The following is a 57,671-nucleotide window of genomic DNA, read 5'->3' on the forward strand; positions in this document are numbered from 1 at the left end:
CCTCGTTGTCCGGAGGCAGCGCCTTCTCCGCGATGACGGCGCGCAGGACGTCGTCGTCGCCGAGTCCGGCGTGGTTGGCCCGGCCGTTCCCGACGAGGTAGACCGTGCCGTCCTTGGCGATCACGCCGTGGCAGAGCGGACCGGGCAGGGCGGAGTGGCCGTTGTAGCAGAGCTCGACGGAGGACGAGGTGCCCGAGGTCACGGTGTGGTGGATCATCACCCCGTGCGTCGGACCCCACGGTCCCTTGTGATTGCGGTTGTTGGTGCGCCAGCTCCGATGCTCGACGACGTGGAGTCCTTCGTCGCGGAGGGCTTTGAGCAGCTTGTCGGCGGACAACGGCGTCGCCATCGCGGCGCTCCTTTCCCTGGTGGTGCGTCAGTTCACGCGGGTGCTGCGGCGTGCGGGCGGCCGGGCCGGTGATGGGGCGGAGGCCCGGGAGCAGCGACCGCCGCGCCGGCCGCCGGTGCGGTCGAGAGCGCTCTCGGTCGGGGATGCCGCCACCGGCCCTCCTGATCGTTTTGCCCGCTTCCACGCCCTGCCGAACGTCCCGCCGGGCGGAAGGTTTCGCCTTTCCCGAACTCGCGGCCGGGTATGCCCGAACTCCTGCCCGAGGCAGGGGTGTCGCGCAGACGCGACGTTCCCGGCCAGGGCGTCCGGGCGGTGCCGTGCCGCCGCACCTCGCGCTCCCCGCGCGCCCCCTCCTCACCTCCGTGCACGCCCCGCACGCGCGTCCGTACGCGCCTCGGCCTCGCACACCGCCCGGAGCGGGACGGGTGCGGGGCCGAGGGGAGGCGGAGCCGGCAGGAGTGCTCAGCCGGTGCAGGTCGCCTTGATCGCCGAGATCGCGTGGTGCTCGTAGTGGCTGTCCTGCCCGCGGTCGTGGATGCGGACGGAGAGCTTCTTGGCGTCGACGGGGAACGTGCCCGGCACGTTGTACCACGTGCCCCGACGGCTCTGCTGGTTGACGGAGAAGGAGCCCACCAGGTTGTTCGAACGCGGCAGGAACCGGTCGTACACCGTGTAGTGGCTCGGGTTGCCGCCGACCCGCACGATGTCCGAACTGCCCGGCACATGGACGGAGATGCTGCACTTCCGGGCGGAGTCGGGCAGGTCGAACAGCCAGGTCGCCGAGCCGCCCGAGTCCTTGGAGGAGCTGCCGGACATCGGCATGGAGAGGTACTTGCCCGCGCAGCCGTAGCCGCCGAAGCCGCCGCTGTGGGTGGCCCAGCCCTCCTTGCCGTCGTTGTAGTACCCGTCCCGCTGGAAGCGCTGGGTGGGGCACTCGGGGCCGGACACCCCGCTGTACACGACGGCGGGCGCCGACTTGGGCTGCGTCGTGGGCTGCGACTGGGGCGCGGTGTCCGTCGCGGGGGCCTTGGCGGAGCCGCCCGAGCCCGAGGCCGCCGGAGCCTTCGAGCCGCTGCCGCTCTTCTCCGTCGAGCCGGACGTGCCCGTGGAACCCTTCGCCGCCTTCGCGTCCTTGGAGCCCTTGCCGTCCCCCTCGGCCTTCGTGCCGGGGGCCCCGTCGGCCCGGTGCGGACCGGCGCCCGTGTCCGTGCGGACGTGGTTGGCGGGGCCCTTGTCGCCCCGGACCGGGGGAGCCCCCTTCTCGGACGCGCCGGGAGCCCGTATGCCGTCGGGGCTCGCCGGGTCGGTGCCCGGTACGTACCCGCCCTCCTGGCCGTCCTGCTTCCACGCGGCCGCCGCAGCCGTGCGCGTGGGCTCGGCGTCGTCCTTCTGGGCGGCCGCCACCACGAACGGGGTCCCGAGCAGCAGCGCACCGGCGAAGGCGGCGGCGACCACCATGGGACGCGACACCCGGCCGGGGCGCTCCGGCGCACCGCCCTCCGCCGCCGCCGCGCTGTCGGGCGGGCCGGCGGCCGCCGTGGCGGTGACGGCGGTGGCAGCGGGGACGGCGGCCGTGGCGGTGGCACCGGACGCGGCGGTCCCGGCGGCGGCAGCGGTACCGGCAGCGGTCGCGGCACCCGCCCCGGCTGCCTCGGCGGAGGACTCCCGGGAGGCCGGGCCGCCGGACGCGGTGTTCGCGACGGCGGGCTCGGTGGCCCCGTCGCCGGTCGCCTTGGGGCCTTCGGCCTGTGCGGCCGTGGGCGGCGCGGGAGACGCCGTACTCGCCGACGTCTCGGCCGTCTCCCCGGCGGCCACCGTCGCCGGGGCGGTCGTGGTCGTCGCCGCCACCGCGGTCGTGGTGGTCGTCTCCGCGGCCTCTTCCCGGGCGGTCGCCGCCTCCGCGCCCTCGGGCTCCTCCCCGGCCCCGGGCGGGGTCCGGCCGATGGAGACGCCGACCGCGTGCACGACCGCCGGAGGCTCGGCCTCCCGCTCCCCGGCCTCCTCCGGGCCGGACGCCGACGAGGTGGGGGTCCGCGTGCCGCCCTCGTCACCACCGTCGACCGCGGTGTCGCCGCCCTCCGTCACCGTGCGCGCCGACGGCGCGCCGATGCTGCCCGGGGCCGCGCCACCGGCACGGACCGGGGCGGCTCCGTCCGGGGCCGCTTCCCGGCCGTCGTCGGCCGCGTTCTCCTCGCTCGACCGCTCGTGCTTCACAGGTCGCCCTTCTTTCCCGCCATCGGTTCTCCGACTCTCTCTGCGTTCTCTTCGATCACGCCGGGGCAGGTCCGGTTCCCTTCCCCGCCCACAACGTGACGCGTGTTCAGTTTTCGTACGCCTGATTCTCGCTCTCGGGCGTCAGCCAGTCGATCCCGTCGTGGAAGGCCGCACCCTGGCGCTGGAACAGCGGGTACTCGCCCCGCTCCAGCGCGTTCACCCCGAACTCGGCGGCCATGTGCTCGGCGAGCACCTGCATCAGCGGGAACGGTCCTGTGGCCACCGGTGCCGCCATCTTCAGATCCTCGTCGCCGCTGACCTTGCGCAGTTGGTCGACGGCATGCACGATCATCCGCTCCATGAAGGAGGACGACGGCGGCGCGATGACGAAGTGGTTGCCGTACGAGCCGTCTTCCAGCAGGTGGGTGACCGCGCGGCGGACGTCGTCGGCGTGCGACGTTCCGGTCGCGGGCGGGGCAGGAGTGCCGTTTCTTGACGCGATCTCCCTCAGGGTCGTGTTCAGCCCCGACCTGTCTCGGATGAGCGGGCCGAGCACCGGCGGATCGTTCGGGCGGAGCAGGGGCGTGTTCGCGTCGGAGAGCACGAGGCTTCCGGGGCCCAGGTCCACGTCGGCGTACACCCCGCCACGCGCCTGGAGGACGCTGTACCGCGCCAGGTCGGAAGCGAGCGGATAGGCGCCCGCCTCGCTGGCGTCATCGAAGACCGCCGCCAAACGCGGATCGATGACGGGGGCGAGCTCCTGCCGGAACAGTCCCGGGGTGGTTCTGATGGCGAGCCGGGTGGAGAGGCTCAGGCTGGTCCGCGAGTCCGTCCACAGGTTCACCGTCCAGCGGCCCGCACGGGCCGCCGCGGCCCATCGGGTGATGTTCTCGAAGGCGGCGGACGGCAGATCACCGCCGAGCCAGACGAAGTGGACCTCCTTGGGTACGGGAAGCGCCGGCTCCGTGGTCGCCGCTGCGAACTGGGCCGCGTCGTTCTCCAGTTGTGCCAGGTAGCCGGGCGGGGGGTCCATGGCGCGCAAGCGCCGCAGAAGCAGCGCCACCGCGTCGTGGCCCTGGCTCAACAGCGTGTCGAACACATACGCGCGTACCAGGTCCGCGCCTTCCTCGGCGGCGTCCAACTCCCGCTTGACCGCCTGGTCCCCTGCGCCCTGCGTGTACGTGATGCCGAGCGGCCGCTCCGGGGGTGGCGGAGCCTGGGTCTCGGCCGCCACGGGGGCTGCCTCGGCCTGGGTGGTCTGCTCGGTCTGGGGGGTCTGCTCGGGAACGGCCTGCCCCGGTGCGGTCTGCTCCGGGACGGGCTGCCCGGTCGCCGCCGTTTCCCCGGCTTCGGCGGGCGCGTCGCCCGTGGCCGGTCGCGAGGTCGTGTTGAGCGTCTCGAAGATCATGTCCGCGAGGGAGCGGGGCGGTCGCTCCGCCTCCGCCCGCGGCGTGGGGGACGTGACGGCACGGGTCTCCACGCCTTCGCCCACCACGACCCATGCGCCGCGGCGCATGGCGATCGGATCCGCGAGCAGGCCCAGCACACCCGACGCGCCTTCGGCGTCGCGGGACGGCGTGGCGTGGCCCACTTCGGTGTCCGGCGCGTACCAGAGGCGTCCGGGCAGGGCGCGGGCGGCGTCCAGCGCCACGCTGGCGCCGTCGCCACCGCGGATCTTCGCCGTCTCGCACGCGACCAGGACGACCGGGGCCGGGGGCTGTGCCGGGTCTCTGAGCGTCTCGATGAAGCGCGCCAACTGCGCGCCGTCGACGACCAGCGGCTTCGCGCCCGCCAGCGTGAGCTCGACGCCGTCCTCCGTGCCGTGCGCGTCGAAGAACAGCGGGGTGACCGGCTCCCGCGCGTCCCGCGCCGCCGCGTCGGAGTGCCAGGGGACCTCTCCGGCGGCGGAGTCCGTCGTGCTGTCGGTGTCGAGGACGAAGTCCCCGTCCTCGGTGGTCCGGTAGTGCGCGAACAGGGCCTCGTCCGCACGGTACGCGGCGTAGAAGTCCCGCCGTGGCGCCCAGTCCTGCGCCGAGTGGGAGGCGTAGCCCAGGGTCCGGCCGTCGGCACCGCGGATCACCGTGAGGCCCTCGTACACCTGGCTGTAGGAGACCTGGCGCCCGTCGTTGCCGGTGAGCACGGCGTCCGGCGTCGCGCCGGCGGGCGGAGAGGTCAGCAGAGAGGTGGCCGAGTGCAGGAGGGGGCCCTCTCCGGCCGAGGTGTCGGACCGGCTGTTGGTGAAGAACTTCCGGGTCCCGGAGGACGGCCCGGCGTCGTCGCCGCCGTCCAGGTGGTTGCTCCGGATCGTGCCGGTGATGCTGCTGCCGATCCTCTTCAACTGCGCGCGCAGGGTGCCCGAACGCCGGAGCGTGTTCTCCGCCGGTTGCTCCGTCCCGTGGAGGGAGGCGGTCTCCTGGTTCTCGCTCTCGGGGGTCACCCACGCCAGTTCGCTCCAGCGGTCCCGTGCTGCTTCCGTGGGTCTGAACCGGGCGGCTCCTCTCGTCTCTCCGTAGCTCGCCGTGTCGTTCCTCCTCATCCACACACGGTTGTAGTCGTTGAGCCGACCGTCGATGAACGTCGGTCCCGTGATGTGCGCCACGTTCCGCTGCTGGATCTCGTTCAGCTTCTGCCCCCGTTCAAGACCCGACAGGGAAGGCAGCTTGACGAGCTCCGTCAGCAGGTAGCCGAGGAAGGGGTTGGCCGGGTGGGCCGCGATCAACTGGTTGCCCAGTTCGCCCCTGTCGTACATCTCCACGGCCTTGGCGCGGACGGCCTCGGGAGTGATCTCCGCGTCCGGCGGAGCCTCCTGGCCGAGCACACTGGCCGCGTCGCGCAACCGGGGCCCGAACATGGGGAGGGTGTCGCCCGAAGGCATCTGCACGCCCTCGGCCGGCAGCACGAAGTTCCCGGGCGCCACGTCCACATCGAGGTACACGCCACCCTGCTGGTAGAGGATGGCGTAGCGGGCGGCGTCCGAGGCCAGCGCGAAGCTCCGGAGCTCCTGGCCCTTTTCGTACAGGTTTCCGGCCCGCGACAGCACCGGGTCCGTGTACCGGCCGAGTCGCTTCGTGCCGAACACGGTGTCCACCGGTGGGCTCGACACTCCGTGCGGGGCGAGCTCCTCCAGAAAGTCCTTGTTGGCGGCGCGTCCGTTCTTGTCCGTCCATATACGCATGTCCCAGCCGGAGTTCTCGGCCATGCCCGCCCAGGTCCGAAGGTTGTCGCGGGCGGCTGTCGTCATCTCACCGCCCAGCCAGATGAAGTTCAGACGCTTCGGGATCGACGTCGCCTCACCCTGGTGGCCGCCCATCGCCAGCCGGAGAGGCTCGGCGGACGAGGTCTGCGCGGGCTCGGTGTTCAGCATCAGGTCCGCGTCCCGCAGCACGTCCGCGCCGTCGCCGGGCCTCGGCCCGCCGTCGGTCATGCTGTTGTTCCGGGTGCGCGCGGGGCGCAGGCGGGTTCCGTCCTCGCCGCCCCGCACACCGAGGGCCTTCTCCGCGTAGCGGCTGAAGAGGCGGACCTGGAGTTCGCGTTGGTAGATCTCCTTCAGGACGTCCTTCTGCTCCAGGTCGATCTTTCGCTGCCTCTCCCGCCATGCGTCGGTGTCGGGCACACGGGGAAGCCGGTCGAACTCCTCCTGGGTCCGCACCGTGACGGTCTCCACATAGCGCAGTTCGTGGCGCTGTCCGCCGGGAACGGCCGTGTAGACGACGACGTCCAGGCCGTCGATCTCGCCGCTCTCGATGCGCTTCCTGGCCTCGGGCCACTCCGTGGTGGTGAGGACGCTGGAGTCGTGGATTCCGTCCAGCACGTGGGCGGTGACCCGGTTCGTGAGGCTCTGGGCGTAGGTGCGGGACAACCGGTGCCACAGTTCGGCCATGGTCGGGGAGGCGTCCCAGCGGGGCAGACCGAATCCGAGGCCGTCGAAGATGTAGCCCTGGACCGACGATTCCAAGGCCACGCCGGTCCCGACGTTGGCCGTGCTGATCGCTTCGGCCGCACCCATCTTCGACCAGATCTGGCCGTGCTGGGCGGATGCTGCGGCGCGTGCGCCCAGAATCCCGTCGAATCCCGCGGTGTCCTGCTGCCGGACGAACCACGTGTAGTTCAGTTGGTGGCCCATCACCTCCGCGGACTGGAAGCCCTTCATGATCGCGTCGACGGCGGGCTCGTCGACCTCGTTCCCGTCCTGGCGTCCGGCCAGAGACGTGTCCAGGTCCGATTCCACGGTCGTCAGCCAGTCGGCTATGCCCCGCTTGAACTCCTCGTTCCTCGCCAGCGGTTTGATCGCTTCGATGCGGTCCCACAGTTCCCTTCGCTGCCGGCCGAACTCCTCCTTCGCCTTCAGCACGGCGTCCTCGTGTGCTGCTCCGGCTGGTTCCGAGGCTTCCCGCAGGGCCGCGTCCGCGCCGTCCTCGGCGGGGGTGTTCAGCAGCAGCAAGCCCGAGCGCCGCGCCCGGGTGGAATCCGACGAGGGTTTCGTCCCTCCGTCGGCGAGCGTGGTGCCCTCCTCGCCTTCCCGGCTGAGCAGGGCGTCCAGCGGGTCGGGCTCGCTCGCGGTCACCCACCGCCCCTGCCGCCCGGTCGCCGGGTCCTGGAGCAGGGCCAGCACGCCGGTCGCCCCACCCGTGCCGGGCCCGGTCACATGGCCGACCGCGACGTCGGGGGCGTACCAGCGGCGTCCGGGCACCGCTCGCGCGGCGTCGGTGACGACGCTCCCGCCGTCCGTGGAGCGGGTGGCCGCGGTGTTGCACGCCACGAGCACCACCGGGGCGGGCGGCTGGTCGGGGTCGGTCAGCGTCTCCATGAAGCGGGCGAACTGGGCGCCGTCCACCACCAGCGGCAGCTCGCCGTCGACGTGGAGTTTGACGCCGTGCTCGGAGCCGTGCGCGTCGAAGAAGATCGGCTGGGGGGCCTGCCGCTGATCGGCGGGGGCGCCCGCTCCGGTGGCCTTCGCGGGGCCGGTGTCCGTGCCGGTACCGATGCCGGTGTCCGTGCTGGTGCTGGTGTCGGTGGAGGCGTGGGTGCCGGCGTGCCAGGGGACGGTGCGAGGAGCCGCAGGGTGCTCGGCGACGGGGGCGAAAGCGCCCTTGCCCTCCGGCCGGTAGGCCGCGTACTTCCGCTGGTCGGCGCGGTAGTTGGCGTAGAAGTCCTTGCGCGGGGCCCAGTCCCTGTCGCTGTGCGACGCGTACCCGATGGTGTTGCCCTCGAAGTCCTTGATCGTTCGGAGGCTCTGCCGCATCCGCTCGAAGGAGACGGTCCGGCCGTCCTTGCCGACGAGTACGTCCTTCGACGCCCCGCCCTCCTGGTCGAGGAGGTCCGTCGCCGGGTCGAAGCCGGTCAGCAGGGTGCCCTCGTTCGGCAGCGTCGGGTCCTGGTCCGGGCCCGAGGGGCCGCCGCCCCACCGCCGCACGCTCGCCAACTTCTTGATGGTGCCGCCGAGGCGTTTGACCAGCGTTCCCTGCCGTTCGGCCGGGGTCGTGGTGGTGGGGACCTCCTGGTTCTCGCTCTCGGTGGTCAGCCACTCCAGCCGTGTCCAGTCCGCCCAGTCCTCCGTTCGGACCCGGTACTGGTTGCTCGGAGCGGGGGCGAACCTCCGCTTGGCCACCGCCTTGCCGCTCTCCGCGGCCGGGGCGTTCGCCTGGCTCGTGGCCGCCGCCTCGGAGGGGAACGTCGCCGCGTGCTCCATGAACTGCCGTACGAGGTAGTGCGGGCCGGTCCTGCTGGCCACGTTCTTCGACTTCATGTCCGCCACGAGCAGGCCCTTGGCGTACGCCTCCTTGACGTGGAAGTCAGGGAGGTTGCGCAGAACCTGTCGCATGAACGGGCTTCCGGGATGCGCGACGATGAAGTGGTTCCCGAAGTCACCCGCGGCGAAGGCCATGTCGGCGGCCTGCTGAATCTGCTCCTCGGTGGGGTCGGCGTCGTCGGGGAGGTCGAGCCTCCTCCGCACGCTCTTCATGTCCTGGAGCAGCGGGCCGAACATCGGCAGGGTGTCCGGGCCCTTCGGCATCAACACGCCCTCGGGGCGCAGGTTCACGGCTCCCGGCCCGAGGTCCACGTCGAGATACACCCCGCCGTGCTTGTGGAGGAGTGCGTACCGGGCGATGTCGGAGGCCATGGCATAGCTCTCGAGGCCGAGAGCCTCCTTGTACAGCGTCTGCGCCTTGGAGAGCGGGTTCTTCTGCAGGATGAGCGCCGGGTCCTTCGCGAACAGGTTCTTGACCTTGCCGTGTCGCGTGTCCCCCGCTTCCGCGGAGCTCTGCAGGAACCGCTCGTTCTTCTGGCCGGCGGCGGAGTCCGTCCAGAGGGTCACCGTCCACCCGGCGGCCTTGGCCCTGGCCGCCCATGCCTGGATGTTGTCGCGGGCGGCCGTGGTCAACTTGCCGCCGAGCCAGATGAAGTTGAGCTCCCTGGGCACCGCCGTGACGGGGCCGGTGCCGTGCCCGATGTAGTAGACCGGGCCCCCGGTGTCCACCGTGCGGACCGGCGCCACCGTACTCGGCTCGGTGGAGGCCGCGGTGTCGGGCAGTTCGGTGATCTCCGAGTCGGTGTTGAGGAGGAGGGCGTCCTGCGGGCGCGGGACGGCGGGCCGGTACAGATCGTCCGCGAGGTGCAGCACCACGCCCGAGCGTCCGTCCGCGTCCAGGGGGCTGAACGTGACGTGGTGCAGATCCGTGTGGACCACGGTGACCGGCACCCCGAGCACCCGGGCCGCGAGCAGGGCGGCCAGGTCCCCGGCCGAGTGGTTCCAGCCCGCGTCCTTGCGGTCGCCGGTCCGCTGGTCGCCGGGGCGCAGCAGGGTCCTGCGGGCCAGCTCCAGGCGCTGGTCCGGGGTGAGCCGGTCGGCCACCGTCCGGGGGAGGCGGTGACGGGAGGCGGCGTGCTCGTCGGCTTCGAGCTGGGTGAGCACGATACCCGCGTCGTCCAACTCCTGTGCGGTGAAGCGCTCCTGGGGGTCAATGGCGAGGAACGGGGCGATCTCGTCGCGGTCGGCCGTCAGCCGGTCGGCCAGGCGCTGCCGCAGGTGCTGGACGTCGGCGGCGGAGACCTCCCGCCCGTGGGGGTGGAGCCCCAGCTCGGCGAGGACCTCCGGGTGGGCCCGCTCGACCGCGTCGAGGAGAGAGCGGTGGAAGCTCGTTCCGCGGTCGAGGTGGGCGGATCCGGTGGAGGGCGGGTCCTGAAGCTGGAGGACACGGCCGTCCGGGTCCGTCAGGGCGAGCGGCCGCCCTTCGGCGTCCTTGTCCGTGGTGGTGTACGGGGCGGGCACGGACGTGTCCGTGGGCCGGACGTAGCCGGCGGGCTCCGCGACCGGGTGCCAGGGGGTGACGGCGAGGGGGGCGCGGCCTGCGGGGAGCGGCGCGAGAAGGGGGCGGACGGCCGCGTCCACGGCCTCGAAGTTCGTTCGGACGAAGCCGAGTTCGCGGTAGTGGGCGGTCAGCCGCTCGGCCGCCTTGTCGTAGGCGGCCCGGGTGGTGCGTACGGCGGCTTCGATCGCCTCGGCCCGCTCCGGGGCCACGTCGCGGGCCACGGCCTTCCCGCTGCGGGCCGCCCTGAGCAGCGCGGCGTCCAGCTCCTGCCGGGCGGTCCGTGCGGCCTCCAGCGATGTCCGGTACTTCGTGTCCGCCGCCCGCAGGTGCTCCGCCCAGGCGGCAGCCTTCGCGTGCTCCAGACGTACGGGCTGCGCGTCCGGCAACGGCGCGGTCTCGTTCAGCCAGAACGCCGTGCGGTCCGTGACGTCGTCGCGGCCGGCGGCGGGCTCGGTGGAGGGGCCCTCGTGCGAGGCGGCGGCGAGGAGTTCGGAGAGCGGCGGGTAGCCGGGCACCGTGGCCGGGGGCTCCGCGGGGGCCGTCGTGGTGTCGGTCTCCGCGGCCTTGCCCTTGCCCGTCGCTGTGGCCGTGGTGGACGTCTCCGTGTCCTCCGGCGTGCTCACCGCCGCTTCCGGCTCGGTCCAGGGGACCGGAGCCGCGTCGGCGGACCCGGGGCCGGTGAGCGTGTAGTGCTCGACGGCCTTCCAGGCGGCCTCGGACGCCCCGGCGAGGTTCCGCTCGGCGGTGGCGAGGTCACGGCGCTGGTTGGCCAGGTCCCGCTGGACCTCGGCGTACCGGGTGCGGACGGCGGCGAGTTCGCCGCGCGTGGCGAGGAGTTGGTCGCCCGTGGGCGGCGGGGCCGTGGGGAGGTCGCCGGTGGGCGGCGGGGGCGTGAGGAGTTCGCCGAGCCGGGCCCGGAGCGCGGTGATCTCACCGGCGAGCGAGCGCAGGCGCTGTTCGGTCGTGCCCGCCTCCTTCGCGGCCGTGACGTACTTCTCGGTCTGCTCCTTGACGACGGTGGCCGCCGCCTCGACCTCGGGCGGCAGCAGCCCGTGCTCCCGGGCGACGTCGAACGACACCCACATCGTCACCCCGTCCGCCACCGTGTGCTCGACGGTGACCGGCGGGCGGTTGCCCGGCCTGAGCGGCGCCGGGACGAGCGGCATGTCCGCGATCCGGTGCGACGCCTTCGCCGTCTGGACCACGTGCAGGGGAGCCTGGACGAGCACGGCGCCGCCGGCGAACGGCTTCAGCGTCGTCAGCGCGGAGGTCCGGCGGTCGGCGGCGCTGCCCGCCGCCTCGGAGTCCGTCCAGCCCGGGAGCGCGGCGTTGCTCTGGATCAGGGGAGCCGGCTGGAAGCTCGGCCCCACCGTCATCGCCGGGGCGTGGCTGTCCGTGGTGTCCCCGGTGTACGTGTCGTTCTCCGAGGTCCGCCGGCTGCCGCCGAGCCCCGCCTGCGCGTCCACCGCGAGCAGCTTGGCCTGCGAGAGGTCGACGTCCGCGGAGATCGTGAGGACGGCGTCGGTGCCGCCGACCGCCGACGTCGTGTCGTGGAGGACGAGGGTCATGCTGTCGCGGACCATCTGCGGCAGGTAGGCGCTCAGCACATCGGTGCTGATGCCCCCCTTGAGGGCCTCCCCGGCGGCGGTGCCGGGTCGCGTCAGCAGCGACTTCCGCACGTAGCGGCCGTGGGCGTCGGCGGGCATGGGGGTGGGGCCGTCGGTCTTCGTGCCGCGCCCCTTGACCGCGGCGTCGAGGGCGTAGGCGGCGGCGTCCCGGAGCGTCGTGATGCCGCCGACCGTGGTCACCACGACGCTCTCCGGGCCGGCGGCGAACAGCTTCTTGCCCGCCGCCCCGCGCTCCCGCAGCGCCACGTTCGGCGTGCGCTCCGGCGGCAGCATGATCGGGCGAGGGGCCTGTTGTACGGCGTCGGCGGCGGGGGCCGCCGTCGTCGCGGTCTTCGAGGCGGTCGTCTTCGCCCCGGCCGTCGTCTTCGCCCCGGCCGTCGTCTTCGCCCCGGCCGTCGAGGCCGGTCCGGTCGTCGTGGCCGGTCCTGCCGTCGCGGCCGTCGCCTGCGGGCGGGCGAGGCTCAGGGGCATGACCACCTCGGCGTCGCCGACGGCATACGTGCGCGTCACCACCGCCCCGTCGGGCAGCTCCAGGGTGAAGGTGGCCTCGAACGTGGTCGTGCCGGTCACCACCGGTCCCTCGAAGGCCACTTGGGCGCTGACGGCGTCGGTGACCGCGTGGGCCAGGGCGCCCGAACGCGAGGACCCCGCCTTGTCGTCGAGGGTGAAGGCGCCGTTGCGGACCAACGATTCGTTCTGCACGCCGGGCGCCTCGGTGACCCGGACGCCCGCCTCGTGCCCGCGCGCCAGCTTCTCGGTGACGGTGTCCGTCGTGGAGGTGGGGCGGGCGACGGTCGGCTTCACGTCGTGGCGCAGCGGGCCGGGGGTGAAGCCGGTGCGCCGCAGCGTCACCGTGAGGCTGGCGTCCCGGGACGGCCCGATCTTGTTTCGGGCGAGCCGCAGGGAGGTGCCGCCGTTCTCCATGCCCGTCTGCAGGGCGCGCATGCCGGACGGCGACATGGTGGTCATCTGCCGTGCCAGTCCGCCGAGTTGGTCGGCGAGCAGGCTCTTCGGGCCGAGCCAGCTCCGGTGCTGCGGCAGGGTCTTGAGCAGGTGTTCCGTGAACGTCGTGACCGCCGGGGCCATGTCGATCCGGCCGACCGTGATCGTGCCGTGCGCCGCGGCGCCCGTGGTGGTGAAGAGCTGCTGGGACGGCGGCGCGGTGAGACCGTCGTCGAACAGCCCGGCCTTCCGGGCCTCCTCCAGCGGCACCCAGACGAGCACGCCGTCCGGGACTTCCACGATCCGGCCCGCGGGCTTGCTGCCGCTGACCAGTTCCACGGGCCCCTGGAGCAGGCCGGAGGGCTGGGAGCGGGCCGCGAGGTGCCACGCCACGTCGGCGCTGACCAGCGCCATCGGCCCGGTGTACTGGACCGTGTGGGCCGGGTTGGCGGAGAAGGTGGCGGCCTCGGTCGCCGTCCTGGTGCGCTGGAACGGCGTCCAGGTCGCCCCGTAGGTGCCGGCGGTCTGGAACGTGTCGGTGTGCTTGGCCCGGAACGCGCCCAGGAGGTTGACGGTGTGGCTGCTGACCTTGGCGACCGAGTGTCCGGCCCCGGCCGTCCCCGATCCGATGGCGGAGAGGGCCAGGTCGCCGGAGTCGACGACGGCGATCACACGCGGCCCGCGGAGCTGGGGCCAGGCGCTGACGGAGGCGGTGATGTCGGTGACCGGCGTGCGCCCGAACAGGTCGCTGACGTGTTTCCCGGTCTGCGCCGCGTCGCTGAAGTCCGCCTCGTTGCGGCCGACCGCGAACGCCTCGGCGAGCGCCCCGGAGGCGGGCGTCCCGTCGGTTCCGTAGACCCAGGAATTGCCGGAGACGGAGGCGAGCAGCTCCCTGAGGTGCCGCTGCACGAGCTCCGGCGAGGTCACGTTCTGCACGGAGTGCAGGCCGTCGAAGAGCGGGTGGGCCGTCCAGTCGCCCGGGGGGACGGGCTTTCCGGAGGAGAGCAGCTCGGCCATGGCCGGGGCCATGTCCGTGACCGTCGGGGCGGTCATCGGGCGTTCGACGGGCAGCGCGGACGGCACGGACAGCGACGCGGGCACGGCGATGGTCACCCGCCCGGCGACGGGAGGCGGGGCGGTGACCGTACCGGTCGGCGCGTCCTGCCCGGTCGGGTTTGTGGGCGCGGTGCGCAGCAGGTCGACGGTGTCGGCGTCCGGTCTCACGAACCAGCCCGTGGCCAGCAGTTCGCCGGTCAGCGTACGGAAGAGCTGGCGCGGCCGGGTGAAGCCGGTGGCCTCCGCGCTGAAGTCCAGGTGGTACGACCACAGGTGCTGCGGTCCGGAGCTGGTGATGCCGCCGTCCGGCGTCAGCGTCGGACCGTACGTCATGCCGTACGCGGTCTGCCGGCCGTACCGGTAGCCGACGCTGCCGGTACCGCCGAAGCGATCGATCCCGGTCAGCCCCACGTCGACTCCGGCGGTCCAGCCGTGCGTGCGGGTGGTCGCGCTGTCCGCGCGGCGGGTGGAGAGGAGGTTGTTGGCCACGCCCAGGTCGTGGTGGGTGCCCAGGAACTGGCGGTCGGTGGCCTGCGCGCGCACGGTGACGACGACGTACCGCTTGGTGAAGGTGTCGAGCCGTTCGAGCTGGATGCGCATCCCGGTGGAGATCAGCCGGTCGAGGGAGCCCTCCAGCACCGTACGGGCGAGCGCCTGGCGCAGCAGGTGGGTGTTGCGCAGCGCGTTGTTGTACGCGCGGTCGCTGCCGCCGATGTGCGCGGTGTGCTCTCCGGGAGGCAGGACGAGGTCGGGGTAGGCCCGGTGGAGCCCTCCCTGGACGCGGTCGATCAGCGCGTCCGCGAGGGAGGTGTGGGCCACCGCTGTCGCCGTCGCACCGGCCGGCGCGAGGTCCACGACGGCGTGCAGCCCGAACGTCGCCGGGCCCGACGCGGACAGGTACGCGGGTGCGGGCGGCGCCTCGGCGGGCGGGAGCGGCGTGGTGCCGTCGTCCCAGCCGGCCAGCCTGCGCGCGTCGGCGCGCGGAAGCTGCACGGTGGCGTTGAGGAAGGTGCCGGCCTCGGCCGGGCCGGCGCCCTGGGCCCCGTCCCTCTGCTGGGCCGGTGCGGGGGCCTGCTGGGTCGACGCGGCAGCCTGCAGGACCGGTGCGGGAGCCTGCTGGGCCGGCGCGGGAGCCTGCCGGACCGGTGCGGGCGACTCCCACGCCCCGCCCTGGCGGCGCACCTCCAGTTTGAAGCGGACGTTGTACAGCCCCGAGTGGCCGCGGCTGTTGAGGGTGCGTACGGACTCGGCGGTGTTGCCGCTGTAGCTGCTCTCGGCCCGCTGGGTCGTCAGTCCGGCGGCCGCCGCGACCTGGAAGTTCAGGAGCTTGGGATCAGCGAGGGGGGTTACCTGGAGCCCGGCGGTGAGCGCGCCTCCCCAGCCCTGGGTGTTCTTCTTCTCCGTGGTGCCGGTGGAGCGCTGTGCGTCGGCCCTCTTGACCTCGGTCTTGTCGGAGGCGCTGATCAGGGTGGCGTCGACCGGGACGAGCCGCATCTCGACGGAGCCCAGCGACCGGTTGTTCAGGTCGGCGAAGAGCGGGGCCGTGACCACGGTCTCCCCGGAGCTCTGCGCGATCGCGGTCCGCAGGTTCTCCCCACTGAACAGGTCGGCCAGTTGGCGGCGGAGGAAGGTGCCGGGGGCGGCCTCGGGGAAGGCCCTGAGCGCCCAGTCCAGCAACCGGGTCCCGGTGGTGACGTTCAGCGGCGCGAGCAGGTGCGGCCGGGCGCCGGGGGCGAACGCGAAGGAGGTGGGCAGCCGGTCCGGGAGCGCCGGGTCGGTGACGCTGTCCGGGACGCGCCAGGCGACACCGTCCCGGACTTTGTAGTGCTGCCGGTCGGCGGTGCCCGGTCGCCCCTGCCGGCCGGCGGGCACCTCCTTGCCCTTCGCGTTCCAGGCGTGCGCGGACTCGGCCACGATGTGCAGGTCGCTCACGTGCAGGTGGCTGCCGTCCTTGCCGACCGTGGTCACGCTGGTCTGGGCGCGGCTCTCCTGCGTGTACGTGTACGCCGCCTCCATGCGCCGTGCGCTCAGTGAGACGGAACCGAGCGCGCCGAAGGGCGTCCCGGTGGCGGAGATCGGGACGGCCAGTCCGAAGGCGCGGGAGGTGCCGAGCGTCTTGGTCTCGGTCGCGCCGGGGCGGGCGCGCAGCTCGGTCTCGACCTTGACGGGGGCGTCGGCGGTGGCGGTGGTCTCGGTCTCGGCGGTCTTCGAGGCGTCGGCCTCGGGGGTGTCCGTTCTGGCCGTGTCCGTCTTGGCCGTGTCCGTCTTGGGCACATCCGTCTTGGGCACATCGGTCTTGGGTGCGGTGCTGGTCGCGGAGCCGCCGGCCCGGGGAGTATCGGTGCCGGCAGCGGTGGCCGGGCTGGTGACGCTCCCGCTGGTGCTCGGTGCCGGACGGGTCGTGTTCCCGGAGACGGCGAGCGGTGTCGGTTCGGCGAAGCGGCGCCAGTTCCCGTAACTGTCCAGGGAGAGAGTGACCTGCCGGGTGCCGCCGTCGGCGGTCGGCAGGACGAACGTCCGGGGTGCGAGCAGCGTGTGCGGGCTCTGGGTGAGCACCAGGTTCAGGGCGGCGACGCCGTCGGGGTGGAGCGACCAGCGCCTCGCGAGCGAGGTCAGGAGCTGGTCGACGCCCCGGAGGGTGATGTGCCCGTGCCCCTGGCCCTGCATCGAGGTGGGCACCATCGCGTTGTCGTCGAACGTCACGAAGGTGTCGGGCCGATCGGACGGCAGCGGGTGCACGCCCTCGGTCAGCAGCGGATCGGCGAGCGACACCTCCTGCCTGACGGGTTCACCGGGTCCGTTGATCCGGCGGTACACCTCGTCGCGCAGGGCCTCGTCGGTCGTCAGGTCGGGCCGGTCGCGCCGCGCGCGGTACATGCGCTGCTCGAACTCGTCGGCCGAGAGGGCGTCGAGAGCCCTGTCGCGGGCCGAGGGCCGTGGCTGCCGCTCCTCGGACGCGTCCTGCGGCCGGTGGCCGCCGCCGGAGGGCGCGTCCTGAGGCTCATCGCCGTCCTCGGACTCCCCGTTCTCCTTCGCGGGCCCGTCCTGGGGCTCCGTGTCCTCCTGCGCCCGGGTGTCCTCGGGCTTCCTGTTCTCCTGCGCCGAGGTGCCCTCGGGCTTCGTGCTCTCCTGACCTTGGCTCTCGGCGCGCTCGTCTCCGCCGGATTCCTCGTGCACCGAGGCGACGGACTCGTCGTCGTCGGAGCGGTGAGGGAGCTCGGCGTCCCGTTCGGACGCCGAGGAGGTCAGCGCGTCGTCCTCGGACTCCGTGCGGACCCGGCGGCTCTCGCGGCGGCTGCCCCGCGAGGACAACTCGTCGTGGTCGCGCGTGTGGGTGCTGAGGTCGTCCCGGTCCCGTGTGTGGGTGCTGAGGTCGTCCCGTACGGACAGGTCGTCCCGATCCTCGGAGCCCGTGGCGTCGTTCCGCTGCCGGGGGGCCTCCATGACCTGGTCGTCGGAGGAGACCGAGCCACGGCGGCTTCCCTCGGAACCCGTCGGGGTCCGGGGCCTCCCGCTGCTGCCGCCTCCCTCGTCGGAGTTCGTACGGGAGAAGGCGGAGGAGGAGGACGGGGCCGGGGAGGCGGCCCGGGACGGCACAGGCGTCGGCGTCGGTGAAGGGACCGGGGAGGCGGCCGAATCCGGCGTTGCCGGGACGGACGCCGGGGCGGGGTCGGGCCGCTGCCCCGGTACGGGCGCCGGGTTCTGGGCAGGCGTCGGTACGGGTATCGGGCCCTGGGCCTGCGTCGGTTCCGGTACGGGCACCGGGCGGGGCAGGTCCGTGCCCGGGGCGTCGGCGTGCTGCTCCGTCGTGGCGTCGTCCGCCGCCGGGGCCGGGGCCTCCTCGGTGACGGCGGTCAGGTCCCGCAGCCGTTCGACCAGGGAGCGGGCGTCACGGGCGGCCCGGGTGCGCACCTCCTCCGGGAGCCGGTCCAGCGAACGGTCGATGCGCCGGTCGAGGTCCCGCAGGCGGTCCGGCGTCCGCAGCTCCTGCTCCAGCCGCTCCTTCCCCTCCCGCCGCAGTCGCTCCGTCTCCGCGTCGTAATCGTCGAGGACCCGGTCGAGCGCCTGCGGGTCGTCGCCCGCCTCGTCGATCCTGCTCCGCCAGGCGTCCTGGCTCTCCGGGGTGCGCCGTGCCCCTTCGGGCCCGCCGTCCACGAGGGTGCCCAGCCGTCGCCCGCGCTCCAACTGCACCAAGCGATCCGCGTGTTCGTGCTCGACCGTCTGCCGCGCCGCGTCGTTCCCGGCCTGCGCGTGGCGGTCCGCCCACTGCCGCCGCTCCTCGCCGGACATCCCGGCGCGATCCCCGCCCTCGAACAACCGGTCGAGCCGGGCTTCCAGCTCCGGCAGATCGTGCGTGGAGTCGAGGAGGAGGCCGTCCGGCCGGGTGGGAGGCGGGGAGCCGTCGCCCTGCCCGTCCTGCGGCGGGGGCGGCTGCGTGGGCTCCTGCTGGGGGCCGCCCTCGCGCAGGGCGTCCAGCCTCCCCTGGAGCGCCGCCAGATCGGCCTCGCCGTTGAGCGTCGCGATACGGCGGGCGTACGGTGCGTCGACATCGCCGGACTGCGCCGGGTCCTCGAACCGGGCCTTCCAGGAGGCTAGTTCGGCCTCCGAGGCGCCGAGTTCCCGCAGCGTGGTGAGCCGCCGCACGGTCTCCAGCTCGGCGGCGTAGTCGGCCCGCACCCGCTGGTACTCGTCGGGCGTCGCCGCCTGCTCCAGTCGCTCCTCCCACGCGCGGAACCGCTCGCGCTCCATGCCCGCGGCCTCGGCGTCGGCCCGCCGGCTGTCGGCCAGCCGCTCCTCCAGCGCCTCGGGGGAGGCGTCGGCGCGGTCCTTCAGCTCGGCGCCGAGTGCGCCGAGCCGCTGCTCGAAGTCGTCCAGGAGCCGGGTCGTACGGCGCGGATCGCCGCCCAGCGCCGCTTCCTCGACGGCGAGGCCGTGGCGCAGCCACTCCGTACGGCGCATGCCCAACTGCGCCGCCCTGCCCTCGTATCCGCCGTCCATGTGGCGGCGGAACTGCTGGAGGCGCTCCCCAAGGCCGTGCAGCGCGACGAGGTCGCTCAGCTCCCGCAGGCCCTCGGCCGCTTCGGCGTGCCGGCCGGCCCGCAGGTCGTCCTGGACGCGCTCACCGAGCCGGTTCCGGGTCTCCCGGTCAACGCCCACGCGCCGCGCGTCCGCCAGCAGCGCATCGGTCTCCCGTGTCACGTCGGCGGCCAGCCTGCGCCGCTCCGCGGAGTTCAACGTCTGCGGCGCGTCCGGAAGTTCGGCGAGCAGGCTCACCGTGTCGTGGGCGGGTGCGGCGGTGTCGTCGAGGAGCGCCAGCAGCGCGTCGAGGTCGCCGTCGCCGTCGAAGCCCTCGGGGAAGGGCAGTTCGTCCGCCGACTCCGTACGCGGTCGGCCCGGCGAGTCGTCCGCGACCGGTCCGGGCACATCGCTCCCGGTCCGCTCCGTCTCCGGCCGGGCGCCCGGCTCGTGCTGGGGTACGTCGGGGAGGTCGAGGTCCGTCGCGTCCGTCCCGTCCGTCGTGGGCGGGCGGGAGCCCGGGAGGTCCTGCGGCACGTCGGGGAACAGAGTGTCGAGCGCGTCCGGGGTCATGGCCTCGTGGGCTGCGGACTCCGAGGCCGCGGACCTGGCGCCCGGCGGACGCGAACCAACCTGCACATCAGTAGAGTTGGGCTGCGCCGTGACCGGGCGGGACGGTCCGACGGGACCGCCCGAGACCGGGGGTCCGGCGATCTGGCCGGAGGCGCCGTGCGGGAGCCCGCTCCCGTCGCTCTCGGGCCCCGTCACCGTACCGTCGTGGTCCGGCCCGTCCGTCCCCTCCTCCTCCAGGGCCGCGCGGTACCGCTCGCGGAGATCGTCGACCCGCGCGGGCCTGCCGAACCCGTCGGGCCCGTCCTCGCGGAGCTTCTCCATCCGGGCCGCCAGATCGGCCTCCGTGGCGTCCGGGTCCGCCTCCTGCTGGGTCCTCAGCCGGTCCAGACGCTCCTGAAGGAGCCGGTCGGGGTCGTTCGGCGGGCGGTTCCCCGCATCCGAACCATCGGAACCACCGTTCCGGCCGGACGAGGACGAGGACGAGGACGAGGACGAGGGCATGCCCGAACCGTCGCCGGACGGCTGCGCGGGGTTGTGCCGCGGCACGTGCGGGAGGTCCGCCAGCAACCGCTGCTCCTCCGGCGTCAGCACCGGGCCCAGCGGGGTGTCCGGTACGTCGGGGAGGCCGGCGAGCAGTTGGTCCGGGTCCGTCGACGGCACCGCCCCCGGCGTCGTGTCGGGTACGTCGGGGAGGTCGGCGAGCACCGAGTCCAGGTCCGTGAGGCCCTGCCCCCCGTTCTCCGGGAGCAGGCCGGCGTCCGGGACCGGCGCCGGGTGCGGGCTCGGCGGGGCGTCGGGCACGTCCGGGAGGCTGTTCAGCAGGAGATCCAGCTCGGACACGGTGTTCGGCGGTGCGGAGGGCTCAGGCCCGGCAGGCCCGGGGGAGTCGTGGCCGTCGAAGCCGGGGGTGGTGTCCGCGTCGCCGCCGGAGCTGTCGGCGTCGGAGCCGTTGATGGTTTCCGGGCGGCCGCCCCCGTGCTGGACGTCGCCGCCCGGGTTCGCACCCCCGCGCGGGGCGTCGTCTGCGTGCGGGGTGTCGCTTCCGTTCGGGGTCTGGTTCCCGTTGGGGGTGTCGTTCCCGTTCGGGGTGGACGTGACGTCACCCTGGTGCGTGAAGTCGGCGCCGTTCGAGCTGGTGGCGAAGGACGGGGCGGTGGCCGTGGGCACGTCGGTCGGCGCGGTGCCGTCGTTCGCGTCGCCGTCCCCGTACAGCGTCCCGCTGTCCGAGAGGTCGTCCACGTCGAGGTAGTACAGGCTGTCGGTGTCCGACCCGGAGTCCGTGAGCGTCCGGTTGTCCGCGTCGTTCTTCGGGGAGGCGGAACCGTCGCGCACCGTGGGGCCGGACTCGGTGCTGGGCCGGGGCGTGGGGGCGGACGGGGCGGGCGCGTCCGAAGAGAAGGACGGCGGGCGCGGCGGCGGCGTGGCCGCGGGGCCCTGCACCAGGTTGTGCACCGACTGCAAGCCGTGGGCCACACCCCGGCCCATGATGCTGCCGGCGGCCCCCGCGGCCGCCGTCCAGCCGCTGACCGTGAACTGGTGGTCGGGCCCGAAGATCAGGTTGTACATGCCCTCGGTGACCACGGCGTGGGCCGTGTCCCCGGCCATCTCGCCGACGAAGTTGCCGATGTGGAAACCCATGTTCCCGCCGACGGTCCGGACGAACGAGCCGGGCAGATCGTGGGAGAGCGCCCGCACGCCGGCCTCGCCCAAGTCCTTCGCGAACGGCTTGAGAGCGTCGTCCAGCGAACGGGTGAGCCCCTGCCAATCGGCCTTGCCCGCCCAGTTCTTGACCAGCGACTCCCCGTACTCCCGCCCCAGGTTCTTGGCGGTCTCGTTGCCGAGCGCGCCGCCGAGATGCTTCTCGAAGGCGTTGGCGAAGTCCTTGACGACCTCCCGGCCGACCGCACCGGCCGCCGAGCCCCGTATGCCGTCCGCGCCGAGCTGGTTCAGGGACTCGTTGGCTCGGCCCATGATGTTGCCCAGGCTCTCGCCGAGTTCACGGGCGGACTTCTCCGAGATCGTGTTGCCCGCGGCGCCGACCCCGGACCTCCCGCCGGCCCCGGCGACCCCGTCACCCGCACCGCTGACGCCCTTCCCGAGACCGTCGCCGACGCCGCTGACGCCCTTCCCGACGCCCTCGCCCAGACCGCCCGCGCCCTTGCCGGCCCCGGTTCCCGCAGCCCCCGCGCCCTTTCCGGCCCCGGCTCCTGCCGCCCCGGCTCCCTTACCGGCCCCGGCTCCTGCCGCCCCGGCACCCTTTCCCGCGCCGGCTCCTGCCGCCCCGGCACCTTTGCCGGCTCCAGCGCCCGCCGCCCCAGCCCCCTTACCGGCCCCTGCTCCCGCCGCGCCCGCGCCCTTGCCCAGGCCCGCGCCCGCGCCGCCCGCGCCCTTGCCACCGCCCGCCAGCCCTTTGGCCAGCACGTTCCCGGCGTCGTTGCCGAGGATCTTGCCGAGCCCCTTGCCGCCCAGGTTGCCGAGCAGCTTGCCGAACGCGCCGCCCAGCAGCGCGAACGGCCCGCCGAGCACACCGCCGATGGCCGCGAACTTCGCGGCGTCCTTGGTGAAGTCGGTGTTCCACTCCGTACGGTCGCCCCGGCCCATCTGCGTGAGCTGGAGGATGCTGTCGAGCAGCAGACCGCCGACGAGACCGGTGATGGTCTGCATGACGATCTGGGCCACCAGGAACTTGAGGATCAGCAGCGCCATGGCCCGGAACGCGCCGATCGCCGCCGCCGCCCAGATCTCCGACAGCCCGGCGGTCAACGGCATCAGCGCCTGGGCCAGCGCGATCTGCACGACCAGCAGCGCGAGTTGGCCGAAGATCATCCATTTCGTGTACTCGATGTCGGCTGCCGTCTTGTGCGCGTTCTTCGACAGCTTCATGGCGTCCTCGTGCGCCCTGTCGAGAATGCTCTGGTTGCCGTTCGTCATCTCGACGAACTGCCGCGCGTACGCGACGAACTCCGTCGCGGTCTGGCCCTCGAAGTCCTCGTCGACGCGGCTGACGACCTGCCGCAGAAGCTCCTCGACCTCCTGGAACTTCTCCGCCATCAAACGGTAGTCGTCGCTGACCAGCCGCAGGGAGTCCTCGTTCGCCTGCGGGAAGGGCATCCCGGTCAGGGTCTTGAGGAGCGTCGCCCAGCCTTCGGGGACCTCGATGGCCATGGTGTGGTGGAGTGCCTTCGGAGTACGGCCGGCTCAGCCGGCGGCGAGGTGGTTGGCGTCTTCTTCGGCGTCGTTCAGGATGGTCGAGGCCGTGTTGCCGTTGATGCCGACCATCTCCAGCAGCTCGGAGAGCCCTTCGAGGCCGTACGTGAGCCCCTTGCCCGTCGAGTCGACGAACTTGTGGTACTCCTTCGCGTACACGTCGTCCCGCCCGCCGGCGGTCCGGTTCGCCACGTTGATCTTCTCGTTGAGCGTGCCCAGCTCGTTGACGATCCTGGAGATGTCGCCGAACTGCGTGAACCGGCGGGGGAGATCACCCGGAACGCTCAGGGTCCCGTCAGCCATAGAGGCCGTCCTCGTCGCCACGGTTCGCGGACGGCTTGCGGCTCTTGCCGAGCACCGTCTCGGTCAACCCCTCGGGCTGCATCGCCCGCAGGGGAGCCAGCAGGTCGTCCAGCTCGCCGCCGCCCCCGAAGAAGCCGTCGGCCAGCTCCTCCTGGGCGCCCATCAACGGCCGCACGGTGTTCGACACCTTGGAACTCACCTGTGCGCGCGCCGCGTTGACGGTGGTCTTCAGCACCTCCGCGAGCTGGGCGGCCGGCATCGCGCGGTAGCCCTCGGTGTGGAACTTGAACGAGACGACCTCACCGTGGGCGTTGACCGACGCCGTCACCATCCGGTCCTTGGAGGTCGCCGACGCGGACGTCCTGGCCAGCTCCTCCTGGACCTCCTGGATCTTCCTCGTCTGCTCCGCGAGCTGGGCCATGGTCTCCGCGAGCTGCTCCTGGAACGACATCAGTTCTGTTCCTCCTTCGCAACCGGCGACCCGGCGGCGGACGAAGCCGCCGACTCTCCGACCGCTTCCAGCACATCGACAGCCCGGGACAGGTCGTCCGCGGACAAGCGCAGGGCCACGGGGCCCGTCGGGTTGAGGTAGAGGTCCTGGCCCTCCGGTACGAGGGCGAACGCCTCGGCGAGGGGCAGCACCCGGTGGGCGAGGGCCCCCGCCCGCTTCAGATGCTCGGGCGAGGTGAACACCGGGACCACCGCGTCCCCTTCGGGGGTGCAGGCGCTGACCGCACCGCCGTCCGGGGCGGTCAGCACCGCCAGTTCGGCAGCGACCGCCGCCAGGGCGACGTTCTCGACCGGGCCGTAGCCGGTCGCCGCGAGCTGCATGGCGGCGTCCACGTCGTCGGTCGGCTCGGGCCAGCCGAGCATGCCGGGCGACGGCCGGTAGTGCTCGTTGCGCTGCCACTCGACGATCTCGCCGTCGGCGTCGGAGCGCCACTGGCCGATCACCGCCCACAGCGGAGGCTCGCCCTCCCCGCGCCAGGCGGGGTCGACCGTCCCGAGCCAGTGCTCGGGTGCGGTCCGTGCCGCCGCGCGGATGTCGTCCGGCACCGGCGGCATGGCGGCGCCGGCCTCCCCGGCCCAGGCGCCCCCGCCCGAATCCGTACGCCCGCCCGCTTCCGTGTCCGTACCCACGACCGGGGCCACACCCACACCCGTGCCGTCGGTCGCGTTCCCCGTGGAGCTCATCGTCCGATCACACCCGTTCCGGCCTCGGGCTCGGTGCCCCACACCTCTTCGTCCTCCGACAGCCAGACGTTGCGCTGCCGGTCGTTGCCGCTGCCGCTCCCGCCGCCCGGAGCGCCGCCGCCCATCCCCATCGGAGGCATGAACGGCATCCCGCTGCCCGTGGCGCCCGGAGCCCCGGCCCGCCCGAGGACGTTGCCGGACTGGGTGACCAGCCCGCCCTGCGTCGGGGCGGTGGGGGCCGCGGGCAGCCCCATGGCGAGGCGGGCGCGGTTGCTGAGCCCGGCGGCTCCGCCGATCGGCTCGCGCCCTCCGCCGCCGGGGCCCTCGAACGACTTCCGCAGCCCGTCGGTGAGGCCCTTCGAGCCGCCGAGGAGGTCGTTGGAGCCCCCCTTGGAGATGCCGAAGAGGTCTCCGCCCGCTGTGGAGGTACGCCGCTGGCTGTTGACCAGGTCGTCCACCGAGAACGGGTTGCGGGTCTTCAGGCTGCCGCTGCTCTGGGTGATCTGCTTGCCCTGCGGGTCGGTGATGGTCCCGTCCGGGTTGATGCGGGAGCCCGGCGGGACGGTGATCTTTCCGCCGTACGCGTTGGTCAGCGGTTTGCCGTCCGCGCCGATCAGATTCCCCTGGGCGTCCACCTTGACCCCCTTGGGGACGATGATGTTCCCGTTGAAATCGACGCGGAGGCCGCCCGTCAGCCCACCGGACGAACCGTTCGGCGGCGTCGTCACCTTGGGGACGTTGCTCTTGGGCGGGACGATGCTGTTCCCGGGCCCGAGCGTGGAACCGGGCGGTACGACCAGGGGCTTGCCGTCCGGGCCGGTGACCGGCTTGCCCGAGGAGTCGGTGACGGCGCCCGTCTTGGGGTCGATCCGTGATCCGGCGGGCAGCGACAGGGGGTTGCCGGTCGTTCCGCCGCCGCCCCCGCTCGGCCCGGTGACCGGGTTCTGCTTGAGGAGGTCCTTGGTGTTCGGGAGGTTGGCGCCGGAGGGGAGGTTGGCGCCGAAGCTGCTGCCGCTCGGGCCGGTGACCGGGGGCGGGGTGTCCAGGTCGAGGTCCTCGTTGCCGCCCCCGCCGGCACCGCTGCCGCCACTGCCGCCGGCGCCGCCGCCGAACATCTCCTGGAACTTGTTGAGGATGTCGTTGGTGCCGCCCGTGCCGCCGTCGCCTCCGCCGCCCGGTCCCGCGGAGCCGTAGAACTCCTTCTGTTCATCCGCCGTCAAGGAGATCGTGAACGTCTTGTTCACGATGGCGTTCGCCTTCAGGAAAGCCAGTGTCGCGGCATCGTACGCGCCCGCGAGAGCTGCCATCGTTCCCACGGACTTCGCGTCGAGCTCGGTCTCGACCTCGGTGATCCAGCTGGTCTTGGCCTTGGCCTCGATGTCGTCCCAGTTCGGCTTCTCCGACTGGTTGTGGAAATTCGACGGCGGCTTGAAGGTGTTCATGACGGCCAGGAACTGCGCGTACAGATGAGTGAACGCCATGGCCACGGAGCCCTGCTCGACCGCGGCCCCACCGGACATGGTTCCCACCGGCATCGTCTTGTCGAACCACGCGTCGGCGTTCTTCTGGAGCTGCGTGATGGTGTTCGACAACTGCGTGCTCGCCGCGGAGAGCCGCTTGTTCAGGATGCCGTCCGACAGGTAGAAGGAATACGTCTCCTGCAGGGAGCGCTTCACCGCCTGGAGCGTCGCCGCGAAGATCTCGGCGCTCTCTCCCTGCAGTTGGTCGTTCCCGCTTTCGACGGTTTCCGCCCAGGTGTTGAACTGATTCGCCCAGCCGTCGGTCCAGTCGTCCATATGGTTGAGGACGGTGGCGGCCTTCTCCGACAGCAGCGGATTGGCGTCCTTGTTCTTCCCGGTCCGCACCGACGACAGAATGGGTGCCGTCGCTCCGGTGAACTCGGCGAGCGCACCGCTGTCGTTGCCGAATTCGCCCCAGTTGTAGCCGAACCCGAAGATCAGGGCATCGCCCCTCGCGTTGGAGTCACCGGGGTACCAGAACTCGAAGAACGCGTCCAGGCCCCGATCCTCCGCGTAGTCGACCCCCTTCTCGTCGTGCCAGACTCCGTCGCACGTGCGGACGATCCACCGCTTGGAGCCCGGACCCGCCACCGCGTTCCGGTCGGGGAGTTTGGTGACCCCGTCGTGGAACATTCCGAGGATGTCCTCCCACGTGGACGGCATCCCGAACGGGACCGTGGTGGGCTCCTTGGGGGGCTCTTCGGGCGGCGTCTCCGACACGGTGTCACTTTCCCTTCGGCGTGAGGATCTCGGAGAACTCGTCGATGAGCGCGCCGCCGATGCGGTCGGAGTCGTCCTCGGCCTCCCGGTGGATCTTCTCCACTTCACGGAGGCTGGCCGAGAAGCCGTTCAGGACCGTGACCGCGGTCTCGTAGCGGTTGTGCATGGCCGCGCGGAACGCTTCGACCTCCGTGTCGAGCGCTGTCGCCTGGGTGCTCTTGGCGAGGTGCCCGAGGCCGAGCGGCATCTTCGTTCCCATGGTCACGTAGTACGGGTTGAGCCTGAGATGGTCCCGAAAGGTGGGGATCTTCTCGTTCGCGTAGTCGAGATAGACGCCCTCGGTCGACTGGTAGATGTCCCCGGGGGTCTCGTCGGCGGGCATGTTCACACCTCCGTGTCGGTTCGGCGGCCGGGTCAGCTGCCCTGGGCGTTCCGGACGACGCGGCTGCCGGAGGTGTCCCCTTCGCTCTGCCGGGCGTGCATCTTCTGGAGCGTCTGGGTAGCCGTCTCGTACTGGTTGTTGAGGTTGATCTTGAGCGTCTTCAGCTCGGCCTGGAACTCCTCCCAGGACACGCGGGTCTCACCGTTCAGGGTGTCGCGCAGTCGGACGAAGTTCTTCTCCATCCAGGTGAGACCCTCCACCATCTCCTTCTGCGCCATGTTCATCTTGTTGATGGCGGCCTGGAGAGCCGCGTGACTGATCTGGACGGACATGAGGGAACTCCTCGGGAAGGGGGAGGGCGAGAGGGTGGAGGCCGCGGGGCGGGCTACTTGGGGTTGACCGTGTTGCTGATGTTGAGGGCGAGGGAGTTCGACTCGTCCTCGGCGTCCTTCAGGAGGTTCGTGGCCATCCTGGTGCCTTCCAGGAAGAACCGGGTGCGCTCGGTGACGCGGGCGTGGATCTTCTTCCACTCCTCGATGGCGTTCGCGTGGGTCTGCGAGGACCTGGCCTTGTATGCCTCCAGGACCTCGTTGTTGATGGACCCGACCAGCTTGCCGGCCGCCTCCATGTCATCGAGGTGGCGGCCCATCTTCTGCAACGTGTCGAGCATCGCCGTCTCGTCGTTGGACAGGCCGTCCGACGAATTAATGTTGAAACCGGCAACATCGAACATCGAGAGTCCTCCTGGACGCTGCGGGGGAGCACGGTGGCACCACGGGTGCACGGCAAGGCCGACCGCATCGGGAATACCCCCTCCCGGGGTCGGCGATCATCAGATTAATACGGGGTGGGGTGCGGGGGAACCAAGGGGCTCCGGTTATCTGAGAGTTCACCTTCGCTGCCGCCGTGAGCTGCGGAAATGTAGCGATTAGTGAAGCCTCGCGGGCTCCCTTTGCTCAAATCCAGCTCAATTGCCCCAGCCACTCGGCTGCTTGCCGGATGCCTCGTCCGTCGTATCCGCACCTGACGGGGGCTCGCTGTCCGGTGCTCGGTCCGCCGCCCCCACGAGCCCCTGCGCCAGGAGCGCCGTCCCGTCCAGCGCGGGCCCCGACGCCAGCAGCCCGAGCACGCCCGACGGTACGGGCACGGCCTGGTCGGCCCGGTAGCCGAGCCGCGCGAGGCCCTTATCGCCGCCCGCCACCGGGTACTTGGCGCCCGACCCGGTCACCAGGTAGTAGGCCGTGCCGGTGCCGGCCGAGGAGAGCGCCGTGACCAGGGCCCCGCCGTCCGGACGCGCCGCGAACAGGTCGGCGGTCCCGGGACCCGCACTCACCCCCGGCTGGTTGGAGACCGCACGGCCCGTCACCGCGTCCGCCCGGGGCAGTACGACGGAGACCGTCGGCCTTCCGTCCGCCGTGCCGACGACGGCGCACACCCCCTCGCCCGCACGGACCGGTCCGGCCTCGGGCAGCGCGGTCGGCACCTTCCCGCCGCCCGGCCCGACGAGCCGCCCCTGCGCAGGGCTCTGATGGCGGGCCAGGTCGTCCGGGCCGATGCCCGCCGGCGTGACCGCCCCGCCCGCGTAGGCGGTGCGCTGGGTGCGCGGATCCCCCTTGAGCAGGGCCTCCTCCAGCGCGGTGATCCTCGTCAGACCCTTCTCCGTCAGCAGGTAGTGGCCTCCGGGCCCGTCGAAGAGCTGCCCGACCCGGGTGGGCCGGCCGGCGAGCGAGGGGCCCGCCTTGCCGCGACCGGCCACCTCCGGCACCGCCAGGTCCGGCCCGGACGGCAGCGCGTTGAGGAACGCCTCCGGGACCGGGTACGCCGCGTCCGCGTCGTAACCCAGCGACTGGACCGCGTAGTTCGCGGGGTCCAGTCGCATCCGGGTGCCGTGCCACAGGAGGTACGTGTCGTCGCCGGGGACGGTGCGCACCAGCGTGGTCCGGCCCGAGGTCACCGGCCGGCCCTCGGCGGTCAGGCCCACGCCCAGCGTGAGGAGCGGGTCCTCGGCGGCATCGGGCCGGGTGGCGCACACCGACCACGCGTCACGGCTCAGCGCACCCGAGCGCGGCAGCGGGTCCGGTGCGCCGACGATGCCCAGGGTCGCGCCGCGCGGGGCGTCCTCGATGGAGGCCGGCTCGACGCTCACCACCTTCAGCCGCTCGCCCGCCAGCAGCTTGGCCGAGGTCTCGTTGAGGACCGGGTGCAGCACCCCGTCGACGGTGAGGTAGCGGGCGCCCGAGCGCTCGTCGAGCACCAGCGTCCCGGTGGCCTTCCACGCGTTCGAGCCGCCGGGCACCACCAGCCCGTACACGGTCACGGCGAGCGCCGCCAGCACCGCGATCACGAGGCCGATGACGTACCCCTTCGTGGTCCGCCGGTGCGGTGACTCGGGGGCGTCCGGGTCGTCCCGGAGCATGCCCAGCGACAGCCGGCTCATGACGAACATGTGCGCGTGGACCTGGTCCCGCCTGGACTGCATTCCTTGCCTTTCCGACCGGGCGTCGGCCCGGCGAGCGAGGTCCCGGCGCGCCGGTTCCTCCGGCCGCCGGGGTCAACTGTTGAGGCCGCGCAAGTACCCGTAGAGACCGGTGACGAGCAGGGCCAGCGGGACGAGGACGATCGCGAAGAGCAGCTGGAGCAGATCGACCGCGCGCCCCCAGTACGGCACCAGCCGCCGGCCGGGAAGCGTCCACCCCGTGATCGCGAGCACCGCCGCGGCGGCCAGCAGACCGGCGAGCAGCAGCGGCCGGGCACCGGCGTCGGACGCCAGCACCCAGCGCACCGCCAGCAGGACGGAGCCGTACGCGGCCGGCAGGACCACGGCGAGCCGCTGCCACGCCCCGCCGATCGCCCGCGCATGCGTGAACAGCAGCGCGCACAGGACCGCGGCCAGGGTGAGCGGAGCCCACGACGTCTGGAACGCCAGCACCGTCAGGCAGCCCGCCGCCACCAGTCCGGTGGCTCCGTAGAGCCCCGTCAGGTACTGGTCGGCGACGGCGCCCCGGGCGGCGATCAACTCGTCCGGGGTGGGGTCGATGCCCTCCTGCAACTGGCCCGTGTTGGTGGGCAGCAGCGGCACCTTGAGGCCGGACAGGCGGAACGCCAGCGACGGCAGGAAGTGCCCCAGCAGGACGATCACCAGGATCAGCGGGGCGGCTGTGCGGTCGGCCTCCACGCCGAACAGCATCACGGCCCCGCCGAGCGCCCCCAGGGCCGCGGCCAGGGCGGTGGCCAGGAACAGCGGGGCGCACGCGCCCACGGCGGCCACCGCGAGCACGGCGGCGCCGGCCGCGGCGGCACAGCCCGCGAGGAGCCGGGCGCCCCACTCCGCGTCCGACGAAGCGCCCTGCGGCACCAGCGAACCGGCCAGCGCCAGGTAGGGGACGGCCGCCGCGCCGAGCGACGCGCCCGCTCCCACGTCGCCGACCGCGCGCGAGGCCGCCGCCGCGCCGGCCAGCAGGACCACGGCGGTCGCCGCCGCGCACAGCGCGCGCAGCCCCGACGGACCGGGCAGCAGCAGGAGCAGCAGACCGGTGGCGAGCGCGCTCAGGGCGAGCCCCGTCATCAGGTGGTGCGACCACACCGGCCGCCAGGAGTCCGCGCGCTGGCGCAGCTTCCCGGAGAGCCCGTCGACGAGATCGTCGTAATGGATCTCGGGGAGGGCGTCGCCGCGCAGCCGCAGATGAACGGTCTCACCGTCGCGCAGCCCCAGGTCGCCGAGGGTCCTCTCCTCGTCGAGGGGGTCCTGGCCGACGCGCTGGAGCACCCACCCGCCCGCCTGCACACCGCGCTCGAACAGATCGGTGCCCCCGTGGTCGACGATGGTCGGCAGGAGGTCGGCGAGCACGATGTCGGTCGGAACGGCGAGTTCGACGGTCCGGTCGGGCGTCATCACCGTGAGACGGCACAGAAGTGCCGCGGATATGTCGGTCAAGCGCGTTTCATCGCCTTCCAGGACAGTGGTCGACGCGGTCAGATTGATCACATTAACTTGTGTGTGCAGTCTGTAGGTTGTGGGGTGCCGCCCGGGGCCTGCGGTTCCGCTTCGGCCCCCGCCTCCGGCTTCGCCGACCGTTCCACCGGCGTTCACGCACCCGTCACCTCGCACTACGGCACGGCGCCCGTCGCCGACGTCCCTCAGGAAGGCGATTCCCTTTGAGCGTGGTCCTCTTCAAGAGGCCTCCCCGGCGTCTTGGCCCCGAGATGCCCCACGGCGAACTGAGCCTCCAGGAACCGCCGTCGGTACCGGAGCCCCAGAGCGCGATGGGCAACATGATCACGTACATGCCGATGGCGCTCAGCTCGCTCGGCATGGTGCTCATCTTCCTGCGCCCCGGCAGCGGCGGCGGCCCCATGATGTACGTCGCCATCGGCCTGATGGGGCTCTCGGCCGTCGGCATGCTGCTCTCGCAGATCGTCCGGGCCTCCGGGGACCGCAAGCGGGCGCTGCTCGGCGAACGCCGCGACTACATGCGCTACCTGGCGATCAGCCGCAGGCGCGTCCGCAAGGTGATCAACCAGCAGCGCGAGGCCCAGGCGTGGGCCCACCCGGACCCCGAGTCCCTGTGGAGCCTCGTGCCGACCTCCCGGCTGTGGGAGCGGCGGGCCGCCCACGCGGACTTCGCCGAGGTGCGGATCGGCGTCGGCGAACAGCAGTTGGCGACCAAGCTCACGCCGCTGAGCACCAAGCCCGTGGAGGACCTGGAACCGCTGTCCGCCCACGCCCTGCGTCGCTTCATCAAGGCGTACGGCACCGTGCCCGACCAGCCCGTCGCGCTCTACCTGCGGACCTACGCCCGCGTGCTGCTCCAGTCCGAACCCGAGGCCGCCCACGCGATGGCGCGGGCCCTGCTGGCCCAGCTCGCCGTGTTCCACGCGCCGCAGGACCTGCGGATCGTGGTGCTCGCCGACCACGACCGGCGGGAGGCGTGGGAGTGGGTGAAGTGGCTGCCGCACAACAGGCATCCGACGGACGTCGACGGCGGCGGGCCCGTACGCCTCGTCACCGACTCCGTCCTCGGGCTCGAATCGCTGCTCGGCGACGAACTGACCGGCCGGCCCCCCTTCGAGGCGGACGCGGTGCCGAGCGGCGAGGAGCCCTACTGCGTCATCGTGCTCGACAGCGCCCGCACCCCCGAGGACTCCCGGCTCGCCACCGACGGCTACCGCAACACGGTGACGCTGGACGTCAGCGGCTCCCTGCCCTGGAAGGCGTACCGCCACACGCTGCGGCTGCGGATCACCGGACGGCGGCTGGAGCTCGTCGGCACCGACCGGTCGGGCAAGGAGACCGCCTCCGCGCTCGGCGGCCCCGACGCGCTGAGCCCCCGCAGGGCCAGGGCGCTGGCCACCCTGATGTCCCCCCGGCGGATGGGCGTCACCACGGACAACGGCGAGGCGCTCACCTCCGACGTCCAGCTGACCACGCTGCTCGGCCTCGCCGACCTGCACACCGTCGATCTGGACGCCGTACGCGACGAGCGCACCGACCGGGCCAGGCTGCGGGTGCCGCTGGGCCTCGCCGGCGACGGCAGCCCGGTCGAACTGGACATCAAGGAGGCGGCCCAGGGCGGAATGGGCCCGCACGGGGTGCTGATCGGCGCGACCGGCTCCGGCAAGTCCGAGCTGCTGCGGACCCTGGTGCTGGCCCTGGCCCTCACCCACTCCTCGGAGAAGCTGAACTTCGTCCTCGTCGACTTCAAGGGCGGCGCCACCTTCCTAGGCCTGGAGGATCTGCCGCACACCTCGGCCGTGATCACCAACCTCGCCGACGAGTCCGCCCTGGTGGACCGCATGCAGGACGCCCTGCACGGTGAGTTGATGCGCCGTCAGGAACTGCTGCGCAGCGCGGGCAACTACACGTCGGCGTACGAGTACGAGACCGCGCGGGCCGGGGGTGCGGCGCTGGAACCCCTGCCGACGCTCTTCGTGGTGGTCGACGAGTTCAGCGAACTCCTCTCCTCCCACCGCGACTTCATGGACCTCTTCGTGATGGTCGGACGCCTCGGGCGCAGCCTCGGCGTCCATCTGCTGCTCGCCTCGCAGCGCCTGGACGAGGGCCGCATGACGCAGCTCGAATCCCACCTGTCGTACCGGATCGCCCTGCGCACGTTCTCCTCGATGGAGAGCCGCGGCATCCTGGGCGTCCCCGACGCCTACCAGCTCCCCTCCGTGCCGGGCAGCGCCATCCTCAAGAAGGACACCGGAACCCTGGTCCGCTTCAAGGCCGCGTACGTCTCCGGCCCCTACCAGGGGGTCCGCAGGGTCGCCGCCGCCGCCGTGGCCGGGCAGGTCGTCCCGTACCGCACCGAGTGGACCGCGCCCCGGATCCCGGCGCCCGAGGCCGAGCCGGAAGCGGTGGCGACGGAGGAGGAGAGCGAGGAGACCCTGCTCGCGCTGGCCGTCTCCCGGATGCGGGAGGGCGGCCGGCCCGCCCATCAGGTCTGGCTCCCGCCGCTGGACCGCCCGCTGTCCCTGGACACCCTGCTCATGGGAGTGGCGCCGCACCCCGAGCGGGGCCTGACCACCGTCGACCCGGACCTGCGCGGCACGCTGACGGTGCCGGTCGGCATCATCGACCGCCCCTTCGACCAGGCGCGCGAGCCCCTGATCGCCGAACTCTCCGGAGCGGGCGGGCACGTCGGGATCGCGGGCGGCCCGCAGAGCGGCAAGTCCACCCTTGTACGCGACCTGATCATGGCGCTCGCGCTCACCCACACCCCGCGCGAAGTCCAGTTCTACTGCCTGGACTTCGGTGGCGGCACACTCGCCGCGCTGCGCGGCCTGCCGCATGTGGGCGGGGTGACGGGCCGACTCGACCTGGAGCGCGTGCACCGCACGATCGCGGAGGTGCACGGGCTGGTGGCCCGGCGCGAGAAGCAGTTCGCCGACGAGGGCATCGACTCCATGGCGACCCTGCGGGCCCGCCGCGCGGCCGGGGAGTTCGCCGACGACCCGTACGGCGACGTGTTCCTCGTCATCGACGGCTGGGGCACGGTCCGCCAGGACTTCATGGAGGTCATGGACACCGTCTCGGCGCTCGCGGCCCGGGGCCTCAACTACGGCGTCCACCTCATCGTGGCGACGAGCCGCTGGGCGGAGGTCCCCACCGCGCTGCGCGACCAGCTCGGCACCCGGTTCGAGCTGCGGCTCGGCGACAGCATGGACTCCATGATCAACATGCGGGCCGCAGCGACCATTCCCAAGGCGCCCGGTCGCGGCATGACCGAGACCAAGCACCACTTCCTCACCGCCCTGCCCCGGGTGGACGGCGGCGACAGCGCCGCCGACCTCGGAGCGGGCGTCGCGGACGCGGTGGCCCGGGTGGCCGAGCACTGGCAGGGCCCGCCCGCGCCGCCGGTCCGCACCCTCCCCGCGGTCCTGGACCCGTCCGAACTGCCCGCCGCCGAGGTCGGCGCGGACGGCGACCTGCGCCTGCCGCTCGGCCTGGAGGGCGGTCAACTCGACGTCATGTGGCACGACTTCGCGCAGACGCCGCACCTGCTGGTGGTGGGCGACGCGGAGACCGGCAAAACCAACCTGCTGCGTACGGTCTGCCGGACGGTCGCCGAGCGCTACACCCCCGACGAGGCGCGGATCCTGCTGATCGACTACCGCCGGGGGCTGCTGGAGAGCGTCCCCGAGTCGCACCGGCTCGGATACGCGGTCTCGGTCGACGTGCTGAAGCAGGCGGTGGAGGGCATGGCGCGGGCCATGAAGGAGCGGCTGCCCGGCGCCGACATCTCGCCCGCCCGGCTCAAGCGTCGGGACTGGTGGTCCGGGCCGCGGGTGTTCATGATCGTGGACGACTACGACATGGTCTCCAGCGGCAGCATGAGCGACCATTTCGGGCCGCTGCTCGACTACTTCGCCCAGGGCGCGGAGCTGGGCCTGCACATGATCGTCGCGCGCAGCGCCAACGGCGCGGCCCGCGCGCTGAACGACCCCCTGCTGCGCCGGCTGACGGAGGTCAACACCCCGGCGGCGCTGCTCTCCTGCCCGCCGTCCGAGGGCTACCTGTTCAACGACACCAAGCCGAAGCAACTTCCAGCCGGTCGGGCGCAGTTGATTACCCGCAGGGGAGTGATCCAGGTGCAGACCCCGCTGCTGCCGGACACGACGGCCGAGGAGGAGTAGGAGGAGGGGGAGGAGCAGGCGGACGCCCGGCGGCGGTCCCCGTGGCTGCCCCCGGGCTCACGGGGACCGGCCCGCCGGCGAGGGGCGCGGGCCTTCCGCCGACGGGCTCAGTCCGACGACGGGCGCGGGCGAGGCGACGGCAGGCGTGGGCCGGGCAATGAAAGACGAGGGTTCTCCGCCGACGGGTCCAGTCCGGCGACGGCGGGCGCGGGCTTGGAGGTGAAGGGCTCAGTCCGCCGACGTGGCGGGTCCCCCCGCCGGCCCCGCCCGCCACCCCCGCCGCCGCCCCCGGGGCAGCGCGAACGCGAGGAACGCGACCAGCAGTGTGACCGCGACCGCCCCGCCCACCACGGCCAGCGCGTGATCGCGGGCGGTCGGCGGGGCGAGCGGCGGCACGGCCCGGGCGGCCGAGGCGGCGCGCGCGTCGGACGCGGACGGCGGCGAGGCGTGCTCCTCGGGGAGGACGGCGGAGAGCGCCCGCACCGGATCGACGACCCCCAGCCCGACGCCGGGGTCCGGGGTGCCGCCCACCGCCCCGTACGCGGTCGCCTCCAGCCGGTGCGCGACCTGCTCGGCGCTCAGTCCGGGGTGGTACGAGAGCACCAGGGCCGCCGTACCGGCCACGAACGCGCCGGCCACGGCGTCGCCGCTGCCGGTGAACTGCCCGTCGCCGCCCGGCCCCGGACCCGTCACCGCGACGCCGGGCGCGCTCAGCCTCGGCCGGGTGCGCCGCCCCTGCCCCGTGTCGCCCGCGGGCGGTGCGCCGTCCGGCCCCACCGAGGAGACCGCGAGCACTCCCGGCAGCGCCGCCGGGTAGGCCGGCCCGTTCTCCGCGCGCGAACTCCCCGAACCGCCCTCCCACTCGCGGGCCGACGCCGGCGCCACCACCAGCGCGCCCGTCTTCTGCGCCGCGGCGACCGCGTCCTTCAGCTTGCGCGGCGCGGACGGAACGGCCAGCGCCACATGGATGATCCGCGCCCCCGAAGCGGTGGCCGCCCTGATCCCGTCCGCCAGCGCCCCGGGGGTGGTCGTTCCCCCCTTGTCGGTGGCCCGTACCGCGACCACCCGGGCCTCCGGGGCGACCCCGGCCGCCGCGACGCCCTCCTGCGGCCTGCCCGCGACGAGGCCGGCGAGGAACGTGCCGTACCCGACGCAGTCGTCCCGTACGGTGCCGCCGGCCACCACGTCCCGGCCTCCGGTGACGCGGTCCTCCAGAGCGGGCACCCGGCTCGTGTCCGCCCCCGTGCCGACGACAGCCACCTTCACGCCCGCGCCCCGGCTCAACTCCCAGGCCCGGCCGACACCCAGGAAGCCCTGTGCCCAGGGCGTCAGCGCCGACTTCTTGGCGGACTTCGCGGTGCACGGGCGGCCCTCGGCGAGGGTGGCGCTCATGCCGGGCAGCGAGGGGCTGTCCCCGTCCCCCGGCGCGGCGCTCGCGGGGGCCGCGGCGGTGGGTGTCAGGAGCAGGGCCGCCAGAACCGCCGGCCCGAGCGCACGGGACACCGGGGACCTCGAAGATCGCATGGGCCGATCGTAGCGACGTCCCCCGGCCGCCGGAACACGTGTCCGAAGCCCGGAGGCGATGCCCCTCGGGGGTGCCGGAGCCCGCCCGCGATGGCGGTCGACCTGCGGCAACAGGCATGATGGGAACAGCAGTTTCCCTCGTCCCACATGTCGCGCGTCTCCGCCCCGTACCTACGGCGCAGCGGGTCCGGGAGGTCGAACGTGTCACGCCAGATGCTCATCGTCGCCGCCGACGGCACGGGCGATCACCGCACCGTCGGCGAGGCGGTCGCCCGCGCCCGCGCCGGTGCGGTCGTCAGCATCGCCCCGGGGCGGTACGAGGAGCGGGTGACGGTCTCCGCGGCGATCACCCTGATCGCCTCCGAGGGACCGGGAACCGCCGAGTTGGCGCCCCGGCGCGGCACGGCGCTGACGCTCACCGGCGACGCGGTGATGGTCAGGGACCTCGTGCTGCGCGGGCACGACGACGAACTCCCCGTGGTCGACGCCCCCCGCGGCGAGTTGGCGATGGACCGGTGCGACATCCACGGCTCGTCCTGGGCGGCGCTCTACGCCCGGGAGGGCGGCTCGCTGGGGCTGCGGCAGTGCCGGATCAGCAACCCGGCGGGGGCCGGCGTGGTCTCCACCTCCACCGCCGAGAGCCTCCTGGAGAAGTGCGTCGTCGAGCACCTCGGCACCTCCGCCCTGGTCGCGGGCGAACGGGGCAGGATCACCGCGCGGTTCAGTGAGCTGAGGGACACCAAGGGCAACGGCGTCCTCACCAACGGGCAGGCCCACGTCCTCCTGGAGGAGTGCGCGATATCGGCGACCGGGAAACCGGGTGTCGCCGTCGAGGCGGAGAGTTCGGTCCGGATGGTGCGCGGCACGGTCCGCAAGGCCGCCGTCGGCGTGTTCGTGAACACCACCGGGCCGGTCGTCCTGGAGGACGTGGCGGTCGGCGACGCCACGGGCCACGGCTTCGTCCTGGGCGGCGGAAGCTCCCCGTCCCTGACCCGGTGCTCCACCGAACGGACCGGCGGGCACGGCCTGTTGGTGGCCGAACGCAGCCGCGGCACTTTCACGGGCTGTACGTTCGCGAGCGCCGAGGAGTCCGCCGTGCGGATCACCGGCTTCTCCTCCCCGGCCCTCTCCGGGACGGTCGTCCGGGGCGCCAAGGGGACCGGCGTGCTGCTGGACGAGGACTCGTCCGCCGAGTTCGACCGCCTGGAGGTGCACGACAGCGGCGGCAGCGGCATCGTGATCCGCAGCGGCGCCAACCCGCTGCTGCGACGGGCCACCGTCACCGGCGCGGGCGCGCACGGCGTCCAGGTCGTCAAGGACGGCCGGGGGCGCCTGGAGGAGTGCGTCGTCGAGCGGTCGGGCGAGTCGGCGGTCCACGTCTCGGGCCACGGCAACGTGTTCCTGGGCAAGGGGCGGCTGCGCTCCTCCGCCGGCGCCGGCGTCCATATCGGGGCGCTCGGCACGCTCACCCTGCGCGACACCGCGATCGAGGAGTCCGGCGCGGCGGGCGTCCACATCGAGGCGGAGGGCGAACTGGCCGCCGTACGCGCGATGGTGACCGGCTCCGCCGAGTGCGGCGTACGGGTGTCCACCGGGGCCCGCGCCTCCCTCAACGGCTGCGAGGTGACGGAGTCGGGCGCCGACGGCGTCCGCGTGGAGGGCCCCGACGCCGTGACGCTGACCGGCTGCACCGTCCGCGCCAACCGGGGCAGCGGCGTCCGCCAGACGGCCCCCGGCGACCGGCTCGCCGTCGACGGCCTGGTCAGCGCGGAGAACGGCGCCCCGGACGCCTGGGGCACCCCGGAACAGGCGGAGGCAGCGGGGGACGGGCGGCTGCCCGGCGGTGCCGCGCCCGTGGCCGAACCCGCCCCCGGCACGGGCCCGGTGGCCGAACTGGAGTCGCTGATCGGCCTCGACGAGGTCAAGCAGCAGGTGCTCACCCTGATCAACCTCAACCGGATGGCGCAGCGCCGGGCCAGCATCGGGATGCCCGCCCCGCCGATGAGCCGCCATCTGGTCTTCGCGGGCCCGCCCGGCACCGGCAAGACCACCGTCGCCCGCCTGTACGGCTCCATCCTCGCCTCGCTCGGCGTCCTGCGCTCCGGCCACCTGGTGGAGGTCTCCCGCGCGGACCTGGTCGCGCAGATCATCGGCGGTACGGCGATCAAGACCACCGAGACCTTCACCAGGGCGCTCGGCGGCGTGCTGTTCGTCGACGAGGCGTACACCCTGCTCTCCGACAGCGGCGGCAACGGCGCCGACTTCGGGCGCGAGGCGATCGACACCCTGGTGAAGCTGATGGAGGACCACCGCGACGACGTGGTGGTCGTGGCGGCAGGCTACCCGAAGGAGATGACCGAGTTCCTGGCGTCCAACCCGGGCCTCGCCTCCCGCTTCACCCGCAACGTCGAGTTCAGCGACTACACCTCCCAGGAGCTCGTCACGATCGTCGAGCGGATGTGCACCGGCCACCGCTACGAACTGGACCCGGCGGCGCGTACGGCGCTCGTCACCCGCTTCGACCGCATCCCCCGCGACGCCGGATTCGGCAACGGCCGCACCGCGCGCAAGGTGTTCGAGGAGATGGTGGACCGCCAGGCGTCCCGGCTGGCCACCCTGGCGGTGGCCGACGAACGGCAACTCGCCCTGCTCACCGCCGAGGACGTGGGCGTGCCGACGGGCGGCGTGCCGGAGGACGAGGCGGCGGAGGACCCGCTGCTGCGGCTGAACAGCCTGGTGGGCCTCGCGTCCGTCAAGAGCGAGGTGGGCGACCTGGTCCACCTCCTCGCCGCCGCGAGCCGGCGCAAGGCGGCCGGCCTGCCCGCGCCCCATACCAGCAACCACCTGGTCTTCGCGGGCCCGCCCGGCACCGGCAAGACCACCGTGGCCCGGCTCTACGGCGAACTGCTCGCCTCGCTCGGGGTGTTGCCGCGCGGCCAGCTCGTCGAGGTCTCCCGCGCCGACCTGGTGGGCCGCTATGTCGGCCACACCGCGCAGTTGACCCGCGAGGCGTTCGAACGGGCTCTGGGCGGTGTCCTGTTCGTCGACGAGGCGTACACGCTGACGCCTCAGCTCGCCGGAGGGTCCGCGGACTACGGCCAGGAGGCGGTGGAGACGCTGCTGAAGCTGATGGAGGACCACCGCGACGAGGTGGTGGTGATCGCGGCCGGCTACACCGCGGAGATGGACCGGTTCCTGGCGTCCAACCCCGGGCTCGACTCCCGCTTCCCGCGCCGGGTCGAGTTCCCCGACTACTCCTCGGACGAACTGGTCACGATCGTCTCCACGCACGCGGCCGACAACGGCTACGAGTGCGCCCCCGGCACGGCCGAGGCGCTGCGGGCCCACTTCGACGCCGTCCCCCGGGGCGCGTCGTTCGGCAACGCCCGGCTGGCCCGCCAGACGCTGGAGCGGATGATGACGCGCCAGGCCCGCCGACTGAGCACCGTGGCCTCGCCGAGCCTGGACGACCTGCGCCTCCTGCACCCGGAGGACCTCGCCCCGCGCTGAACGCCGGGCCCCGCCGTCCGCACACCTGACCGGACCGTGCCCCGGGGCCCGCTCCGCTCGTTGGGACGGCGACGGGACAGGGGGCCGGTCCGGGGTCCCACCGGCGGAACACCGAGCCGCCCATCCCCCTGCGACACGTGCGGCCGCGCACCCGTACCGCGCCCGGCCCGCACCTTTCGCCCAAGGAGTACGCCGATGAAGCGTTCAGCCTCCTCATCGAACCGCCCCCGACGCCCGCGCGGACTCGCGCGCGTACCAGCCCTGTTGACGGCGTTCCTGTTCGCCGTGACGGGCCCGCAGTTCCTGCCCGCCCCCGCGTACGCGGTCTCCCACATCAGCGTCTCGTCCACCACCGTGGCGGCCGGCGAGACCCTCACCATCGACTTCAACGGCACCGCGGACACGCCCAGGACCGGCGCCGGCGAGAACTTCTACTCCGGTTCCACGGACCTCGGCACCCTCGACACGTTCACCACGATCGAGTCGTGCACCGGCAACACCGCGCTCTGCCACGAGGTGGAGGGGTACGGCCCGCGCGTGCCGCTCGGCGACCTGGACGGCGGCGAGGCGTTCAGCGGCTCGATCACCCTGCGCGTCGACCCGGAGACCCCCTCGGGCACCTTCGTCCTGCGCTACCAGCTCTACGCGAACGGCGGCGAGGCCACCGCGGACGGCCCGGTCATTACGGTGACCAACACGCCGGCCGAAGCCGACCTGGAGGTCGGCCTGGGCGCGCGTCCGCGGTTCGGTGTCCTGGTGCCCGCCCTGTCGTACACGCTCAGCGCCCGCAACCACGGCCCCGAGGACGCCACCGACGTCACCGTGACCGCGACGCTCCCGGCGGGGAGGACGGCCACGGACCTCTCCGCCGGCTGCACCTCCGCCCCCGGCACGGTCACCTGCGTCCACCGGGACATCGCCGAGGGCGCCGAGGCGGTCTCCACGTTCAGCCTCCCCGTCGAGCTCCTCGACTTCGGCACGGTCGCCGTCTCCGCGACCCGTACGGCCTCGTCCCCGCACGACCCGAACCCGGCCAACGACACCTCCGCCGCCACCTGCGCGGTCATCTCCATCGCCCTGGCCCACTGCGCCTGACCGGCCCCACCACCCGCCGCTGCCCCGACCGAGTCGGCGGCAGCGGCTTTCATCTGTCAGGGCGCCTCCCGGATCACCGTGCCGCCCCGCTTACGCCGCCATGACGCCGCGCCCGCTAGCGTCCGGAAGGCGGACGCCCGTCGGCGTCCCGGAGAGACGGAAAGGCCCTCCGGTGCGGAGGGCCTTTCGGTGGTGCGCGGTCGTGCGCCCCCGGCAGGACTCGAACCTGCGGCCAAGCGCTTAGAAGGCGCCTGCTCTATCCACTGAGCTACGGGGGCCGGGAGTCCTGATCGGTGGTTCCGTGGCCGTGCCGGGACAAGGATAGGGCTCCGATCCCCTGGACCCGGTTGCTTCACCTGCGTGGCACGATGTGGAGGTTCAGTGAAGCGAACCGATAATCGCAGGTAGGTGCGATTCCTGCATCGGTTTTCGCCCACCTCGCGCCGGGTGTTGTGCAGTCGTTATGCCCCGGCCCCCTCCGCCCTCCCTGTCCGGGGTCTGTCAAGAGGGTGGAACCGCCGCGCAGGAAGGCCCATACGCTTCAAAAAGGCTTCAAAATTGGGCATTCTTCGCATGTGGCGACCATGGACGTACGGCCCCAGCTCATCGACGCACTTTCCGCCCTGCGCGACCGTGTCGCCGCCGTGCGTCTCCCACTGCCCCTGCCGGGGGCCGAACGCGCCCGGCAGACCAGGGCCGAACTCCTCGCCCAGCTCGACGACTACCTCCTGCCGCGCCTCAAGGACCCCGAGGCACCGCTGCTCGCCGTGATCGGCGGGTCCACCGGGGCCGGGAAGTCCACCCTGGTCAACTCCCTGGTGGGGTGCCGGGTCAGCGAGGCCGGGGTGCTGCGGCCCACCACCCGGACCCCGGTGCTCGTCTGCCACCCCGACGACCACCACTGGTTCGCCGGAGTACGGGTCCTGCCGCAGCTCACCCGGATCTGGCTGCCGCCGGGGCAGACGCCCGACCCGGACGGGCTCGACGACCTCGCCGCCCGGGGCGGCGACGGGGAGGGCGCCCTGCGGGTCGAGACCGCCGTCAGCGTGCCCCGGGGGCTGGCGCTCCTGGACGCCCCCGACATCGACTCCCTCGTCGTCCGCAACCGCGTCCTCGCCGCCGAGCTCATCTGCGCCGCCGACATCTGGGTGATGGTGACCACCGCCTCCCGCTACGCCGACGCGGTGCCCTGGCACATGCTGCGTACCGCCAAGGAGTACGACGCCGCCCTCGTCACCGTCCTCGACCGGGTGCCCCACCAGGTGATCTCCGAGGTCTCCCGGCAGTACGCGGCCCTGCTGACCCGGGCCGGACTCGGCGACGTACCCCGCTTCACCATCCCCGAACTGCCCGAGTCCACCGGCGGCGGCAGCGGGCTGCTCCCCGTCAGCGCCGTCGCCCCGCTGCGCGCCTGGCTCGCCCACCGGGCCCAGGACCCGGCCGCCCGGCAGCAGGCCGTCGGGCGCACCGCCTCCGGCGTCATCGAGTCGCTCAACGTGCGGATGCCCGCCCTGGCCTCCGCCGTCGCCGCCCAGTACGCCGCCTCCGTACGGCTGACCGGAGTGGTCGAGGACGCGTACGCCAAGGAGGCCGACCGGATCCGCCGCAGACTCCGCAGCGGCGCGGTCCTCTCCGGGGGAGCGCGGACCCGGTGGCGCGGCTACCCGCTCTACAGCTCGCCCGACGAACTGCTCGACGCCCTCGTGGACAGCCTCGTGGCCCTGCTCCAGTGCTCGGTGTCCGCCGCCGACGAGCAGATCCGCACCCAGTGGCGCCGCGAGCCGGCCGGCGCGCACTTCCGGTTCGAGGACGCCGGGCGCGCGACCGGCTGCTGGGGGCCCGCCGAGGACGCCGAAGGGCGGATCGCCGTCGCCGTACGCCGGTGGCGCCGGGTCCTGGAGGAGCTGGCCGAGGAGGAGGCGGGCAAGCTCGACCGCAGCGTCGCCCCCGCCCCCGAGAACGTCGCCGCCCTCCTCGCCGCCGCCCTCCTCGGCGGACGGCGGGCCCGCGCGGCGGGGGAGCAGCTCGCCGAACGCATCGGCGCGCAGGGCGCGCTGCGCCTGCGCGACAAGGGCGGCGAACTGCTGACGACCTACCTCGACCAGGTCCTCGGCGGTGAACGCGACCGCCGCCTCGCCCCACTCGACGCGCTCGACACCGCACCCGAACCCCAGGCCGAACTGATCGCCGCGCTTTCCGTACTGCAGAAGGAGAGGTGGCAGCGATGACTGCCGTCACGGACGAGGACCAGGGCAACGACAGCGGCACGCGGAAGGCGGACGGGCGGTGGGACGACGGGCTCATCGCCCGGCGCGCGGCGGCCGCCGCGACCCGCGGGACCGCCGAACCCGTCCCCCGCGCGCCCGCCGACGACGAGCCGGACCCGCAGGTCGAGGCGTACGCACCCGCCGACGGGCCGCTGCCCACCCGGCTCGACGCCCTGCGCGAACTCGTCGGACTCTCCCGCGCCCGGCTCGACCGCGACACCCTCGCCGAGGCGGGCCGCGTCCTGGACGAGGCGGCGGCCCGGCAGCGGCTCTCCTCCCGGCACACGGTCATCGCCGTGGCGGGCGCCACCGGCAGCGGCAAGTCGACCCTGTTCAACGCGCTGGCCGGGGCCACGATCTCCGACACCGGACTGCGCCGCCCCACCACCTCCCAGCCCATCGCGTGCAGCTGGACCGACGGGGCCGCCGGGCTGCTGGACCGCCTGGCCGTCCCCGGCCGGCTGCGCCGCAGGCCGCACCCCGGGCCCGCCGCCTCCGACGAGGCGCTGCAGGGGCTCGTCCTGGTCGACCTGCCCGACCACGACTCGGCCGCCACCGAGCACCGCGCACAGGTGGACCGGGTCCTGGCCCTGGTGGACGCGGTGATCTGGGTCGTCGATCCGGAGAAGTACGCCGACGCCGCCCTCCACGAACGCTATCTGCGCCCGCTCGCCGGCCACGCCGAGGTCACCTTCGTCGTCCTCAACCAGACCGACCGGCTGCCCGGCGAGGCGGCCGACCTCGTCCTCGACGACCTGCGCCGCCTCCTCGACGAGGACGGCATCGCGCTCGGCGAGCACGGCGAACCCGGTGCCACCGTCATGTCCCTGTCCGCGCTCACCGGGGACGGCGTGCCCGAACTCCGCGAGCTGCTCGGCCGCTTCGTCCAGGACCGCACCGCCGCCACCCGCCGCCTCTCCGCCGACGTCGACGCGGCGGCGGCCCGGCTGCGCCCGGTGTACGTCGCCGGCGGGCGCGCCGGCCTCGGCGAACGGGCGCGCGACGCGTTCACGGACCGGCTGGCCGAGGCGGTCGGCGCGGCGGCCGCCGGGCAGGCCGCCGAGCGGGAGTGGCGACGCAACGCGAGCCGGGCCTGCGGGACGCCGTGGCTGCGGCTCTGGCGCTGGTACGAGAACCGGGGCCTGCCCGGCAGCCTGGACCGGATGGGCCAGGCCCTCACCCCGCCCGAGGAGGAGCTGACGGCCCGGCAGCGGGTCGAGCAGGCGGTGCGGACCGTCGCGGACGACGCGGCGGAGGGGCTGCCCGGGCCCTGGGCGCAGGCGGTGCGCGAGGCCGCGTTCACCGGGGCGGAGGGGCTGCCCGAGGCGCTCGACGACCTGGCGGTCAGAGCCGGGGCGCCGGGCGCCGGCAAGCGCGGCGGGGAGACGGAGACGGAGACCGGGCGGGACACGGGCGCCGGTGCTCAGCCCGGCGGCGCGCGGCCCGCGAAGCCGCCCCGGCCGAAGTGGTGGCCGGTCGCCGTGCTGGCCCAGGCGTCGATGACGCTGCTGCAGATCTTCGGCGGTCTGTGGCTGGTCGGGCAGATCGTCGGGGTCCTGGAACCGGGGCTCGTCACCCCCGCCCTCATCATGCTGGCCGGGGTCGTCGGCGGGCCGCTGGTGGAGTGGGCCTGCGCCGCCGCGATCCGGGGGCCGGCCCGGCGGTACGGGCAGGACGCGGAGCGGCGGCTGCGCGAGGCGGCGGCCGGATGCGGCCGGGCCAGGGTCCTGGACCCGGTCGCGGCCGAGCTGGCCCGCTACCGGGAGGTGCGCGAGCGGTACGTGACGGTGACGAAGTTCTCCACAACCGGCCGGTAGTCCACAGGCCCCGACGCGATTCCCGTCCCGCGCCCACCATGGAGTCCGACACGGTGTCCGGTGCCACCCGGCGCCGTGTGACGGCTCGTCCCGCCGTGGGGTTCGTCCCACCGGGCGACGGGTCCCACCGTGCGGAGAGGGCGTCTCACCGTGCGACGAGGAAGAGGAATGCGGGGCGGGAAATGAACGAGACCTTGGTGACCCTGGTGGGCAACGCCGCGACGGCGGTGGAGTTCCGGGAGACGGCCGGCGGCGGAATGGCGCGATTCCGTTTCGCCGTCACTCCGCGGCGTTGGGACCGCGAGAAACAACGCTGGACGGACGGCCGCACCAGCTTCTACACCGTGTGGTCCTGGCGGACGCTCGCGGCCAATCTCGCCGGTTCCGTTTCGGTCGGGGAACCTCTGGTCGTGCACGGCAGGTTGAAGGTCCGCGAGGAGGAACAGGCCGGTCAGCGGCGTACGTTCGTCGATGTCGAGGCCATCGCCGTGGGCCATGACCTGAGCCGGGGCACGACCGCCTTCCGCCGGACGGCCCGGCCGGAAAGCGATCTGACGGAACGTCCGGAAAACGTCACGGAGGGCGATGCGAAAGGCGTGCCGAATCAACCGGAACGCGCCGCCGTCCTGGCCGGGGTGTCTTGAAAGGGCTGTTGCGGGAAGGTATCCCGCGATAACGATTCCGATTCGGAATGGTTGGCGAAGGGCGGTACGGGGGACTCCTCTTCGCCCGTTCCTTAGGATTCCAGTGCTCACGGGTCACTTGGGTCTGCTGGCGAGGCAATCCCCACACGCGCACCACGCGCCAGGGCCTCGCCCGGAGGGGAATTCTGTGTTTTCTGCGTCTTCAGCGTCCGCTGCGTCGTCCGGCACGACGGGGGCGCCCCCCGGCCGCGGAATCCTCCGCCCGGCCGCCGCGCTGCTGCTCTCCGGCCTCGTCGCGGCGACCGCGCTCGTGGGCGCCGGGCCGGCGGCGGCGGACGAACCGGGCCGCCACCACGGCGGCGCGGCGGCGGTGCTCGACGGGCTGAAGACGTTCGACAGCGCTGTGCTCCGCGTCAAGGGGAGGAACGGCGAGCCCGACCGGACTCAGGAGGTCGCCGCCGGACTCTTCGAGATGACGGTGGACGGCGGCGGCAAGCTCAAGACGTACTGCATCGACCTCCACAACCCCACCCAGGACCAGGCGAAGTACCTGGAGACCCCCTGGGCCGAGACCTCCCTCAACAGCAACCGGGACGCGGGGAGGATCCGCTGGATCCTCCAGCACTCCTATCCGCAGGTCGACGACCTCGCGGCGCTCGCGAAGGCGGCGGGCACGGGCCCCCTGACCGACCGGACCGCCGCGGCCGGCACCCAGGTCGCCATCTGGCGCTACTCGGACGGCGCCGACATCACCGCCCGGGACAAGCAGGCCGAGAAGCTCGCCGACTGGCTGCACCGCAGCGCCCGCACGGTGAAGGAGCCCCGGCCCTCGCTGACCCTGGAGCCGGCCGCCGTCTCCGGCCGGGCCGGCGAACGCCTCGGCCCGGTGACCGTGCGCACCGACGCGGACCAGGTCTCGGTGGCGCCCGCGGCCGACGCGGCGGCCGGCGGCGTCCGCGTCACCGACGAGAAGGGCGTCACCGTCACCGACGCGGCCGACGGCGACCGGCTCTACTTCGACGTGCCGAAGGACACCGCCGACGGCACCGCCTCCCTGGGCGTCCAGGCCACGGCCTCCGTGCCGGTCGGCCGGGCCTTCGCCGGGACCGACCGCACCCAGACCCAGATCCTGGCCGGCTCCAGTGAGTCCACCGTCACCGCCCGCGCCACCGCCACCTGGGCCGAGACCGGCGCCGCCCCCGCGCTGACCGCGCGGAAGAACTGCGCCGAGGGCGGGGTGGACGTCACGGCCGCCAACCGGGGCGACGAGCCGTACACCTTCGAGCTGGCCGGGGCCGAGCACACCGTGGCCGCCGGGGAGACCCGCACGGTGACGGTCCCGGTCGCCGAGGACCAGGCGTACGACGTCACCGTCACCGGGCCCGCCGGGTTCAGCCGCACCTTCACCGGGGTGCTGGACTGCGCCACCAGCGGCAGCGTCCTGGAGAAGGAGAGCGAGGCGACGGCGGGCGCGGGCAACGACGTCGGCACGCGGAGCGCCGAGCAGTCCGTCCCCGCCACCACCGGCTCCAGTACGTCGGGGCTGGAGGGCGACCTCGCCGAGACCGGCGGTTCCCGCGCCACCTCGACGATCGCGACCGTGGCCATGGGCCTGATCGTCCTGGGCGGCGGGGCCGTCTTCCTCCTCCGCCGGAAGCAGCCGCACGCCCACGGTGAGTGAGCCCCGCCCGTCCGCCCACCGGCGCCCGGGCGCCGGTGGGCGGACGGGTTTCCTTCCGGGGGCGGGTGTCAGGCAAGATGGGTGTATCTGCCCACACCTCTATTGCTGCCGGACGGTTTCTCTTGGCTGAGTACATCTACACCATGCGCAAGACGCGCAAAGCGCACGGCGACAAGGTGATTCTCGATGACGTCAATCTGAACTTCCTGCCCGGCGCGAAGATCGGTGTCGTGGGCCCCAACGGCGCCGGCAAGTCCACGGTGCTGAAGATCATGGCGGGCCTGGAGCAGCCGTCCAACGGCGACGCCTTCATCTCGCCCGGGTTCAGCGTCGGCATCCTCATGCAGGAGCCGAAGCTGGACGAGGAGAAGACCGTCCTGGAGAACGTGCAGGACGGCGCCGCCGAGATCATGGGCAAGCTCAAGCGCTTCAACGAGGTCGCCGAGCTGATGGCGACCGACTACTCGGACGCCCTGATGGAGGAGATGGGCAAGCTCCAGGAGGACCTGGACCACGCGAACGCGTGGGACCTGGACGCCCAGCTGGAGCAGGCCATGGACGCCCTGGGCTGCCCGCCCGGCGACTGGCCGGTCACCAACCTCTCCGGCGGCGAGAAGCGCCGCGTGGCGCTCTGCAAGCTCCTCATCGAGGCCCCGGACCTGCTCCTCCTCGACGAGCCCACCAACCACCTCGACGCCGAGTCGGTGAACTGGCTGGAGCAGCACCTCTCGAAGTACGCGGGCGCCGTCGTCGCGGTCACCCACGACCGGTACTTCCTGAACAACGTCGCCGAGTGGATCCTGGAGCTCGACCGCGGCCGCGCGATCCCCTACGAGGGCAACTACTCCACCTACCTCGACAAGAAGGCCGCCCGCCTCAAGGTCGAGGGCCGCAAGGACGAGAAGCGCCAGAAGCGCCTCAAGGAGGAGCTGGAGTGGGTGCGGTCGAACGCCAAGGGGCGCCAGACCAAGTCCAAGGCCCGTCTCGCCCGGTACGAGGAGATGGCGGCCGAGGCCGACAAGATGCGGAAGCTGGACTTCGAGGAGATCCAGATCCCGCCGGGCCCGCGCCTCGGTTCCATCGTCGTCGAGGTCGAGCACCTCTCGAAGGCGTTCGGCGACAAGGTCCTCATCGACGACCTGTCCTTCACGCTGCCCCGTAACGGCATCGTCGGCGTCATCGGCCCCAACGGCGCGGGCAAGACCACGCTGTTCAAGATGATCCAGGGCCTGGAGACGCCGGACAGCGGCTCGGTCAAGATCGGCGACACGGTCAAGATCTCGTACGTCGACCAGTCCCGCGCCAACATCGACCCGAAGAAGACCCTCTGGGCCGTCGTCTCGGACGAGCTGGACTACATCAACGTCGGCCAGGTCGAGATGCCGTCCCGCGCCTACGTCTCCGCGTTCGGCTTCAAGGGCCCGGACCAGCAGAAGCCGGCCGGCGTCCTCTCCGGTGGTGAGCGCAACCGCCTCAACCTGGCGCTGACTCTCAAGGAGGGCGGCAACCTGCTGCTCCTCGACGAGCCCACCAACGACCTCGACGTCGAGACCCTGTCCTCGCTGGAGAACGCCCTCCTTGAGTTCCCGGGCGCCGCGGTGGTCATCTCCCACGACCGCTGGTTCCTGGACCGGGTGGCCACGCACATCCTCGCCTACGAGGGCGACTCCAAGTGGTACTGGTTCGAGGGCAACTTCGAGTCGTACGAGAAGAACAAGATCGACCGGCTCGGCGCGGACGCGGCCCGCCCGCACCGTGCCACGTACAAGAAGCTCACGCGAGGCTGATCGTCTTGGCCCGTCATCTCTACAGCTGCCCCCTGCGCTGGTCGGACATGGACGCCTTCGGCCACGTCAACAACGTGGTCTTCCTCCGCTACCTGGAGGAGGCGCGCATCGACTTCATGTTCCGGCTGGCGCCCGGGGACGGTTCCCCGTCGTTCTCGGGCGGGTCCGTCGTGGCCCGTCACGAGATCGACTACGTACGGCCGCTGGTCCACCGGCACGAGCCGGTGACTGTCGAGTCCTGGGTCACCAAGATCGGCGCCGCGTCGCTGACGATCGCCTACGAGGTCAAGGACCCCGACCAGGTGTACGTACGCGCCTCGACCGTCGTCGTCCCGTACGACCTGGCGGCCGGGCGGCCCCGGCGGATCACCGCGGAGGAGAAGTTCTTCCTCCAGCAGTACCTCGCAGAGGAGCCCGCCGCGGCATGACCGTGCCCGTGCAGTCGCTGCTGTTCGCCGACCCGAGGGAGGCGGCGGATCTCGCCGCCTTCCTCGGGCGGCTGCTCCACTACGACCGGGCCGCCGCGGTCCGGTTGCAGGCGGGCGGCGGCGACGCGCTGGCCGTGTTCGGCCGTCCGCCCTCCTTCGAGGTCCTCGCCATCCGCGCGGCCCGTCTGGCCGGCCCCGCGACGCTCGACGTCACGGTGTCGGCCGGTGAGCTGCTGGAGTCCCTCGACCCGGACGGCGCGAGCGGTGCGGGCGGCGCGCTGCCCGCACCCGTGACCGGGCCGCCCTGGACCGGTGTCCTGCCGCCCCGGGGGCCCTGGCACGAGGAGGCCGGTCTGCCCCGGCCCGACGCCCTGCGCACCGCGCTCGACCTGGCCGTCGCCGAGTTCCGCACCCGGGACGAGGCGCTGCCCGACGACCGGCGCACCCGCGCCGAACGCGACCGCATCGGCCGCGAGATCTGGTCCCGGCAGGTCGGCGTGACGGGGTTGCCCCTGCGTGCCGTGCACGCCGCCCAGTCCCTCGGCTTCCTCCGCCCCGCCCCGGACTTCCCCGTCTCGCTGCTCTCGGCCGGCGGCGCGGGCGGCTGGCTGCGGCTGCGGACCCCGTTCGGATCGATCGCGCTGCGCCGCGACCCGGTCGGCGGTCTGGGCGGGCCCGGCGGGCTCACCCTCTCGGTCGGACGCGGCTGAGACGCAGCGTCCCGCGCGGGTCAGTCCGCCGCGGGACCGTCCGTCTTCTCCCCGGCCCCGTGCGCGTCCGGCCAGACGCCGATGTGGTCCTGCTCCAGCTCCAGCAGCACCCGGTGCTCCATGCCCAGCGCCTGCGTGTAGTCAGCGGGAAGCTGGAGCCGCCCCGCCCGGTCGAGCATCGCGTACTCCCGGGCCACCTGGGACTCCTGGCCCGTCGCCGCGTCCACCTCCGTGCGGCGCAGCACCTCGGAGGACGTACGGCCGTCGCGGATGGCCACCGTGCGCCGCACCTCGTTCGCGACCGCCTGGTCGTGGGTGACGATCACGATCGACGTGCCCAACTCCTCATTGGCACGCCGGAACGCGGCGAAGACCTGCTCCCCGGTGGCCGAGTCCAACTCGCCGGTCGGCTCGTCCGCCAGCAGCACCGACGGAGAGTTGGCCAGCGCCACCGCGATCGCCACCCGCTGCTGCTGGCCGCCGGACAGCTGCTGGGGCCGCCGGTCGCGGCACTGCTCGATGTCGAGCATGGCGAGCAACGACTCGGCGCGGGCCGCCCGTTCGCGCTTGCCGGTGCCCCCGTGCAACTGCATGGGCAGCGTGATGTTCTGGATCGCGGTGAGGTACGGGAGCAGGTTGCGGGCCGTCTGCTGCCAGACGAACCCGACCACGTCCCGGCGGTAGCGCAGCCGTTCCTTGGGGCCCATCGACAGCAGATCGCAGCCCGCGACCTTCGCCGATCCGGCCGTCGGCACGTCCAGCCCCGCCAGGATGTTCATCAGCGTCGACTTGCCGCTGCCCGACGCCCCCACCAGGGCCATCAACTCGCCCTCCCGGACCAGGAGATCGAGTCCCTGGAGCGCCTGCACCTCGACGCCGTCCGTGGTGAAGATCCGCACCACGCGGTCGCAGGCGATCAGCGCGTCGTGTCCGTAGGACGGCCGGTCCCGGCGGGCCGCGGCCCGCCGCTCCAGCTCCTCCAGCGTCGTTCCGGCCGCTCCGGCCGTGCCTGCCGTCTCGGTGGACGAGGTCATCGGGAGTCTCCTGCCCTGAGTTCGGTGATCGATCCGCGGCGGCTCGCCCACCACGCCTGCACCCCCGCGACCGCCGCGGTGAGCACCACCACCCCGGCGGCGGGCAGCCCCAGCGACCAGAGGTCGGTGCGCAGCGTGACGGGGCTGGTGTCCGATCCGGCGGCGCCCGCGAGCGCCAGCGGGACCAGATCGATGCCGGGGGAGAGCAAGGCGATGGCCGCCCAGCCGGTGAACAGGCCGCCGCCCGCCGCCAGCACCGCCTGCGGCGTCGCCTCGAACGCCAGCAGCCGCCTGCCCTGTGCGGTGGTCAGCCCCATCGTGCGCAGCCGCGCCAGCAGCGTCTTCCGCTCCGGGGCGGTCTGGAGCAGCGACAGCAGGACGGCCAGCAGCGCGTACCCGGCGCCCGCCGCGACGGCCGTGAGGTAGATCCGCTCGGCCCCCGCCTGCATCGGGGTGTCCACATACCGCGCGCGCTCCTCCGAACGCAGCTGAACGGAGTACTTCTCGCCGCCCCCGATGACCGCAGCCCGCAGCTTCCCCGGGTCCGGCGTCCCGGTGAGGAGCAGCGTGGTGGGCGCGCCCCGCTCCAGCGACCGGGAGTCCACGATCAGGAAGTCGGTGGGGGAGACCGCCGCGGCGCGCTCCGTGGTCCCCACGACCCGTACCGTGAAGTCGCCGGAGAGCGTCTTGAGCGCCCGCGGCTCCTTGCCCAGTCGGGCCGCCACCCCGGGGGAGGCGATGACCGGCAGCACCCGGTCGGAGCCGTCGCCCGCCGTACGGGCCCCGGCGCCGTCCGGCCGCAGCCGCTCGTCCGGGAATTCCGGCAGCCCGGCGGCGCGGGCCGCCCGCGCGTACGACGCGGGGTCCACGCCCACCAGGGCCGCCACCCGGGAGTCGGTGGCCGCGCCCGCTTCTGTACCGGAACCCGTCCCCGTACCGCCGTCGCCGTCCGCCGCGGCGGCGTCGGAAGCGGGCGCCGGGAGGGCGATGCCGTACTCGACGCGTACCGGCGCCGCGTTCCGTACGCCGTCCAGCCCGCTCACCGTGCGGACCAGGTCCTCGGGGAGCGTCGTGCGCTCGCTCCGGCCGCTGATCCGGGCGTCCGCCCCGACCGACGCCAGGGCCGCGTCGTCCCGCGCGTCCCCGATGCCGGCGACCACCGAACCGCCGAACGCCGCCGTGGCCAGTGCCAGCAGCAGGGCGAGCAGCGGCAGCGCGCCACCGGCCGAGGACCGTCCGGCGCGCGCCAGCGAGAGGAAGCCGATCGCTCCGCGCAGCCGGGCCATGGGCCGGGTGGCGAGCCGCAGCGGCAGCGGGTGGAGCCGTACCAGCACCAGCGCCGCGATCAGCGCGACCAGCACGGGCGCGGCGCTGACCAGCAGGTCGGTGCCGCCCTCGGTGGACGTGCCGCGACGGCGCAGCGCGGTCACGGCGGCGACCGCCAGGACGAGCAGGGTCAGTTCGACGACGGTGCGACGGCGGGAGGGCCGTGCGCTCACCATGTCCTCGCGAGGCGTGCTGAGGACCGGCCGGATGTGCTGGAGCGTCGTCCGCAGCGGCAGGGCGACGCACACCAGCAGCCCGACCCCGGCCGCCGCCAGCGCCCCCGGCCACCACCGGCCCTCGCCCACGAGCAGCGTCGCGAGCAGCAGACCGAGCGCGGTCGCGGGCAGGACGGTCACCGCGGTCTCCGCCAGCAGCCGGCCGCCGATACCGCGCAGCGAGCCGCCGCGCGAACGCATCAGCGCCAGTTCGGCCCGGCGGCGGCCGGCGACCAGGGCGCCCGTCATCAGCAGGACGACGGCGGCCACCGAACCGATCCCGAGGGCGGCTACCGCGATGACGGGGCTGATCGCGTCGCGCATCCGCGCGTTGGCCTCCACGAGGTGGCCGAGCCCGGTGCCTACCACGGCGGTGCCGCCGGCGATCTCGCGCACCTTCAGCAGCCCGGGGCCGCTCTCCAACGTGGCGACCGCGGCCCGCAGCCGGGACCCGTCGGGCCCGGTGAGCGCGGTGGCGTCCGGCGGGACACGCCAGTAGAGGGCGGGCTCGGCGGCCGTGCCCAGCAGGACCGGGCCCGCGTCCTTCGCCAGCAGCACCGTCCCGGTCCAGAAGAACACCGGGAAGGGGCTCCCGGGATCCGGGACCAAGGACGGCGAACGCATCAGCGGATCGGCGGACCAGTAGGAGCCGAGCGGATCACGCGGCGCGATGATGCCGGTGATCGTCACGGTGACCGTCTTCCGGAGGGAGGCGGGCAGCGCGATGGTCGCCCCGACCTTCACCTTCAGGAGGGACGCCGTCTCCTCGGTGACGACGCCCTGGACCGCGCCGGACTTCTCGGTGACCTCGGCCGGCGTGGCCGGCCAGGCGCCCTCGACCAGGGTGGCGTGCTCCTCCAGCCCGGACTGGGCCGCGTACGAGAGCCTCGGCGGTACGGCGTCGGGCCGCGGCAGCCACGGCTCGGTCGCGACCACTGCCTTGGTGGTGCGCACGCCGTACGCGACGGACGAGGTGTCGGCGCGCAGCGGGGCGGGAAGGGCCTTGAGCAGCTTGCCGCCGACCCGGGCCAGTTCGTCGCTCCGCGTCGCGGCCTCCCGCTGCTCCTGCGGCAGTTCGAGACCGGGCTGCGGCCGGGCGATCTCCACGACGCTGCGGCTCGGGGGCGCCGTCGTGATGTCGTGGCGCAGCCCCTTCGTCTCGTACGCGTCCACGGCCCGCGGGAACGCCGCGGCCAGGAACGCCGTCACCAGCACCAGCACCGCGAGGGCCGACGCCGCACCGGGCGCGGTCCGCAGCCGGGTTCTGATCCAGGGGGCCTCGGAGGCCCGCTTGCCGTCGCTCATGTCAGTGATCCCCCTGGTGGCGCAGTGTGACCGCCGGGTCCCCGCGGCGCAGCGCCATCACCGCGACGATCACGAGGGGCAGGGCGGCGACCCCCGCCAGCAGCGCCGCGACCTGCCCGGCGGGCAGCTCGACCAGCACCGGTGGGACGGGCCGCCCGGCCTGCCCGGTCAGCACGATGAGCGGTACGACGGCCCGGGTCAGCACCGTGCCGATGCCGAGCCCGATCAACAGCGCGAGCGCGATCAGGACGCCCTGCTCGGCGGCGACCATGCGGGCCAGTTGACGGCGCGGGGCGCCGAGCGCCCGCAACACGCCCAGTTCGGCGGAGCGTTCGCGGCGGGAACCCGACGCGCTGACCGCGAAGCCGACCGCCGCCAGCGCGGCGGCGACCACCGCGACGGCCGGCAGCGCCGACTGCGGCCCGGCTCCCAGGGGATCGTCCACCAGCCGTTGGGCGGCCTCCGCGCGGACCAGGACCTGCGCCGGGTCGGTGTCCGGCAGGGCGCGCAGGGCGGCCGCCGTCTTCGCGGCGTCGCCCGGGGCCGTGCTCAGCCACCACTCGGTCGCCTCGATCGTGGCGGTCGGCCGGTGGGCCAGGACCTGGGTGACGGCCCTGAGGTCCACCAGCAGCGCCCCGCCGTCGCCCGCCGGGTCCTTCCCCTCGGACGGCTTGACCGTCCCGGTGGTCGGCAGCTGTCGCACGGACTCGGCCAGCGTCACGCGGACGGTGTTTCCGGCGAGGGTGATGTCGATCCCGTCGCCCAGCTTCGCGTTCGTGTTCCTGAGGTAGGCGTCCGTCGCCACCGCCTTGACGGCCGCGGCCTTCGGGCGGGCGGCCGTGATCCGCAGGGTGCCGGTCACCGGCTCCCAGGACTCCTCGTCGTCCACCCCGGTGTCGTACGTGAAGTCGGGGAGCCCCGACGTGCCGTTGCGCACCGGGCGGGCGCCGGGCCGGACCTCGGCCGCCTCCGTGAACGCCGTGGTCGCGTCCCAGCGCACCGCGCCTGAGGCGGCGACCGGGCGTTCGGCGCCGGATCCGGTGACCACCCGTACGTCGCTCATCGAGAGCCGCTGCTGCCGCGCCCGGTCCCACGGCGGGTCGGCGTCCACCTCGACGCCGGTCACGGCCAGGCCGCCGTTCGCCGACACCGGTACGGACACCGCGACGGGTCCGCCGTCCACGGGCACCGGGCCGGCCAGGGCGCGGTAGGGGAGGCCGTAGCGGTCCTCCAGGAGCACGGTGGCCACCGGCGGCTCCTCGTCCGGGTCCGCGGTCGCCCCCTTCGGCGCCACCGTGTCGATCCGGAGGTCCAGCTTCAGCCGGGTGGAGCCCTTCGGCAGGACGAGCCCGGGGCGCGGGGCCGGCTCGGGGGCGATGGTCTCGAACAGCCGGCGGGGGCTCGTGGCGGAGAGGTCGGCGCGCATCAGCATCCGCTCGTCCGCGTGGGCGGTGTCCAGGGCGACGATCTCGGCCATGCGCCCGCCGGCGACCTCCACGTCCGCCCGGTAGGCGGGGGCGGCCTGCCGTACGCCGGGCAGGGAGCTGTAGGCGCCGGCCGTCGCCGGACCGCTTCCGGTCCCGGCCGCCATCCGCACCGAGGCGCCGGAGGCGAAGTCGGCCTGGTCGGACTGCGAACGGTCCCACGAGGCGCTCTGCCCGATCGCCAGCATGCCCATCGCCACCGACAGGACCAGCAGCAGCACCGGGCCCGCGCCGCGCAGCGGGCGGCGGCTGAACTGCCAGCCCGCCAGGGCCGCGGGCAGCCCCCGGCCCTTGGCCGCGCGCCGCTCGGCGAGCCTCGCGGCGGGCGGCAGCAGCCGCAGGGTCAGGACCGTTCCGGCGAGCAGCGCCAGGGCGGGGGCGACCACCAGCAGCGGGTCGACCCCGAGGCCGCCGGCCTGGTCGCCGCTGATCGCCCCGCCGCCGGCCTGCCGGTCGAGCTGCCAGTACGCCACCGCCGCGATCAGGAGCAGCCCGATGTCCGCGCCCGCGCGCACCGGCCCGGGCAGCGCGGCGGCCCGGGTCCGGCGCCCGCCCGCACCGGCCGTGAGCGACGGGGCCACCACGGCGAGCGCGCACGCCAGAGCGACGCCCGCGGAGACCAGCCAGACGGTGCCGGTCGAGGACGCGCCGACCCGCAGCCCGATCCGGGACAGGTCGCCGCGGTCCGCCAGCAGCCCGGTCAGCGGGCCCGCGAGCAGGGGGGCGACGATCGCGGCGGGCACGGCGAGCAGCAGCGCCTCCAACGCGGCGAACGAGGTGATCCGGCCCCGCGAACCACCCCGGGCGCGCAGCAGTTCGCGCTCGCCGTCGCGCTCGGAGTTCAGCAGCCGGGCGACCAGCAGCAGGGCGTACGCGGCGAGCAGCACCAGCTGCACCGCGACGATCATCAGCGTCGAACGGGACACCAGGAGCGCCCGGTCGAGCTGGTCGAGCACGGTCGGCAGCGACGTCCGCACGGTGACGCCGGAGGAGAACACCGGGGCGGCGGAGAGCGCCTTCGGGGTGGCGGCCGACGCGTCGCGCAGCCCGTCGATGGAACCGGTGGTCAGGCCGGCGAAGTCGGCGGTCGCCAGCCAGGCGGTGTTCCCGCCGCTGAGGGCGCCGGAGGCCAGGACCGAGGGGTCGGTGAGCAGCGGGCCGTACGTCGTGAACGCGAGCTTGCGCACTCCGCGCCCGCCGAGCGGGTCGAGCTGCCAGTACGGGTCGGACGGGTCGACGGCCTCGTACACGCCGGTGACCAGGACCTTCTGCTTCTTGTCGCGCAGCCGGTCGGTGACGGTGAACCGTTCGCCCGGCTTCAGCTCCAGGGCCTCGGCGGCGACGGCGGGCAGCGCGACCTCGACGGGTCCGTCGCCGGAGGCCGCGGCGGGGGCCCTGCCGCCGGTGATCCGCAGCCGGGCGCGGTCGAGGGCGGCGAACTGGGTCAGGTCCGGCTCTCCGCGCCGGGCCGCCGGGTCCTGGAGCGTGCGGGGGAGGGCGTACGACCCGGAACTCTCCAGCTTCCCCACCGTGACGGGCAGCCCGTCGAAGGCGTCCCGGGAGGCCGCGCGGACGGTGTCGTCGGCCTCGGCGCGCTTCTCGTGCCCCACGGTGGCGGTGACGACGAGGGAGGCGGAGGCGGCAGACTTGTGGGTGAGTGTGTGACGCAGGGCCGCGTCGCCCACCGAGCCGGAGAAGGCGGTGAGCGCGGCCAGGACCGACGTGGTCAGCAGGACGGCGAGGAAGGCCGCGGAAAGCAGCAGGCGATGAGCCCGCACCCGCAGAAGGACGAAACCCGTCACCTGATCCCCCAGCCCCGGAAACACCGCGTACGCACGCCCCCCGGCGTACCGGCGATGCTTTCAGAGGTCACCGGGTTCCGGTAACCGCTTGCCGGTGCACCTTGATGCGATCGTGATCGTTATGCGGTGGCGGAGTGCCGAATTCCGGAGTCGTCCGGTCACGGAACGTTCACTCGTCACGCTGAGGTGGGGTCGGGAGCGCCGGGCGTGATCACCCCACGTTCCTGACCGGGGTCGGGTCTGACGCGGGGACCCGACCGGGGTCGTGATCGCGCCGCGGCGCCTGACCGGGACCGGACCGGGGCCGAGTCGTTCTGCGGGCGGGCCGGTCCCGGGGCGCCGGTCAGTCGACGGTGTTGATCATCGAGGCGGCGGCGTACGTCATGTAGTCCCACAACTGCCGTTCGTGCTCCGGCGCGAGCTCCAACTCGTCCACCGCGACCCGCATGTGGGAGAGCCAGGCGTCATGAGCGGCCCTGTCCACCCGGAAGG

At 73.4% G+C, this 57,671-nt stretch carries 27 protein-coding genes and 1 tRNA gene (1 of these 28 running past the window's edge); 10 read left to right on the top strand and 18 right to left on the bottom strand.

What is annotated here, in order from left to right; translation table 11 throughout:
* The 12 genes from IF19_RS0108260 to eccD all read right to left on the bottom strand — a co-directional run.
* A partial coding sequence (locus tag IF19_RS0108260) for a peptidoglycan recognition protein family protein (protein ID WP_030289918.1) occupies positions 1-349 on the bottom strand: 349 nt, incomplete at its 3' end.
* A gap of 462 nt (positions 350-811) precedes the next feature.
* Positions 812-2,563: a hypothetical protein gene (locus tag IF19_RS0108265; RefSeq protein WP_030277942.1), complete on the bottom strand. Its 1,752-nt coding sequence runs from the start codon at positions 2,561-2,563 to the stop codon at positions 812-814.
* A 106-nt stretch (positions 2,564-2,669) separates the two neighbouring features.
* Complete coding sequence (locus IF19_RS0108270) at positions 2,670-22,253, bottom strand: glycosyltransferase (RefSeq protein ID WP_030277943.1); 19,584 nt, start codon at positions 22,251-22,253, stop codon at positions 2,670-2,672.
* Between the two features lie 33 nt (positions 22,254-22,286).
* Entirely contained in the window at positions 22,287-22,598 is a 312-nt protein-coding gene (locus tag IF19_RS0108275; RefSeq protein WP_030116483.1) for a hypothetical protein, read from the bottom strand.
* Complete coding sequence (locus IF19_RS01000000134600) at positions 22,591-23,049, bottom strand: YbaB/EbfC family nucleoid-associated protein (RefSeq protein WP_032746919.1); 459 nt, start codon at positions 23,047-23,049, stop codon at positions 22,591-22,593. Before IF19_RS01000000134600 ends, IF19_RS0108275 begins: the two co-directional genes overlap by 8 nt.
* Positions 23,049-23,792: a type VII secretion system-associated protein gene (locus IF19_RS0108285; RefSeq protein WP_078581050.1), complete on the bottom strand. Its 744-nt coding sequence runs from the start codon at positions 23,790-23,792 to the stop codon at positions 23,049-23,051. Before IF19_RS0108285 ends, IF19_RS01000000134600 begins: the two co-directional genes overlap by 1 nt.
* Complete coding sequence (locus IF19_RS1000000137945; RefSeq protein ID WP_030116485.1) at positions 23,789-26,032, bottom strand: flagellar basal-body rod protein FlgG; 2,244 nt, start codon at positions 26,030-26,032, stop codon at positions 23,789-23,791. Before IF19_RS1000000137945 ends, IF19_RS0108285 begins: the two co-directional genes overlap by 4 nt.
* A gap of 4 nt (positions 26,033-26,036) precedes the next feature.
* A complete protein-coding gene (locus tag IF19_RS0108295; protein ID WP_030116486.1) occupies positions 26,037-26,414 on the bottom strand; it encodes a hypothetical protein in 378 nt (125 codons plus the stop codon).
* Positions 26,415-26,446: 32 nt separating this feature from the next.
* Positions 26,447-26,746: a hypothetical protein gene (locus IF19_RS0108300; protein WP_030116487.1), complete on the bottom strand. Its 300-nt coding sequence runs from the start codon at positions 26,744-26,746 to the stop codon at positions 26,447-26,449.
* A gap of 53 nt (positions 26,747-26,799) precedes the next feature.
* Positions 26,800-27,147: a hypothetical protein gene (locus IF19_RS0108305; protein ID WP_030116488.1), complete on the bottom strand. Its 348-nt coding sequence runs from the start codon at positions 27,145-27,147 to the stop codon at positions 26,800-26,802.
* A 234-nt stretch (positions 27,148-27,381) separates the two neighbouring features.
* Entirely contained in the window at positions 27,382-28,893 is a 1,512-nt protein-coding gene (gene eccB, locus IF19_RS0108310; RefSeq protein WP_030116489.1) for a type VII secretion protein EccB, read from the bottom strand.
* A 72-nt stretch (positions 28,894-28,965) separates the two neighbouring features.
* Positions 28,966-30,348, bottom strand: coding sequence for a type VII secretion integral membrane protein EccD (eccD, locus tag IF19_RS0108315; protein WP_030116490.1), 1,383 nt, complete (start codon positions 30,346-30,348; stop codon positions 28,966-28,968).
* Between the two features lie 269 nt (positions 30,349-30,617).
* Here eccD and IF19_RS0108320 point away from each other — a divergent pair, with 269 nt between their 5' ends.
* On the top strand, positions 30,618-34,550 hold the full coding sequence (locus tag IF19_RS0108320) for a type VII secretion protein EccC (protein ID WP_030116491.1): 3,933 nt from the start codon (positions 30,618-30,620) through the stop codon (positions 34,548-34,550).
* A gap of 228 nt (positions 34,551-34,778) precedes the next feature.
* On the opposite strand, the gene IF19_RS0108325 is transcribed toward IF19_RS0108320, so the two are convergent.
* Positions 34,779-36,074, bottom strand: a complete 1,296-nt coding sequence (locus tag IF19_RS0108325; protein ID WP_063831037.1) for a S8 family serine peptidase — start codon at positions 36,072-36,074, stop codon at positions 34,779-34,781.
* A gap of 201 nt (positions 36,075-36,275) precedes the next feature.
* On the opposite strand from IF19_RS0108325, the gene IF19_RS0108330 reads away from it, so the two are divergent.
* Together IF19_RS0108330 and IF19_RS0108335 are read left to right on the top strand one after the other, a co-directional pair.
* The gene (locus IF19_RS0108330; protein ID WP_418952740.1) at positions 36,276-39,584 is read left to right on the top strand and encodes a right-handed parallel beta-helix repeat-containing protein; all 3,309 of its coding nucleotides are present in this window, start codon (positions 36,276-36,278) and stop codon (positions 39,582-39,584) included.
* Between the two features lie 195 nt (positions 39,585-39,779).
* On the top strand, positions 39,780-40,679 hold the full coding sequence (locus tag IF19_RS0108335; protein ID WP_030116553.1) for a DUF11 domain-containing protein: 900 nt from the start codon (positions 39,780-39,782) through the stop codon (positions 40,677-40,679).
* Positions 40,680-40,884: 205 nt separating this feature from the next.
* Here the strand turns inward: IF19_RS0108335 and IF19_RS0108340 are convergent.
* Positions 40,885-40,957, bottom strand: a tRNA-Arg gene (locus IF19_RS0108340).
* 306 nt (positions 40,958-41,263) lie between these two features.
* Between IF19_RS0108340 and IF19_RS0108345 the strand changes: the two genes are divergently transcribed.
* The 7 genes from IF19_RS0108345 (at position 41,264) to IF19_RS0108375 (ending at position 50,013) form a co-directional block, all read left to right on the top strand.
* Entirely contained in the window at positions 41,264-42,907 is a 1,644-nt protein-coding gene (locus IF19_RS0108345; protein ID WP_030277548.1) for an ATP-binding protein, read from the top strand.
* A complete protein-coding gene (locus IF19_RS0108350; protein ID WP_030277546.1) occupies positions 42,904-44,763 on the top strand; it encodes a YfjP family GTPase in 1,860 nt (619 codons plus the stop codon). Before IF19_RS0108345 ends, IF19_RS0108350 begins: the two co-directional genes overlap by 4 nt.
* 182 nt (positions 44,764-44,945) lie before the next feature.
* The gene (locus IF19_RS0108355) at positions 44,946-45,407 is read left to right on the top strand and encodes a single-stranded DNA-binding protein (protein ID WP_030116558.1); all 462 of its coding nucleotides are present in this window, start codon (positions 44,946-44,948) and stop codon (positions 45,405-45,407) included.
* A gap of 187 nt (positions 45,408-45,594) precedes the next feature.
* Positions 45,595-47,088: a Cys-Gln thioester bond-forming surface protein gene (locus IF19_RS0108360; protein WP_030277545.1), complete on the top strand. Its 1,494-nt coding sequence runs from the start codon at positions 45,595-45,597 to the stop codon at positions 47,086-47,088.
* A 122-nt stretch (positions 47,089-47,210) separates the two neighbouring features.
* Positions 47,211-48,875: an energy-dependent translational throttle protein EttA gene (gene ettA, locus IF19_RS0108365; protein WP_078580975.1), complete on the top strand. Its 1,665-nt coding sequence runs from the start codon at positions 47,211-47,213 to the stop codon at positions 48,873-48,875.
* 5 nt (positions 48,876-48,880) lie between these two features.
* Entirely contained in the window at positions 48,881-49,303 is a 423-nt protein-coding gene (locus IF19_RS0108370; RefSeq protein WP_030116562.1) for an acyl-CoA thioesterase, read from the top strand.
* Positions 49,300-50,013, top strand: a complete 714-nt coding sequence (locus tag IF19_RS0108375) for a DUF8010 domain-containing protein (protein WP_030116563.1) — start codon at positions 49,300-49,302, stop codon at positions 50,011-50,013. Before IF19_RS0108370 ends, IF19_RS0108375 begins: the two co-directional genes overlap by 4 nt.
* 20 nt (positions 50,014-50,033) lie before the next feature.
* Here the strand turns inward: IF19_RS0108375 and IF19_RS0108380 are convergent, their stop codons facing one another.
* The 4 genes from IF19_RS0108380 to IF19_RS0108395 all read right to left on the bottom strand — a co-directional run.
* The gene (locus tag IF19_RS0108380; RefSeq protein ID WP_030277543.1) at positions 50,034-51,047 is read right to left on the bottom strand and encodes an ABC transporter ATP-binding protein; all 1,014 of its coding nucleotides are present in this window, start codon (positions 51,045-51,047) and stop codon (positions 50,034-50,036) included.
* Complete coding sequence (locus IF19_RS0108385; RefSeq protein ID WP_030116565.1) at positions 51,044-53,893, bottom strand: ABC transporter permease family protein; 2,850 nt, start codon at positions 53,891-53,893, stop codon at positions 51,044-51,046. Before IF19_RS0108385 ends, IF19_RS0108380 begins: the two co-directional genes overlap by 4 nt.
* Before the next feature lies 1 nt (position 53,894).
* A complete protein-coding gene (locus tag IF19_RS0108390) occupies positions 53,895-57,179 on the bottom strand; it encodes an FtsX-like permease family protein (protein WP_030277541.1) in 3,285 nt (1,094 codons plus the stop codon).
* A 343-nt stretch (positions 57,180-57,522) separates the two neighbouring features.
* A protein-coding gene (locus IF19_RS0108395; RefSeq protein WP_030116570.1) for a globin crosses the window boundary here: on the bottom strand, positions 57,523-57,671 show its 3' end. Its footprint extends 256 nt past the window's final position; the window shows 149 of its 405 coding nt (coding positions 257-405); its start codon lies off the right edge, out of view; its stop codon occupies positions 57,523-57,525.

Origin of the sequence: Streptomyces californicus, from assembly GCF_000717645.1 — a bacterium.
GTDB lineage: Bacteria > Actinomycetota > Actinomycetes > Streptomycetales > Streptomycetaceae > Streptomyces > Streptomyces californicus.

What these genes read in the sequence shown, in the direction of transcription:
- IF19_RS0108270 (WP_030277943.1), bottom strand. Translation starts at nt 22,253, where the DNA reads ATGGCCATCGAGGTCCCCGAAGGCTGGGCGACGCTCCTCAAGACCCTG.
- IF19_RS0108275 (WP_030116483.1), bottom strand. Translation starts at nt 22,598, where the DNA reads ATGGCTGACGGGACCCTGAGCGTTCCGGGTGATCTCCCCCGCCGGTTC.
- IF19_RS01000000134600 (WP_032746919.1), bottom strand. Translation starts at nt 23,049, where the DNA reads ATGTCGTTCCAGGAGCAGCTCGCGGAGACCATGGCCCAGCTCGCGGAG.
- IF19_RS0108285 (WP_078581050.1), bottom strand. Translation starts at nt 23,792, where the DNA reads ATGAGCTCCACGGGGAACGCGACCGACGGCACGGGTGTGGGTGTGGCC.
- IF19_RS0108295 (WP_030116486.1), bottom strand. Translation starts at nt 26,414, where the DNA reads ATGCCCGCCGACGAGACCCCCGGGGACATCTACCAGTCGACCGAGGGC.
- IF19_RS0108300 (WP_030116487.1), bottom strand. Translation starts at nt 26,746, where the DNA reads ATGTCCGTCCAGATCAGTCACGCGGCTCTCCAGGCCGCCATCAACAAG.
- IF19_RS0108305 (WP_030116488.1), bottom strand. Translation starts at nt 27,147, where the DNA reads ATGTTCGATGTTGCCGGTTTCAACATTAATTCGTCGGACGGCCTGTCC.
- eccB (WP_030116489.1), bottom strand. Translation starts at nt 28,893, where the DNA reads ATGCAGTCCAGGCGGGACCAGGTCCACGCGCACATGTTCGTCATGAGC.
- IF19_RS0108320 (WP_030116491.1), top strand. Translation starts at nt 30,618, where the DNA reads ATGCCCCACGGCGAACTGAGCCTCCAGGAACCGCCGTCGGTACCGGAG.
- IF19_RS0108325 (WP_063831037.1), bottom strand. Translation starts at nt 36,074, where the DNA reads ATGCGATCTTCGAGGTCCCCGGTGTCCCGTGCGCTCGGGCCGGCGGTT.
- IF19_RS0108335 (WP_030116553.1), top strand. Translation starts at nt 39,780, where the DNA reads ATGAAGCGTTCAGCCTCCTCATCGAACCGCCCCCGACGCCCGCGCGGA.
- IF19_RS0108345 (WP_030277548.1), top strand. Translation starts at nt 41,264, where the DNA reads ATGGACGTACGGCCCCAGCTCATCGACGCACTTTCCGCCCTGCGCGAC.
- IF19_RS0108350 (WP_030277546.1), top strand. Translation starts at nt 42,904, where the DNA reads ATGACTGCCGTCACGGACGAGGACCAGGGCAACGACAGCGGCACGCGG.
- IF19_RS0108355 (WP_030116558.1), top strand. Translation starts at nt 44,946, where the DNA reads ATGAACGAGACCTTGGTGACCCTGGTGGGCAACGCCGCGACGGCGGTG.
- IF19_RS0108375 (WP_030116563.1), top strand. Translation starts at nt 49,300, where the DNA reads ATGACCGTGCCCGTGCAGTCGCTGCTGTTCGCCGACCCGAGGGAGGCG.
- IF19_RS0108380 (WP_030277543.1), bottom strand. Translation starts at nt 51,047, where the DNA reads ATGACCTCGTCCACCGAGACGGCAGGCACGGCCGGAGCGGCCGGAACG.
- IF19_RS0108385 (WP_030116565.1), bottom strand. Translation starts at nt 53,893, where the DNA reads ATGAGCGACGGCAAGCGGGCCTCCGAGGCCCCCTGGATCAGAACCCGG.